Raw genomic sequence first — 56424 nt, 5'->3', positions numbered from 1 at the left:
ATATTCTTTACATTGGCAAGCCTTGCGATCAGTTCATCGCTGAAGATGAACTTTGTCGTGCCGGGATTGTTGTAAACACAAAGGGGAAGATCGGTCGTCGCAGCAACGGCCTTGAAGTGCTGGAATACCTCTTCCTGTGTGAGCGGCGTATAGGAAACAGGTGCAAGCAACAACCCGTCTGCACCGGCATTTGCGGCATCCCGCGCCAGTGCCAGCGCGTCATCCGTCCGCAATGCGCCGACGCCGACGATGATCGGTGTTCTGCCGTCGACGCACTTGACGGCAGTCTTGATTGTATGAAGTCGCTGCTCGCGTGTAAGAAAGGCATAGCTGCCTGTGCTTCCCAGAAGGCCGACCGAATCCGCTCCCGCCTCCTGTATACGTTCAAGCAAACCGGCGAGTGCGTCCTCCAAAAGTTTGCCTGCGGTGTCGATTGGTGTGAGCGGAAAGGCAGAAAGACCTTTGTAGAGTTTCATGGTGCTACTTTCTCAAACGGGTTCGGCGCGATAGAAGCAGACGGATATCGGCAAGACTGGAGATCGCCAAAAACGCTTTCGCCGCAGCGGCGGGCACGGCCTTGAACGTGAGTTAGAGCAGATAGAATCCCCCGAGGAAATGCCATTGGTGTCGTTAAGCACCAGTGGCAACATTCATCTCAACTGTGCAGCATTACTCTGCTTGTGTCTCGATATTTTCCATATCGTCATCCGACAGGCCGAAATGGTGGCCGATCTCGTGGATCAGTACATGGGTGATAATGTCGCCCAGCGTTTCCTCATGTTCGGACCAGTAGTCGAGGATCGCGCGACGATAGAGCGTGATGCGATTGGGACCTTCGCCGGTCTGCAGGCTGAAGCGTTCGCCGATGCCGCGGCCTTCGAAAAGGCCGAGCAGGTCGAAAGGCGTTTCCAGTCCCATGTCCTCGATGATCTGGTCCTCAGGGAAATCGGCGATTTGGATGATAATGTCGCCGCACAACGCGCGAAACTCCTGCGGCAGATGCGCAAGAGCTTCAATCGCGATGGATTCGATTTCGTCAAGCGAGGGCGAAAGACGTCCCGCCCAGTCGCCGCTTTGATCTTCTCGGGCCATTCCAGCCAATCGTGTCCTATTCACTTGTACAGGCCACCAGTCCTGCAACCGGGCATTCTGGCCGAGTATATATAGGGCATACCAACATTATGCCCAGGGACGCTGTTCGGCGCGCTTGGCCTCGAATGTGTCAATGCTGCCAGCCTTTTCCATCGTCAGGCCGATATCGTCCAGGCCGTTGAGCAGGCAGTGGCGCTTGAAATCGTCGAGGTCGAAGGAAATCGAACCACCGTCCGGACCGTGAATTTCCTTGGCTTCGAGATCGACGGTAAGGGTCGCATTGGCGCCGCGCGAAGCGTCGTCCATCAGCTTGTCCAGGTCTTCCTGGCTGACCTTGATCGGCAGGATGCCGTTCTTGAAGCAGTTATTGTAAAAGATGTCAGCGAACGAGGTCGAGATCACGCAACGGATGCCGAAATCGAGCAGAGCCCATGGCGCATGTTCGCGCGAGGAGCCACAGCCGAAATTGTCGCCTGCAACGAGAATCTGCGCGTTGCGATAGCCGGGCTTGTTCAGGACGAAATCCGGGTTCTCGGTGCCGTCTTCGTTGAAGCGCATTTCTGCGAAAAGACCCTTGCTCAGACCCGTGCGCTTGATCGTCTTCAGGTAATCCTTCGGAATGATCATGTCCGTATCGACATTGACGATCGGCAGGGGGGCGGCGACGCCCGTGAGCTTGGTGAACTTATCCATGTCCTGAACCTGTCGGTTGGGAATTTGCAATTTGCAAACTGGTTTACATCAGCTTGACCGAGAGTCAACGTTTGAGGCCATAACTGCCCAATAGGTCGCAACTCCCGACCCGCTTCGCGAAATATCCGACGCGCGAACGAGCGCGCCGAATATCTCGACTGTCGGGTTAAGCGCATAATCCTGTCTGGAAACTGCGTCAAGTTTTCCGGATCATGCGTCGTTGACGCAGTTCACGCAATTATCCGACGTTGAGGGCGACGCCACCCGTCTCGCTGCCAGTCAGGCGGCGGGATTTGCCATCGGTGCCGACGACGATCGTATAACGCCTGCGCCGCATCGACAGGTTCGGCGAAACCGCCACATCAATGGCCGGATCGAACTGAAGCGTGATACGCCACAGTTCAGGCTTGATCGTTTCCTCGACGGCGATGATGCGGGCATCGAACGGCGTGGTATGAAACATGCCGGTAATGCGCTGCCCGACGCGGTACGGCGCGGTATCGTCTTGAACGGGGGCGGTCCCCACCTTCGTGTCATTGGCGGCAAGCGTATTCCAGTCACGTGTGCCGGACTGGCGCGCCACAAGGTCGAGTGCCTTGCCGTGGCTGATGGTGATGCCTTCCTCGCTCAAAGCCTGCCGCAGACGGCGGGCCTGATGCTTGAATTCAGCGTTATTGGTCCCAGCGATGATAGCTGTGGTCATTGTTTTCGCTCCTGGTTGTGAGCGGCATTTTCATGAACGGGTGCCTGCATTGCCGTTTCTGCCGTCAAACGGAACAGGAACGAGTTGTAGTCAGAATGCTTTACCATGGCTTGGAAGCTGCGGGCGGCCGGTGCATTCAACCGAAGGCCGGAAAATAAGCAGCCATGATGCGGATTTCAAGCCCCCTAACAAGGGCGTTGGGACCTTGCACCTTTTCGTGGTTCCGTGCACAAATCGGGATATGAAAACTATCGCTCGTCCCCGCCGTTCCGTCCTGTTCGTTCCCGCTGCCAATGCTCGCGCTCTGGAAAAGTCGCTGACCCTGTCAGTGGACTGCGTGATCTATGATCTGGAAGATTCCGTTGCTCCAGAAGCAAAGGTCGCCGCGCGTGATGCGCTGGCGGCGCATTTCGCAAGTCATCCGAAGGTCGGTTTCGAGCGGATCGTGCGAGTCAATACGGCGCAAACGCCGTGGGGCAGGGACGATATTGCGGCCGCTGCGAAGATGGGGGCGGATGCGATTCTTTTGCCCAAGGCCGAACGCCCGCAGGATATAATCGACGCGGCCAACCGGCTTGATCGGCAGGATGCCGATCCGGCAGTTGGTGTCTGGGCGATGATCGAAACGGCACGCGGCATTCTCAATGCCGACGAGATTGCGGTGCTTGGCCATCGTTCGGCGGTGCGGCTTGCCTGTTTCGTCGTCGGGCCGAACGATATTGCGCGTGAAACCGGTGTGCGCCCGCAACCGGGGCGCCCTTATCTCGTCCCCTGGCTGATGCAGATCATTCTTGCCGCTCGCGCTGGCGGCATCACCGTTCTCGACGGTGTTTACAATGATTTTCGTGATAGCGTTGGCTTCGAGGCAGAATGTGCGCAAGGTGCTGCCATGGGGTTCGACGGCAAGACGTTGATTCATCCGGGCCAGATCGAAGCGGCTAACCGGTCATTCTCACCGACCGGGGACGAAGTGGCGCATGCCCGCGCCGTCGTTGAAGTTTTCGCCCTGCCTGAAAATGCCGACAAGGGGGTCGTTTCACTCGACGGACAGATGGTCGAACGCCTGCATCTTGAAATGGCCGAGCGTGTGCTCGCCAAGGCGGGCGTAAAGTTATAACAGAGGAAGCAACAGCATGAAGTTATACCGTTTCATTACAGGCCCGGACGATTCCGCTTTCTGCCATCGTGTCACCGCCGCACTCAACAAGGGCTGGCAGCTCTATGGCTCGCCGACCTATGCTTTCAATGCCGCAACCGGCGTCATGCATTGCGGTCAGCCGGTGGTGAAGGAAGTCGACGGCGTCGATTACACGCCGGACATCAAGCTCGGCGAATACTGATGGCCGTCCGCCGCATCGTTGCCAATATTGCAGCCGCCGATCCTGCGGCGGCAAAGCGCTTCTACGGCGACTTGCTGGGCCTTGATGTGGCGATGGATTTCGGCTGGATCGTCACCTATGCTACGGATGCGCAGGCACGGGTACAGGTGAGCATCATGAGTGAGGGCGGATCGGGCACACCGGTGCCCGATCTTTCCATCGAGGTCGATGATGTCGATGCCGTGCTGGAGCGCGCCATCGCGCTGGGATTTCCCGTCGAATACGGTCCGGCTGATGAGGAATGGGGTGTGCGCCGTTTCTATACGCGCGATCCCTATGGGCGGCTCGTGAATATTCTGACTCATAAAAACTGAAAAAGGCCGGTTTCCCGGCCTTTTGTTTTTGGTTTAATTCAAGCCGCGCTTTTCAATCATCGCGTCCGGTGTCGGCATCTTGCCACGGAATGCCTTATAGAGCTCTTCCGGGTCGCGGCTGCCGCCAGCGGCATAGATATGCTGCTTCAGCTTCGCCGCCAGTTCGGGATTGAAAGCATCGCCGGTTTCCTCGAATGCCGAGAAGGCGTCCGCATCCAGCACTTCCGACCACATATAGGAGTAGTAGCCAGCGGAATAACCGTCACCGGAGAAGACGTGAGTGAAATGCGGCGTGCGATGGCGCATGATGATCGCATCCGGCATGGAAAGCTTTTCCAGCGTTTTCACCTCGAAAGCGAGCGGATCAGCGATCCTTTCCTTGCCAGTATGGAACGCCATGTCCACCAGCGCGGATGAGGTGAACTCGACCGTGTTGAAGCCTGCATTGAAGGTGCGGGCCGCAAGGACCTTGTCGAGGAGCGCCTTCGGCATGGCTTCTCCGGTGCGATAGTGCACGGCGTATTTTTCGAGAACCGCAGGAACAGTCAGCCAGTGTTCGTAAAGCTGCGACGGCAGTTCCACAAAATCGCGCGAAACGGCGGTGCCGGAAACGGCAGGCCAGGTCACATCCGACAGAAGCCCATGCAGCGCGTGGCCGAACTCGTGGAACAGCGTGCGTGCGTCGTCCAGCGAGAGCAGGGCAGGTTCACCGGCCTTTGGCTTTGCAAAGTTCATCACATTATAGATGATCGGCTTCTGACCATCACCCAGCTTGTGGCTTGATTGCAGGGAACTCATCCAGGCGCCCGAGCGCTTCGAGGTGCGGGCGAAATAGTCACCGAGGAACAAGCCGCGCTCACTGCCATCCGCATTGAACACCTGAAACACCCGCACATCCGGATGCCACGCAGCGATGCCATTCTTTTCCTCGAAGCGGATGCCGAACAGGCGGCCTGCGACGTCGAAAGCGGCTTCGATGATCTTTTCGAGCTGAAGATAGGGCTTCAGTTCCGCTTCATCGAAAGCGAAGCGTTCGGCGCGCAGCTTTTCGGCATAGAAACGCCAATCCCATGGCGCAACCTTGTGATTGCCGCCATCGGCTGCGATCAGGCGCTCCAGTTCAACCTCTTCTTCGTGGGCCTTGGCGCGTGCCTTGTCCCATACCGGCTCCAGCAGGTCCATGACCGCCTTCGGCGTCTTGGCCATGGTGTCGTCGAGTTTGTAGGCGGCAAAATTGGCGTAACCGAGCAGATGCGCCTTGCGTTCGCGCAGTTCCACCATTTCGCGCACGATGTCACGATTGTCGCTTTCGCCGCCATTCTCACCGCGCTTTGCCCAGGCGTTGAACGCCCGTTCGCGCAGTTCACGATTTTCGGAGAATGACAGGAACGGCTCGACGATAGAGCGTGACAGCGTAACCGCCCAGGCATCCGTCTTGCCGCGTTCCGCCGCGGCATTCTGCATGGCATTTTTCAGGAAATCGGGGAGGCCGGCGAGGTCGGCGTCATTCGTGATGAACAGGGCCCAGCTCGACTCATCCTTCAGCACGTTCTGACCAAAGCGCGCGCCAAGTCCGGCGAGCTTTTCATTGATGCCTGCAAGCTCCGTCTTGCCCGCTTCATCAAGCTTCGCGCCAGACCGGACAAAACCTTTCCACGTCTTTTCCAGAACACGTTTGGTCTCGGTATCGAGGTCCAGCATATCGCGGTTTTCATAAAGCGCGTCGATGCGGGCGAACAGCGCTGGGTCCATCATGATGCGCGAATAATGGCGCGACATTTTCGGCGCAATCTCGCGTTCCAGTGCCTGGATCGTGTCATTGCTGTGCGCGCCGGCACGCATCCAGAAAATCGCCGATACGCGGTCGAGCGCCTTGCCCGTCAGTTGCAGCGCCTTGAGCGTGTTGTCGATGGTTGCTTCATCGGTCGCCTTGGCTATGGCTTCCACTTCTGCGAGATCCGCAGCCAATGCGACGTCGAACGCAGACGCAAAATCATCATCCGTGAAAGCGGTGAAATCCGGCAGGCCCAGCGGTCCATTCCATTCGGTCAGCGCGTGATTGTGGGCGGTCTTGTCGGACATGATGAAACTCCGGTTCAGATGCATTCGAGGTGAACCAGACTTAGGATTTAGTTGTCAGTGGAGCAAGGGTCTGAACAGTCAAATAAATGGAGAAGTGGCGTTTGCTTGACCCTGTTCCGTACTGCGAATAAGGATTGCCTGCGCGCGGATCGCCAATATCGCGGGCAATATTTTCCCGCAGACCCTTGACGGTCGACATTCGAGCATTTCATTCATGAACGCCCAGTCGCAGCATCGCCCGGAACAGGAAAACCAGCGTCCGGTAATGAGCGAGCTGCGCGTTGGTATAGTGGGCGGATTGCTCGCCGCCATCGGCCCGATGTCGATGTCGCTTTATACACCTGCTATGACCGAGATCGTTCATGCCTTCGGTACAACGGACGCGCTGGTCAAGCTCACACTCTCGATCTACTTCGCTGGGTTCTGTTTTGCCCAACTCGTCTGCGGCCCTCTATCCGATGGCTTTGGGCGCAGGCCCATCACCATTGCGTTCATGGGCATCTATCTGGCCGCCAGTATCCTGGCGCTGTTTTCGGCATCGATAGAGGTTCTTCTCGCCGCACGCTTTTTGCAAGGAATCGGTTCTGCGGTCGGTGTAACGGTTTCGCGCGCCATCGTGCGCGATCTTTTCACGCATGAAGCCTCCGCTCGCGTGATGAACCTCATTGGTATTGTGATCGCGATCGGCCCGGCAATTTCACCAACGCTCGGCGGCTTCACCATGGAGTTCTTCGGCTGGCACGCCATTTTCGTGGTCATGGTGATCCTTGGATTGCTGGTCGTGCTGATGGCGCTGTTCGTCATCAAGGAAACTGTGGCGCGCGACCTCAGTCGCATCCGCCCGCGTGAACTGGTTCGTTCTTACCGAATCCTGCTGACGAGTCGTCATTTTGTCTATGCGAGTCTCGGCGTGGGTGGCACCACGGGAGCGCTCTATACGGCTGCAACCATTCTACCTTTCATTTTGATGGGGAGGATCGGCATGTCGGCTACTCATTTCGGAGTGGGTCTTCTGTTGCAGACAAGCAGCTATCTTGCCGGTGGATTGCTGTTTCGCCGTCTGATGAGGTTCTATAATCCGCGACAGCTCGCCATGGCGGGCTATCTGGCGATTGTGGGTGCCAGCATCGGCATCATCGTATTGCTGAGCTCCTTTGAACCGTCTTATCTTCTGGTCATGGTGCCATTGGCACTCTTTGCCTTCGGGATCGCCTTGGTCATGCCGGTGATGACATCGGCAGGCATGGCCCCGTTTCCGGGCATGGCCGGTGCCGCTTCGGCATTGATGGGTTTTTTCCAGATGGGCGGTGGTCTTGTCGGGGGAGCCGTTGCTGCCTTGATGGGGGACCCGCTGGTCGCTTTTGCGACGCTCATCCCCACCATGGGTTTTATCGCCACCGGTTCCTTTCTGCTCTGGCGGCGTTTGCCGCACGCAGTCTGATGACGGGACGAAAAAGCGTTCGACATTGTCTCGAAGGGCTTGACTTTGTTGGCGACCAAGCGCACATCACGCCCGCAGCCGGATTTCTGCGGCAGCAATTTCAACCGGAGTTTTATTCTCTTATGCCAAGCGACAGTCACAGTCGATTGTTTCAGCCGTCAAGGCAGTTCGTGATCTGATCGCTTGCGGTCGGCTTGCACGGTCTGCCTTCGACGGCGGATCGACAGAAAGGCAAGCCCATGACCGACAACAACTTCTTCCCGGAAGTACTCGATGTTGCCGACCTCCCTGCTGCAGCCATCGCAAGCCGCATTGCGGACATGCGTACTGGCGACGCAGTGGAACTCGTTAACGAACTCGATGCCGATGATGCGGTCGCCGTCATCGCTCAGCTCTCGCATGAAGATGCTATCCGCCTGCTCGACCAGCCGGAACTGCATCGCGCTACCGAAATCATCGCGACCCTCCCGCCCGGCCTCGCAAGTCTCTTGCTCGACGGCATGTCGGCGGACCGTGCAACAGACGTTTTTCAGGAACTGGAAGACGACGACCGTGCGCGCCTGTTTCCCATTCTCGCGCCTGAAACCAAGGTCGCACTGAAGAAGCTGATGGGCTATCCGCCGAATACGGCTGGTTCGCTCATGACCATCGAATTCATCGCTGTGCCTTCCAACTGGAATGTTGGCCAGACGCTGGAGCATATCCGCAAGGTCGAACGCACGCGCGAAACGGTTTATGCCATCTATGTCGTCGATCCGGTCAGCCGCGTTCTATTGGGCGTGGTCAGTTTGCGCCGCCTCATTATCCGCCAGCCGGACGAGCCGATCCTGTCTATTGCTCGCGATGATGAGCCGATCACCATTTCGCCGCTGGCAAGCCGTGAGGAAGTGGCGCGCCTGTTCCGCAAGCACGATCTTCTGGCCGTGCCTGTCGTGGACGAAAGCCGCCACATCATCGGCATTGTGACTGTCGACGACGTGCTCGATGCCATGACGGAAGAGGCAAGCGAGGACGCTTATCGTTTCGGCGGCATGGAGGCGCTGGACAGGCCTTATATGCGCATAGGATTCGGCGAGATGCTGAAGAAGCGCGCCGGCTGGCTCGGTATCCTTTTTCTCGGCGAGATGCTGACCGCGAGCGCCATGCAGCATTTCGAGCTGGAGTTGGAAAAGGCATTGGTGCTGACGCTGTTCATCCCGCTGATCATGTCTTCGGGTGGTAATTCCGGCTCGCAGGCAACGTCGCTGATCATCCGCGCGCTTGCCTTGCAGGAAATCAAGCTCAAGGACTGGTGGCGTGTTGCCCTGCGTGAATTGCCAACGGGACTGGCGCTCGGCAGTTTCCTCGGCATCATCGGTATCATACGCATTGCCATATGGCAGACGCTTGGCATCTACGACTATGGTGAACACTGGATTCTGGTGGCTGCAACCATCGGCATGGCGCTGGTTTGCATCGTGACGTTCGGATCGCTGACCGGGTCCATGCTGCCGTTTATCCTGCAAAGGCTCGGATTCGATCCGGCCAGCGCATCGGCGCCTTTCGTTGCCACTCTGGTCGATGTGACGGGCCTTGTGATCTATTTCAGCGTTGCGCTGGTGATCCTCTCCGGCACACTGTTGTAGGTCTGACTGACAAAAAACTGACAGATTGACGGTGTAAAAGCCCATTGAAAACTGGGCTTTTTGTCTTAAATACGGGGCAGTTTCGCGCTGCCCCTTTCAAAAATGCAAAAAAACCTGTAAGAGCGCCGCATTGTTTTTCCGCGCGGGTCATGTTGGCGCGGCTCCCAACTCATATAGAAGTGATCTCCATATGGAATTGCGTAATATCGCTATTATCGCACACGTCGATCATGGCAAAACAACACTGGTCGATGAACTCCTGAAGCAGTCCGGCTCGTTCCGCGACAACCAGCGCGTTGCAGAACGCATGATGGATTCCAACGACATCGAAAAGGAACGCGGGATCACCATTCTCGCGAAGGCCACTTCAGTTGTCTGGAAAAACACGCGCATAAACATCGTCGACACGCCTGGCCACGCCGATTTCGGCGGCGAAGTCGAGCGTATCCTGTCGATGGTGGACGGCGCTATCGTTCTCGTTGACGCTGCTGAAGGCCCGATGCCGCAGACGAAGTTCGTCGTTGGCAAGGCGCTGAAGGTTGGTCTTCGTCCGATCGTTGCGATCAACAAGATCGACCGTCCCGATGGCCGTCATGAAGAGGTCATCAATGAAGTGTTCGACCTCTTCGCCAATCTCGACGCGACCGACGAACAGCTCGACTTCCCGATCCTTTACGGTTCAGGCCGCAACGGCTGGATGGCGCTGAACCCAGAAGGTCCGCAGGACGAAGGTCTGGCTCCGCTTTTCGATCTGGTTCTCAAGCACGTTCCGGCGCCGAAGGTTGCCGAAGGTCCGTTCAGCATGATCGGCACGATCCTTGAAGCCGATCCATTCCTCGGCCGCATCATCACCGGTCGTATTCATTCGGGCTCGATCAAGTCGAACCAGGCCGTCAAGGTTCTGGGTCAGGACGGTACGCTGCTCGAAACCGGCCGTATTTCCAAGATCCTTGCTTTCCGGGGTATCGAGCGCCAGGCCATTGACGAAGCACAGGCAGGCGACATCGTTGCAATTGCCGGTCTCTCCAAGGGCACCGTCGCCGACACGTTCTGCGATCCATCGGTAAGTGTTCCGCTTGAAGCGCAGCCAATCGATCCTCCGACCGTGACCATGTCCTTCATCGTCAATGACAGTCCATATGCGGGCACCGAAGGCGACAAGGTGACGAGCCGCGTTATCCGTGACCGTCTGCTCAAGGAAGCTGAAGGCAACGTTGCACTCAAAATCGAGGAATCGAACGAAAAGGATTCGTTCTTCGTTTCTGGTCGTGGTGAATTGCAGCTTGCAGTTCTGATCGAAAACATGCGCCGCGAAGGCTTTGAGCTTGGCGTTTCGCGTCCGCGCGTCGTCATGAAAGACGGCGAGAACGGCGAAAAGCTGGAGCCGGTGGAAGAAGTCGTCATCGACGTCGATGAAGAATATTCCGGCACGGTTGTGCAGAAGATGTCCGAGCGCAAGGCCGAGATGGTCGAACTGCGCCCTTCGGGCGGTAATCGCGTCCGTATGGTTTTCTATGCGCCGACCCGTGGTCTCATCGGCTATCAGTCGGAGCTTCTGACCGATACGCGCGGCACGGCGATCATGAACCGCCTGTTCCATGATTATCAGCCTTACAAGGGTGAAATCTCGGGCCGTAACAATGGCGTTCTGATTTCCAACGATCAGGGCGAGTCTGTTGCTTACGCGCTCTTCAATCTCGAAGATCGCGGCCCGATGATTATCGACGCAGGCGTCAAGGTTTATCAGGGTATGCTGATTGGCATCCACTCGCGCGACAACGACCTTGAAGTCAACGTCCTGAAGGGCAAGAAGCTCACGAACGTTCGCGCTTCGGGCAAGGATGAAGCCGTGAAGCTGACGCCACCGATCAAGATGACGCTGGAACGCGCTCTGTCGTGGATTCAGGACGACGAGCTGGTTGAAGTGACGCCGAAGTCGATCCGCCTTCGCAAGCTCTACCTCGATCCGAATGAGCGCAAGCGCTTCGAAAAGAGCGGCAAGTCAAGCGCTGCATAAGTTCGACAGCATAAAAGGAAACGGCGCCTTCGGGCGCCGTTTTTGTTTGTATGCTTATCGCTCGCCGCGACGATAGGGCTGCATCAGCGCCTGCGGGACACGTGCGCGGCGCGCCATGACGATCAGCGCCACAATCGACATGATGTAAGGGATCATCAGGAAAAGCTGGTAAGGCACGACCTTGCCGTAGACCGTCTGCAGGCGTAGCTGGAACGCGTCGAACAGCGCAAATAGAAGCGCGCCCAGAAGTGCGCGGGCAGGATTCCACGAGGCGAAGACGACAAGCGCGATACAGACCCAGCCGCGCCCCTGCATCATCGTCGGGAAGAACGAGTTGAAGGCGGAGAGCGTGAGGAATGCACCGCCGACAGCCATAAGCGCGCTGCCGAACATGATCGTGAAGATGCGCATGCGGATCGGATTGATGCCCTGCGCTTCGGCGGCATGCGGGTTTTCGCCCGTCATACGGATGGCAAGGCCAAGCGGTGTGCGAAAGAGCACGTAACCGAGCAGCAGCGCCAGTGGAATGGCGATCCATGTCAGCGCCGTCTGCGTGCCAAGCACCTGCCCGATAAACGGAATATCCGCAAGCCAGGACGGATTGACCGGCTGGAATGGTGTGATCGTCGGCGGGGTTGAGGAAAGCGGCACCAGTAGCCTGAACAGGAAATAGCTGAGGCTCGACGCGAAAAGCGTAATGCCGAGGCCGACTACGTGCTGCGACAAGCCAAGCGGCACGGTAAGCGCTGCATGCAGTAGGCCGAACAAGGCGCCGGATGCTGCTGCTGCAAGCACGCCCACCCAAAGGTCAGCCCCGTTAAAGACCGTCAGCCAGCCGATCATCGCGCCGAAGGTCATGATGCCTTCTATGCCGAGATTGAGCACGCCCGCACGCTCGCAATAAAGCGCGCCGAGCGTACCGAAGATCAGCGGCGTTGCAATGCGCAGGACCGAAACCCAGAGGCCTGCGGACAGCAGGATATCCATCAACTCGTTCATCGGGCGATCCTGTATTGGGTGAAGAACAGAGCAACCAGCATGGTCAGAAGTGACAGCGCCACGGTAACATCGGCGATGAAGCTTGGAATGCCGATGGCGCGGCTCATACCGTCGGCCCCGACAAACATGGCGGCTGCAAAAAGTGCCGAGAAGATCGCGCCAATGGGATTAAGATTGGCCAGCATGGCGACGATGATGCCGGAATAGCCGAAGCCGGGCGAAAGATCGGTTGTGACATAGCCTTTTACACCCATGACCTGTATCGCACCTGCGAGGCCTGCAAGGCCACCGGAAATGCAGGCGACTTTCACCAGCGTCTTGCCAAGCGGAACGCCTGCAAAGCGCGCGGCTTGCGGATTAAGACCTGCAGCCTTGGTTTCAAGCCCAAACACGGTGCGCTTTTGCACATAGGCGAGGATGAGAGCCAGAGCGATGGCGATGATGATACCGATATGCAGTCGCATACCAGCCATGATTTTTGGCAGCACCGCCGCATCCGGCACCGGCTCGGATTGCGGCCAGCCAAAAGCGAGAGGGTCTTTCATCGGCCCTTCGATCATCATCGAGACGATGAGCACCGCAACGAAGTTCAAAAGCAGCGTCGTCACCACTTCATCGACACCGAAGCGCAGGCGAAGGCCGAGCGGAATAAGCAGGAAAATCATGCCTGCAATCGCACCGACGATGAGCAGCAGTGGAATAAGTATGGGAGCCGGAAGCTGCAATTGCGTGCCACAGGCGACGACCGCGAGAGCCCCCATATAGAACTGGCCTTCGGCACCGATATTCCAGAGTTTTGAGCGAAAGGCGACGGCAGCGGCAAGGCCGGTCAGCATCAGCGGCGTTGCGCGGGTGAGCGTTTCGGTGATTGAGAGTTTGTTGCCGAAAGCACCAATGGCGATCTGGCGGAAGGATTCGAGAACCGGCGCACCGGCGGCGGCTATCAGCAGTCCGGCAAGCACGAAGGCGGTCAGGACGGCGAGAACCGGCGCGGTTGCTACCAGCGCCATGGGCCGTGTTTCGCGTCGTTCAATACGCATCAGTTCAGCCCCTTCGTGGTATTTGTCTGCCACTCGCCAGCCATCATCAGGCCCAGCCGTTGTGCATCGGCTTCTTCCGCGTCGATGGGCGGCGATAGCCTGCCTTTGACGATGGCCTGAACCCGGTCGGCAAGGCCGATAATTTCATCGAGGTCTTCCGAGATCAGCAGTACGGCAGCTCCCTTGGCGCGTGCTTCCAAAATGCGGGCATGGATGGCCGCGACGGCACCTTCGTCGAGGCCACGCGTCGGCTGTGCCGCGATCAGGATACGCGGGGCGGTTTCCAGATTACGACCCAGAATGAGCTTCTGCATATTCCCGCCGGAAAGCAGGCGAATGCGGCTATCAGGCGTGCCGCCGCGCACATCGAAATCCTTGATGATGTGGTCGGTAAATTCCCGCGCAGCCGTCCGGTTGACCAGAAGACCATTGGAGAACTGCGGATCACGCACGCGTTCCAGTACAGCATTTTCCCAAAGTGTCAGGTCACCGATTGCGCCTTCCGCATTGCGATCTTCCGGAATACGGCCAACACCTTCCGCCACAAACTGGCGCGGGTCGAATTTGGTGACGGTCTGCCCGAACATGACAAGTTCGCCGTTTGCCGGTTGGCTGAGGCCGGAAACGAGACGTCCAAGCGCTGCCTGCCCATTCCCTGACACGCCAATGATGCCCAGCGTTTCGCCAGCGCGGAGGTGAAAGTCGAGATCGCTGAGGCGGGTTGCGCCATCTTCCACGACCGTTACATTCTTCGCTTCCAGCAAGGTTTCGCCGGGCGTGGCCGCAGCGCGCGAAGGGCGCGAAACGCGACGGCCGACCATCAGTTCGGCGAGTTCCTCTTTCGAGGTTTCGGAAGCCTTGCGCTCCGCCACAACCTTGCCGCCGCGCAGGACGACAACGCGGTCGGCTGCCGACATGACTTCATGCAGCTTGTGCGAGATGAAGATCAGCGACAGGCCCTGACGCGCCATCTCTTTCAGTGTAGCGAACAGGTTTTCGGCTTCCTGCGTGGTCAGAACGGCGGTCGGCTCGTCGAGGATCAGAATGTCGGCGTCGTTATAAAGCGCTTTCAGGATTTCAACGCGCTGTTGTTCGCCGACAGAAAGATCGCCAAGCCGTGCATCGGGATCGACCTGCAGGCCGAAGCGTCCGGCGATGTCGGCAATCTTGGTGCGCGCGGGTCCATGTGCCGATTTAAGCTTCCAGAGGCTTTCAGTGCCGGTGATGATATTTTCAAGCACTGTGAGGTTGGGCGCGAGCGTGAAATGCTGGTGCACCATGCCTACGCCCGCATCAATGGCAGCGCGGGGCTTGCCTTGCGGGATTTCCTCGCCCTTGACGAAGACGCGGCCTTCATCCGGCACATAATGGCCGAACAGGATGTTCATCAGCGTGGTTTTGCCTGCACCATTCTCGCCAAGAAAAGCGAGGATTTCGCCGCGCTCAAGCTTCAGCGAAATAGTGTCATTGGCGGTAAGCTGGCCAAATCGCTTGGTGATGTTCTGTAGTTCAAGAACGGTCGTCGTCATATGTTCAACCCCGCAACGGGAAATCTATGCTGCCAGCGCTGATCCTCCTCCAGACGCTGGCCAAGGTTCAAAAGCAGCCGGTCAGCGCCCATTGGTGCAACGAGCTGCAAGGCGACCGGCATGTCGTTAGCGTCGGTTCCAAAGGGAAGCGAGAGTGCCGGGAAACCGGAAATATTGGCAAGTGCTGCATAAGGCGCGAAGGCATTCATCTTCTGCCAATGCGCATCCACGTCGCCGTGATCCATCGGAAAGGAACCGAGCGGCATCGGCCCGCGCGACAGCATCGGCGTTATCAATACGTCGATGTCGCGGAAAATCTGCCACAACATATGTGCGGCGCTGACGGCTCCGTTCATGGCGCGATAAAGCGCGGTCGCTTCCATGCGCCGCCCGCGCTCCGCAACCACACGGGTAAGCGGTTCAAGCCTGTCTTCGTCAAGGGCCAGAAAATCGATTGCAGCAGCGAGATTGACGGAAATGATGCGGTCGAACGCGCGCGCGCTGGAAGCGATCAGCGGGCTGAATTCCGAAGCGGGGATTTCGCGAATTGCGTGCCCCTGCGCTTCAAGGAAACGTGCTGCATCTGCCACAACCTGCAAACATTCTGATGTGATTGGATAGTTTGCAAGATCGCCCGTCACGATGCCCACACGAAGGCGGTTCGGCAAATCACCTGTCTGCATTGCTGGGTCGGGCAGAAAGCCTTCCGTGTTGCCTTCGACAAGCGGTAGAAGCGCTTTTGCGTCGCGCACGGAACGACAAAGTGCAAATTCGCTCGCAATGCCTGCAAGATAATTGCCGAAATGTGGACCCGCTGGCATGGCGCCCCGGCTTGGTTTCAGACCGACGAGTCCACAGGTTGCAGCGGGCACACGAATGGAACCGCCAGCGTCGGTGGCGTGCGCAATTGCGACGATCCCGGCTGCGACGGCTGCTGCCGCTCCGCCGGATGACCCGCCGGGTGAAAGCGTTTCATCGAAGGGATGGCGTGCAGGCGGTGCTCCCGCTGGCTCGCTCGCAAGCGCCAGACCGAATTCGGGTACGGTGGTGGTGCCGAAGAAATTTAGCCCGGCTGCACGCAACCGGCGGCTGAGTTCGGAATCCATCTGCGATGAGGCATTGAGGAATGCCTGCGAGCCGAGCCGGATCGGCAGGCCGGCATAGGGGCCGCCCAGATCCTTGAACAGGGAAGGCACGCCAGCAAATACCGCCCTGGATGGCGCGGCATCGAATGCAATGGCGCCGGCACGGCCCAGATCGCGATCGACATGTGCAATGGCGCCCATAGGGCGCCATTTTTCTGCAGCGTCAAGAGCGGCGTTCATGGCTTCTTCTGCCGTAAGGATTCCTTCCGCAATCGCCTGCGCGAGCGCGGTTGCATCCTGCCGGTTCATGTCGATTGCCACGGAATATCTGCCCGTTTTACTTTGGTTCGGCCGGGTTCGGCTTGTACTCGAACTTGCCTTCCTTCAGTTCCACACGACGGGCTTCCATCTTGGCTTCTGCTTCGGCAGGGGCAATGCCCTTGACGTAGATGATGTCGTTGCCGCCTTCCTTCATCAGGCTGAATGGCGTGTAATCCTTGCCGGTTGCCTGGCTGGCCTTCACGTCGGCGATAGCCGCATTGAGGATCGGGCGGAAATTCCAGATCGCATTGGCAAAGACCGTATCGGGGTAGCGCGGCGTATAGTCGATCAGCGAGCCGATGGCCTTGATGCCGCGTTCCTTGGCGGCGTCTGCCGTACCGATACGCTCGCCGAACAGGATGTCCGCGCCAGAGTCGATCTGGGCAAGACCGGCTTCACGTGCTTTCGGCGGGTCGAAGAAAGTGCCGATGAACGACGCGATAAACTTCGCGTCAGGCCGGGTTTCCTTCACGCCGTCCTGAAAGGCATTGATGAGCATATTGACTTCCGGGATCGGCACGGCACCGACCGAGCCGAAGGTGCCGGACTTGCTCATCGCGCCTGCCAGCATGCCTGCGAGATAAGCAGCCTCGAAGTTCCAGGTGCCGAAAACACCGAAATTATCGCCTTGCGGCTTGCCGGAGGAGCCCATGACGAAAGCCGTCTTCGGATAATCGCCTGCCACCTGGCGCGCTTCGCGTTCGACGGCATAGGATTCGCCGACGATCAGCTTGATGCCCTGTTCGGCATATTCGCGCATGGCGCGGGGATAGTCGCTCGCCGAAACGCCTTCGGAGAAGACATATTCGATGACGCCTTCGTCATTGGCCTGCTTCAGTGCATCGTGGAGACGCGAATTCCACGCGTTTTCGACTGGCGAGGCGTGGATGCCTGCTACTTTCAGCTTTTCATCGGCAGCGAAGACCCGGGTGGTCATTGCCGATGCGCCCAGTGCTGCAGACATTGCGAGAATGTCGCGACGGGTAAAGTTCGGTGTTTTGATGATTTTTGTCATTTGGTCAGGGACCCCTCATGTGTGTTTTCGGCGCGTGGGTGCGCGCAGCCGGTTGCTTCGTTTTGACGTGCGGATTTCATGAGCAACGATTTCCATCATTGCCCAAACCACCTTTAATTCAAGAAGATTCTAAAGCTGGCCGACTGGCGCGTAGTCAGCCCCGTCAACCGAAGACGGACGGCCTTCGAGGTTAATGCGGCTTATGCGCTGCGGGGTTTCGGCAATGACCTTGCCGCGCTTCACGACCTTGAGACGGTTTGCCTTCAGCCGCAGCGCTTCAATCGGGTCGCGTGCCTGCAGTACCACGAAGTCGGCATTGCAGCCTTTTGCAAGGCCATAGCCTTCAAGGCCCAGCGCCTTGGCGGAATTGACGGTGAGCGCGTCGAAAACCTGTTTCTTGCCTTCGATGGAGGTCATCTGTGCGACATGGATCGCCATGTGGCCGACTTCCAGCATGTCGCCGGAACCCATCGAGTACCAGGGGTCCATCACGCAGTCATGGCCGAACGCGACATTGATGCCAGCAGCCATCAGTTCCGGCACGCGCGTCATGCCGCGACGCTTCGGATAGGTATCGGCGCGGCCCTGAAGCGTGATGTTGATGAGCGGGTTCGGAATGGCATTCATCTTTGCTTCCGCAATCAGCGGAATAAGCTTCGAGACGTAATAATTATCCATGGAATGCATGGAGGTCAGGTGTGAGCCGGAAACGCGACCCTGCAAGCCGAAGCGCATTGTCTGCGCTGCCAGCGTTTCGACATGGCGCGACATTGGATCGTCGCTTTCGTCGCAATGGATATCGACCGGCAGGCCGCGTTCGGCGGCAATGCGGCACAGTTCTTCCAGCGAGGCTGCGCCATCGGCCATGGTGCGCTCAAAATGCGGGATGCCGCCGACGACGTCGAGACCCATATCGAGCGAGCGGTTGACGAGATCGACCGCGCCCGGCGAACGGTAATAGCCATCCTGCGGAAAGGCTACCAGTTGCAGGTCGATATAGGGTTTCACCTTCTCGCGCACTTCGATCATCGCTTCAGCGGTGAAGAGGCGCGGGTCGCTGACATCGACATGGCTGCGAATGGCGAGCAACCCTTGCGAAACGGCCAGATCGCAATAACGCAGCGCGCGCTCGACCATGGCTTCAACGGTCAGTATCGGCTTTAGTTCGCCCCACAGCGCGATACCTTCAAGAAGGGTACCGGAACGGTTGAGGCGCGGCAGGCCGAGCGACAGGGTGGCATCCATGTGGAAATGCGGATCGACGAAAGGTGGGGTTACGAGCCGGTCGGTTGCATCGATTTCCTGAGCCGCCTGATGCTCACCCTTGGACGGCACGATATCGGCAATCTTGCCGTCCTTGACCAAAATGTCCTGCTTCTCGCGACCGTCGGGGAGATTGGCGTTTCTCACGATCAAATCGAACATTGGCGGGACCTTTCATCTGGATATGCAAGAACAGAGCCCAAAAAGAAGGGCTCATTTTCCAATTGCCTTATACCCTATATCTGGTGGGCGCAATGCCGGGGGAAGGTGGAAGGGGTCGTCATCCTCAATGGAAAATGCTAGGCCCTGAAATCATCTTTGCAGGATTGCCATGTTCACGATTAGTCGCGTCGAAACCTTTAGTCAGGAGATCAGGAAAAGTCGGTTTCTGGCTATTGCCGCGCCTGTCGCGAGTGAGCAGGCGGCGAAGGATTTTTTGAGCGAGCATTCCGATCTGTCGGCGAGTCATAATTGCTGGGCCTGGCGCATAGGACAGAATTATCGTTTCAGCGATGACGGAGAGCCAAGCGGAACGGCAGGAAAGCCGATCCTGCAGGCAATCGATGGCCAGCAACTGGACAATATTGCAGTCGTGGTCACGCGCTGGTTCGGCGGTATTTTGCTGGGCAGCGGCGGCCTGATGCGCGCTTATGGCGGCACGGCTGCAACCTGTCTGCGACAGGCGGAGAAAACAGAAGTTATTCCGCTGGTCGGATTTCAGTTTGCCTGCGATTTTTCAGATCATGCGCTGCTGAAAGCCCGTCTGACAGCGGTGGAAAACCTTGCCATCGCGCAAAAGAACTTCACCGGCACCGGCGTGGAGATCGCGGGCACCATGCCCATTGCCATGCGGGATGAACTATCCCGCCTCGTTACCGATCTGACGCGCGGCAAGACGATTATCGCATTTGATGACTAGATCGTACCGCTCGTATATTGCTGGCGCTTGTTCTCATACATCAGCAGGTCGGCGCGCTTGGCGACAGTTTCCAGCTTTTCGCCTGGCATGCTGGTTGCAGAGCCGATGGAAAGATTGAGCTTGAGCTGGGAATAATACTGGTTGTTGATATCGACCAGTCGCTGAATGTCCTCGACCATGGCTTCCGCACCGCGCTCATCCACATAAGGCAGCACAACCGCGAATTCGTCGCCACCGATGCGAGCCGCGTGCCCCGGCTGCTTCACGGCTTCATTCAGCACTTCGCCAATGCGCCGCAGCAATCCATCGCCTGTCGCATGACCCCATTGGTCATTGGCGGCCTTGAGGCCGTTGAGATCGATGATGATGACCGAAACGGGCGTATGGGCCTTCCGTTCAAGCCGGTTCAGCTCATCGACATAATAGGCGCGATTGTGAAGCTTGGTCAGTACGTCATGTTTGCCCAGATATTCCAGATACGCTTCGGCCTTCTTGCGCGCGGTGATGTCGGTAAGCGCGATCTGCACCAGTGACCAGTCCGTTTCATGCCCCGGCAGAACCGAGAGCTGCAGAAGAACATGCCGCTCGGAGCCGTCGAGTGCATAGTTCACCACTTCGCGTCGCTGGAACAAGACACCGTTCCACAGATCGATCAACTGTTCGCGGAACGATGATTCCATTTCGTCCTTGAAGACGAGCGGCAGGTTCTGCAGCAGCGCCTTCTTGTCAGGCGCAAGGAAGAGGGCAGTCGTCTCGGTGTTGATTTCAAGAACCCGGATTTCGCTCATGCACTGACGCACGAATTCCGGATGCACGTCGGTAAACACTCGAAAATCAACGATGCCGCGCTGACGCACATCGTCCATCAGTTGTTTGATGCGGCTGAAATCCTCAACCCAGAGCGAGACCGGCGAATGCTCGAAAAGTCCCTGCGCGTGCTGCTTGTGCCGGTCCTCTTCGCGGCGGGCATTTTCGCGTGCGGTCACATCTTCGATGGAAAGCAGAACGCGCTCCCAGGTGTGCTCATAGCCGGGCAGCACGACACCCTTGAGCTGAATATCCAGCCGCTTGCCGCCGAGCGAATAGTTGATAGTGTCGCTTGAGAAAGCATTACCGCCGTTCCATAGCTGTACCATCTCGTCGATATGCGGGTCCAGCATGTCGTCGCGAAACACGCGTTCGAGATTGTCGATCAGATGACTGACGCTGTCCGCCTCGAAAAGCGAAAGCGTCTTGCGATTAACCTTCAGGACCCGGATATGGCTGGTGCAGATGCGCAGCCGGGTTGTGTCTTCGTGCAGGAATGCCCGAAGATCGGTAATGCCAAGCGCACGCCATTCTTCGAACTGCTTGCGCAGGCCGCTATAATCCTCAAGCCACAGGGAAATTGGCGCAAGGTCAAAAATATTGGCGCTGTCGCTCAAGGCAGACTCGATATTCATGGATTTCCCGCTCTACCATTGGCTTCCCGCATTCCCCATTCAGGATATGCGTCCAAACCGGATTCGCTTTTCCCATCGGGAAAAGCCGCGATGGATTGTTGGGAGCGCGTTATATTACGAGAAGCTTGGATAAACTAGAGGTTTTATTGTTTAAAAACTTCGCTTTTATGTAAGGCGAAAAAGGGCAGCTCCTTATGAGAGCCGCCCCTTTTATATGTCGGCAGCAATCAGTTCTCGACCGGCAGACGGTGGCGAACCAGCGTAGTCCAGTAGGAGCACCCCCAGGCAATGACTTCGTCGTTGAAGTCATATTTGGGATGATGGAGATTGGCGCTCGGGCCATTGCCGATATTGATCATTGCGCCTGGCACCTCGTTCAGCATGAAGGCAAAATCTTCACCGCCGAGTGTCGCCGGCATGTCGCGCGTCACACGGTTGGCGCCCGCAACGGCGTCGGCTGCGATTGCGGCCAGTTCGGTTTCGCGCTCGTGATTGACGGTGACCGGATAGCTGCGCTGATAATCGAGCGTGGCCTTGGCCCCGAAAGCATCGGCTATGCCCTGCACGGCGCGGGTCAGCTTTTGCTCGATATGGTCACGCACTTCCTCGCGAAGCGTACGGACAGTTCCGGTCAGCCGGATTTTCTGCGGAATGACGTTGAAGGCATCGCCACCCTGAATGGTGGTGATCGAAATCACTGCGGAATCCAGCGGGTCGATGGTGCGCGCCGTTAGAGTCTGGATCGCCTGAATGAGCGCTGCCGTGACGGGAATGGGGTCGATGGTCTGGTGCGGCGAAGCGGCATGTCCGCCAACGCCCTCAATGGTGATGTCGAGAACATCAACCGATCCCATGATCGGGCCGGAATTGATGGTGAAATGCCCGACTGCGAGGTTTGGCCGGTTGTGCATGCCGTAAACTTCATTGACCGGCCAGCGCTTGAACAGACCGTCGTCGATCATCGCCTTGGCGCCTGCACCACCTTCCTCGGCAGGCTGGAAAATCACGATGACTGTGCCGTCGAAGGCGCGGCTTTGCGCCAGTTCGCGGGCAGCACCCAGAAGCATCGTCGTGTGACCGTCATGGCCGCAGGCATGCATCTGGCCTGGCACTTTTGACGACCATTCAGCGCCGGTTTCTTCGAGGATCGGCAGTGCATCCATGTCGGCGCGCAGGCCGATGGCACGACCCGAGCGGTTCGACTGACCACGAATGACGCCGACGACGCCGGTGCGTCCGATGCCGGCCACGACCTCATCGACGCCAGCAGCACGCAGTGCTTCGGCGACTTTTTCCGCCGTCCGGTTTACATCGTAAAGCAGCTCGGGGTTTTCGTGCAAGTCACGGCGGAACGCGACGAGTTCGTCAAGCTGGTTCGACGTCCAGTTTTCAACCGGCATGTCAGGCTCCTTTTGTGTTGTCTTCAGTCTTGTCGAGGCGGTAGCGGAAATCGCAGTGGCTTGCGCCCTTCATGATGGTCTGCGTGCGTTCCAGCTTCATTTCGGGATTGTAGCCGATGCAGAAATCGCCATCGCGATTGCAGGAAAGCAGGTGACCGATATGGCCAAGGCCCATCTCGCGGTACATTTCCGAATAGCGGCAGCGCGTAACGTTGAAATCGAAATGATCTTCGCCCTGCGAAATCACGTCGATCTCCAGCGCGTTTTCCTTCGTCCAAAGCGGCTGGATATCGGCAAAGTCCTGTATCGTCGGCGTGTGGCCCAGCTCGTCGGCAAAGCTCTTGCCCTGTTCGATGGCCGAACGGCTGACTGCTTCGCCGATTGCTGCCTGCGCTTCTTCCTCACCGGAACGTTCACGAATAACTTCGTAAACATTCTTGAGAACCAGCGCTTCGATGCGGCGACGTTCGAGAATTGACATTTGATTCATGGACCTGACCTTTCACATGAACGTTAGATGAGATGCGTTAGGGATTTGGCTCGGAGAGATCCTTGCGCCGAAGCCATGCGAGATAAAAAGGAGCAATCTTGCGCGCGACTTTATGAAAAGGTAGTGGTGCCGGTTCCGAGACGGGCAGGGCAAGCTCCTGTACCGACTCGCCGTCCAGCGCGCGCGCGAATTCCCGGCCTAGCGATGTGCCCAGAGCGACCCCACGCCCGTTGCAGCCGATCCACGCCCAGCCATTGGGGCCGAGCTGATGAACGCGGGGAAAGCGATCCCATGTCATGCCGATATAACCGCTCCACACATGGGTGATTTCCGGCTCGCCAAGTGCAGGGAAAGCTTCCGCCATGTTGCGCGCCGTCTTGCGCTTGACGCGTTCGGCAATGTTGAAATCGCCCATCACCACGCCGCCGGTAATAAGCCGGTTGCGGGCATCGTAGCGGAAGAAGCGCAGGTCGCCGCGTGTATCGGATACGGCCTGCCTTCCGGGCAAAATCGTTGCGCGCAGATTGTCACTGACTGGCGCGGTTGCCATCTGCCACGAGAGTACCGGCACGATGGTGCGGGCGAGGCGTGGGGCAAGCCCCTCGCGCAGCTCGCCGGTATAGGCATTGGTTGCCAGCAGAAAGCCCTTGGCGCGCACCGTGGCGCTGGCGGTCTTGACCTCCCAGTGGTCGCCCACCTGGGCATAGGAGATGACCGGGCTTTGCTCGTGAATGATCGCGCCGTGGCGTTCGGCAGCGGCTGCAAGCCCGCGCGCGAAAGCCAGCGGGTTGATATGGCCTCCGGTCGGGTTGAACATGCCGCCATACCAGAAATCGCTCCCCAACAGCCGCGATGTGGCGGCGCGGTCGAAAAACTCTGCCGGGAAGCCGAAGCGTTTCCATGCATCCACACGGGTTTGCGAAAGCTTCACCCGGCCCGGCGAATGGGCGGGCTGGAACCAGCCGTTCTGCTCGGCCTCGGCCTCGATGTTTTCATCGCGCACGATGGAAAACAGAATGTCGGCACTATTGCCGATCAGTCTGGCAAAACGTTCACCCGATGCGCCATAGCGTTTGGCGATTGCATCGGGCTCGGCGGAAGTCATGGTCGGTATGACCTGTCCATTGTTGCGCCCGGACGCACCCCAGCCGACGGCATTGCCTTCCAGCAGGATGACACGCTTGCCGCGTTTTGCCAGATGGAGTGCTGCCGAAAGCCCCGTAAAACCCCCACCGACAATGGCGACATCGGCTTCCGCGTCATTGGTCAGCGGCTTTGCAGGTGTGCGGGCAGGGGCGGTGGCAGCCCAGATGGAGGGTGGAAATTCTATGTTCTGCATGGCTTCACGCATTTTCCAAACGAGGCGGTGTCCAGCCCTTGCCGGGAATGGAGGCAAGCAGGCGCTGTGTATATTCATGTTGCGGGTTGGCGAAGACTTGCGCCGTCAGACCGGTTTCGGCGATCTCGCCCTTCGACATGACGATGATGCGGTCGCAGAGCTGGGCTGCCACACGCAAATCGTGCGTTACGAAAAGCAGCGACAGGTTGAGCCGTTCGCGGAGGTCGGCAAGAAGACGTAGAACCTGCGCCTGCACGGAGACATCGAGCGCGGAGACCGGTTCATCCGCGACGATGATGCGCGGCTCCAGAGCCAGCGCGCGGGCGATGCCGATGCGCTGGCGCTGCCCACCGGAAAACTCGTGCGGAAAGCGGTCGGCGGCAGCGGGCGAAAGCTCGACCAGCTCCAGCAATTCGCGTGCTTTCGCATGGGCCTGTTCCTTCGGCACGCCATGGACGATAGGTCCCTGTGCAATCAGGTCCACGACGCGGCGGCGCGGGTTGAGCGAGGCCATCGGGTCCTGAAAGACCATCTGGATGTCCTTGCGCATGGCCCGCACTTCCCGTGGGCTGGCGCTCAGAAAATCCCTGCCATTCACATCGACCTTGCCGCTATCGGCTTCCAGCAGACGGGTGATGATGCGCGAAACAGTTGTCTTGCCGGAGCCGCTTTCGCCGACGACGCCCAGCGTTTCGCCCTGACGCAATTCGAATGAAAGGTCCTTCACGGCCGGAACGGCACTTCTTTTACCGGTGAGCAAACCGCCGCGCGCCTTGAAGGTTTTGCGTAAAGCGCTGGCCTTGAGAATGACCGGCTGGGCATCCACCGATGGCTTGGGTTCGGGCGGAGTGAGGGCTGGAACCGATGCAATCAGCGCCTTTGTGTAAGCGTGCTGCGGATGGTTCAGCACTTCGTTTGCCGGGCCTTCCTCAACCAGTTCGCCAAGCCGCAGCACGGCCACGCGGTCGGCAATTTCCGCCACCACGCCGAAGTCATGCGTGATGAACAGAATGCCGGTATTGTGTTCGCGTTGCAGGTCGCGGATCAGTTTCAGGATTTGCGCCTGCGTGGTCACGTCGAGCGCCGTGGTCGGCTCGTCGGCGATGATGAGGCGCGGTTTCAGGATCAGCGCCATGGCAATCATGACACGCTGGCGCTGACCGCCCGAAATCTGGTGCGGATAGGCGTTATAGGCGGATTCCGGGTCCGGAATTTTCACCTCTGCCAGCATGTCCAGCACGGCGGCACGGCGTTCCTTACGACCGAGCTTCGTGTGCAGGCGCAACACTTCATCGATCTGCCAGCCGACTGTCTTCTGCGGGTTGAGCGCTGTCATCGGTTCCTGAAAGATCATGCCGATGCGGTCGCCGCGCAGCTTCTTCATGTCGGCTTCGCTGAGCGAATAAAGATCGGTGCCTTCAAGCCTGATCGTGCCGTGGGTCACATGCACATGCGGTTCCGGCAGAAGGCGCATGATCGCGCCTGCCGAAAGCGATTTACCGGAGCCGCTTTCACCGACAAGGCAGACGATTTCACCGGGATTGATGGTGAGTGTGAGGTCCTGCAAGGCATAGGGACGGTCGGCGCCTTTGGGCAGCGCGATCTGCAGGTTTTTGATTTCAAGAACGGGTGCGGCGGTCATTATTTCTTCTGCCTCGGATTAAGCGCGTCGTTCAGTCCTTCGCCGAGTAGACTGAAGGAAAGAACGGTGAGCAGAATGGCGATGCCGGGAATGACCGAGCAGAACCAGTCGGTGCGCAGCACGGCGCGACCCTGGCCGATCATGTTGCCCCAGCTTGCATAGTTCGGATCGCCAAGTCCGAGGAAGGCGAGCGCGCTTTCCATCAGGATGGACGTGGCCATCACCACGGATGCGAAGACGATTACCGGCGGGAGGGCATTTGGCAGGATTTCGCGGAAGATGATCGACATGTTGCCGACGCCCAGATTGCGCGCCGCATCGATGAATTCGCGCTTGCGCAGCGCCAGAAATTCGGCGCGCACCATGCGGGCAGGCGCGGTCCATGAAACGATGCCGATGCAGATGATGATATTCTCGATGGAGGAACCGAAGATCGCCACCAGTGTCAGAAGCAGCACGAAGCTCGGAACGGTCTGGAAAGCCTCGGTTATGCGCATCAAAACGTCATCCACCCAGCCGCCATAATAGCCGGCAAGAGCGCCGATAATGATGCCGATCACGATGGAAATCAGGGTGGCCACCACGCCGATCAGCAGCGAAATGCGCGCACCATGGAAGATGCCTGCCATGATATCGCGGCCGAGCTGGTCGGTGCCAAGCGGCGTTGCAGCGTTGACGAATGGCCAGACGAGCGGATCGCCAGCACGCCGCAGCGGGTCGCCGGGCGTAATGACATCGGCCAGCAGCGCAATCAGGACCACGGCGATGAAGAGGATAAGGCCCAGCACGGCGGCGCGGTTACGGCTGAAGCGTTTCCACAGAATTTTCGTGCGGGAGACCTGCGGGCGGGTGAGGGAGAGGTCCTGGGAGGTCATGACAGTTCGATCCTGGAATCAAGCCGCGCATAGATGAGATCGGTGATGAAATTCACGATCACCACCAGCACCGAGCACAGGAAGATGATGCCCATGAGCGTGTTGAGGTCGCGCTTGATCACGGAGGTGTAGGCGAGTTGGCCAAGGCCGGGCAGCGAGAAGATCGTCTCGATCACAACAGAGCCGCCAAGCACAGTTGAGAACTGCAGTCCGAGCAGCGTAACGACAGGCAGGAAGGCGTTGCGCATGATGTGATGAAACATCAGCCTTGCGCCGCTGGCACCCTTGGCGCGGGCTGTGCGGACATAATCGAGGTCGGCCACTTCCAGCACGCTGGTGCGCATCAGGCGCATGTAGAAGGCGAGATAGATGAGCGAAAGCGCCGTTGTCGGCATAACAAGGTGGACGGCAATATCCCAGACATTCTTCCAGCCGGTATAAAACCCGGCAATCGTCTTGTAACCGCCAACCGGCAGCCAGCCGAGCTTGACGGAAAAGATGAACATCAAAATGAGGCTGAGGAAGAAGCTCGGCATGGCGTAGAAGACGAGACCGAGTGTGGAGATGACATTGTCGGTCAGCGAATAAGCCTTGCGCGCAGCGAAAGCCCCGAGCGTGATGCCAAAAATGAACGCCACCGACAGGGACGAAACCATCAGCAGGAGCGTTGGCACGAGGCGGGCCATCAGCACGTCCAGCACAGGCAGCTCATAGACATAGGACCAGCCAAAATCGAACCGTGCCAGCTTGGTCATGTAAATCCAGAGCTGCGTCCAGACTGGCTGATCGAGGCCGTATTCGGCGCGCAGATTGGCGACGAATTGCGGGTCTGCGCCACCCATGTCGCCAACAAGCGCGTCAACCGTGTCGCCGGGCGCAAGCTTGATCAGCAGGAACGCCCCGATCATGATGAGAAGAATGACGGGGATCGCCTGCAAGATGCGCCGCAGCGCAAAAGTCAGGATCGGGGGCAGGGGCATTGCGGATTATCCTGCAAGATATTCATTTCAGCATTCAGGGAAGAGAGGAACCGCTGCCGGAGAGCCCGGCAGCGGTTGTGTATCGCTTATTGGTCGATCCAGAGGTCGTACCAGCTCGATGAATCCCAGCGCGGCGTGTTGTGGTGGTTCTTGAGAACCTTGTTGGTCACGCCGACGAACGGATGTTCGATGGCGAAGATGACCGGCAGGTCCTTCATCTCAAGCTGCTGGATCTGGTGATAGAGATCGGCGCGCTTGGCCGGGTCGAGCTCGCTCGCAGCCTTGTCGATCAGGCTGTCCATTTCGTCGGACTTGTAGTCAAACTGGTTGGACCATGCTGTGCCGACAGGAGCGCCGGAGCGCAGCCAGACGGTGGTGGAGACAGCCGGATCGGAGCGGAACTGATGCCAGCCGCTTGCCGTGTCGAAGTCGTGATCGCGGTAGACGCCGTTCAGGAAGCCCGGCGCATCATTGGTCAGGATTTCGACGTCGATGCCGACTTCCTTCATCGCCTGAGCATAATACTCGGCCCAGAGCTGCGTATATTCACCCCATGGTGCCGGGCGATGGCGCAGCTTGAAGCGGATGCCGTCCGGACCAGCCGGATAACCGGCTTCATCGAGCAGCTTCTTGGCCTTTTCAACATCATACGGGTAAGTCTGGACCTGATCCGTATAGTTGGCACCGCCGGCGCTCGGGATCGGACCACGGCCCGGCTTGGCATAGCCGCGCATGATCGTCTTGATAGCGAAATCGATGTCGAGCGCGTGATAGATCGCCTGACGAACCTTGAGATTGGCAAGGATCGGATTGCGCAGGTTGAACTCGATGGTCGAGTGCGCGACGTTGTTTTCGAAGCCCTTGGTGCCGGTGTCGAAGCGGCCATCCTTCTGGAGGCGCTCGGTATCCGACATGGAAATGCCGTTGAAGGCGGTTTCCATCATTTCACCCGCTTCAAGCGCTGCGGCAGCAGCGGCCTTGTCCGGCATGAAGCGCCAGACCACGCGATCGAGATAAGGATATTCCTTGCCGCGCCAGTAGTCGTCATTACGCTCGGCAATGATGTGCTGGCCGCGCTCATATTCGACGAACTTGAACGGTCCCGTGCCCACCGGCGCGGCGTTGTACTTGTTCTTGAGAATATCCGTGCCTTCATAAAGATGCTTCGGCACCGGATGGCCGAGATCAGGCATGGCGGCGACGAGCAGTTCCAGCGGCATCGGCTTGGAATAGCGGAACACAGCCGTATGCGGATCGGTGCAGTCGACGGCTTCGAGATTGGCCTGAAGCGTGGTCGAATAGTTGAGGAGCTTCTTCCAGAGGTTCATGGCGCTGTACGAAACGTCATCGCAGGTGAAGGGCTGACCGTCATGCCAGCGCACATTCTCGCGCAGCTTGAAGGTGATGGCCTTGCCGTCTTCCGAGGACGACCAGCTTGTGGCCAGAACAGGCACATAGCCCTCATAGGTGCGGTCGATCAGAGGCTCCATGATGCGGCCCGTGATCTGATAGACGCCAGTGGAGGCGCGCAGAGCAGGGTTAAGCACACCCTGCTCGGTGTTCATATGGACGATGACAGTACCGCCGCGCTTTACGTCTTCGGCGTGCGAAGGCGCTGTCGCAAGCGAAAACGCCGCAAGAAACAGGCCAAGGCCAACTTTTTTGATATGCATTCTCTGTTCCCCTGAAGGACGTTGAGGGAGGGCTTTCGAGCCTCTTTTCCCGCACGTCCCAATATTGTTCAAGCCCCTGAAATCGCAACAAAATGCTACTTCAGGGGGTCTTTATTGTATGCAAGCATTGATATGCTAGAATCCGTGGCGATATTGTCAAGATAAACTAATATGTCTGGCAAAATTGGTAAAATTTCTCGACCAGCCTGCGTTAATAAGTGTCGATTTTCTACGACGGAGTTTGTTGATGAGCCAGAATTCCCCCGAGCAGAACGCAAATTCGGGCAAGAACGAGCGTGGTGCGGTCTGGATAACCGGTGCCGGGTCGGGCATCGGCGCTGCCATGGCACGACGGTTCGCGCGTGAAGGCTGGCGCGTCGCGCTGACGGGCCGCAAGGCGGATGCACTTGCAGCGATTGCCGAGGAGATCGTCTCCAATGGTGGCGAGGCGCAGATATTTCCGGCGGATGTTCTCGACCGGGAGGCAGTTGCCGCTACTGCCGGAGCTATCGTCGAATGGGCAGGTCGTCTTGATGTGCTCTGCAACAATGCCGGTCTCAATATTCCGCGCCGTAGCTGGGCGGATATTGATTTCGATTCATGGGACGATGTCATCGACATCAACATCAAGGGGGCGATCAATGTGATTGCCGCTGCCCTGACGCCTATGCGTACGCAGGGTGGTGGGTTGATGATCCATACATCGTCCTGGGCAGGACGGTTCTCGTCGCCCGGCGGCGGCGTCCCCTATGGTGCGTCCAAACATGCGCTCAACGATCTGAGCGCCAGCCTGAATGCGCAGGAAGGACCAAACGGCATCCGGTCGACGGTGCTATGCCCCGGTGAGGTGGCGACGCCGCTTCTGGCGCGTCGTCCGGGCTTCGATCTCTCTCGCATGGATGATGTCATCCAGCCCGAGGATATGGCTGAAACCGCGCTCTATGTTGCCAATATGAATCCCAAGGTTACGATCCACGAGATCGTTCTGGCTCCGACCAAGAAATAGAAAAGGAAGTTTTGTATGTCTCATCCGGTCAAAGGCGTCGATCATATTTTCCTGCTGGTCGGCGATCTGGAGAAAAGTGCCGAACAATATCGCCGTTTCGGATTTACGCTGAGCCCACGTGGCCTCCACAGCAAGGAAAAGGGTACCGGCAACTACACCATCATGTTTCCGGAAGATTATTTCGAGCTGCTCGGCATCGTCGCCGAGACGCCGGGCAATCTGCATCAGCGTGAGAAACTGGCAGCGCAGGGCGAAGGCCTCCATGCCATTGCCTGCCGCATCGACAATGCGCGCGATGCCAAGGCGGAACTGGACGCACTTGGTATCAAGACAGGCGAGGTTGGTGCGTTTCAGCGTCCCGTAGAACTGCCGGGCGGTGGCGAGGGTGTCGCGGCTTTTGAAACTGTGTCTTTCGCGGAAAGTGAAGTGCCGCAAGGTATGGTCTTCATGTGCCAGCACAAGACCCGCGAAACGGTCTGGCTACCGGAACTGATCGAACATGCAAATGGTGCAAATGGCCTTTCCGCCATTGTTGCCATCTCATCCAATCCGGAAGCTGCTGCCAATGGTTTTGCCCGCCTGTACGCCAATGGCAAGGCAGAGGCACAGGATGGTGGCTGGAAGGTTTCGACAGGCTCACGTTCGGCAGACATATGGGTTGTGAGTGAGGAGAAAGCCGCTGCAATCTATCCCGGTGTGGATTTTGCCCGGATACCGGGCAAGGCTTTCGCCGTTCTGCGCATCCGGGTCGCTTCGCTGGATAAGGCGCGCGGCGTTCTCGATACCAACGGAATTTCCCACGTGAAGACATCTGCGGGCATCGCCGTGCTGCCGGAAAATGCCAGCGGCACGGTTCTGGAATTTTCCGAACAGTAAGAATTTGAACAGGCGGGGCTGTGAGGCCCCACTTTGCTAATCAGCGCGGAAAGCGCTGGTTTTCTTCCAGCACGTTCAGGTCCATGTGGTTGCGCATATAGCGCTCGGACGCCTTTTGCAGCGGCTGGTAGTCCCATGGATAATAGGCGCCGTTGCGCAATGCCGGATAAACGACGTGACGGCGCGCCTGACTGGCCCGGATATCGGCATCGTAGCGGTCCAGGTTCCAGCGCTTTTCCGCCTTGGCCAAAAGATCATCCAGAGCCGCTTTGAATTCCGGTTTTTCCGCCAGATTGTGCAGCTCGTCCGGATCGTCGGCAAGGTTGAACAATTGTGGCGGGTCGGCGCGGCAAAGGTTGAGCTTCCAGTCGCCATCACGCAGCGAGATCATCGGTGCTATGGTGCCCTCGGCGGCATATTCGACCGGAACCGGTCCGCGTTTGGCGGAACCTGATGCAATACCTGTCAGTGAAACGCCGTCGGTCCACGGCATGATGCCCTTGAGGTCGATCCCGGCAAGGTCGGCCAGTGTGGGTAAAACGTCGAGCGTCGAGACGGGCGCATCCACGCGGCCCGCCTGCAATTGCGGTGCGGCGATCATCAATGGCACGCGAGCAGAGCCATCGAAGAAGCTCATCTTGAACCACAGGCCGCGTTCGCCGAGCATATCGCCGTGATCGGAGGTGAAGACGACATTCGTGTCCTCCGCCATCCCGCAGCGTTCGATCACGTCAAGCAGGGTGCCGATCTTTTCATCCACATAGGAGATATTGGCGAAATAGGCTTGCCGTGCCGTGCGAACCTGTTCACGGGTCAGGTCGTAATCCTCTGACTTGCAGGCCCGCAACAGGCGTTCCGTATGCGGGTCGATCTCGCTTTCAGCCAGCGGCGCGATTTTGGGATCAAGTTCGGGAATGTCCGCATAGAGATCGAAGAAGCGCTTGCGCGCCACGTAGGGATCGTGCGGATGAGTGAAGCTGACTGTCAGGCACCATGGCCGCTCGTCGTGGCCGCGCGCAAGGTCGTAGAGCTTTGCTTCGGCCTGATAGGCAACCTCATCGTCATATTCGAGCTGATTGGTGATTTCGGCGGAACCCGCTCCGGTGATCGAACCGAGATTGTGATACCACCAGTCGATGCGCTCGCCGGGCTTGCGATAATCTGGCGTCCAGCCGAAATCGGCCGGATATATGTCGGTGGTGAGGCGCTGTTCGAAGCCGTGCAGTTGATCTGGCCCGACGAAGTGCATCTTGCCGGAAAGTGCTGTCTGGTAGCCGGCATTGCGAAGGTGATGCGCATAGGTCGGGATTTCAGACGAAAATTCTGCTGCATTGTCATAAACACCGGTCCGAAACGGCAACTGGCCCGACATGAACGACGCGCGCGCCGGTGCGCAAAGCGGGCTTGCCGTGTAGCAATTTGCAAAACGGATTGAGCGTTGGGCCAGTTTTCTCAGATTTGGGACATGCAGGAATTCGGCCGGGCCATCCGGGAAGAAGGTGCCGTTAAGTTGGTCGACCATGAGAACGAGGATATTCGGCTTTTTCATTGTGCAGGACCGTTGGCAAGTGTGGGAACGCGAAACGGCGGGCGCTGGAACGCCCGCCTTTTAAGTCTCGTTGTTAGCGGTCAGAGACCGAGGCTTGCCTTGACGGCTTCCGCGCCCGGTTCACCCTTGAAGGTGGTGACGCCCGCAAGCCACTTGTCGATCTGTTCCGGATGCGCCTTCAGCCATTCCTTGGCGGCTGCAGGGCCTTCCATGCCTTCATCCAGAATCTTGCCCATGAGCTCGTTCTCGATATCGACGGTGAAAGTGAGGTTCTTGAAGAACGTTGCGGCATTCGGGCACTGTGCGGCCCAGCCGGTGCGGCCAAGCGTGTAAACTTCCGCGCCGCCGAAATTCGGGCCGAAATAGTCATCGCCGCCCGCGAGATACTCGATCTTGAGCTTGTTGTTCATCGGATGCGGCGCCCAGGCCAGGAACACGACCCAAGCCTTGTCCTTGTTCTTGCGGTCCACCTGCGCGAGCATGGCCTGCTCGCTCGATTCCACCAGCTTCCAGCCGTCGAGCTTGAATTTCTGGTCCTCGATGATCTTCTGGATGTTCTGGTTGGCAGGGGCACCCGGCTCGATGCCGTAAATCTCCTTGCCGAATTTGTCTGCATGGGCGGCAAGGTCGGCAAAGTCCTTTACGCCTTCGCTTGCCACATAATCCGGGACGGCCAGCGTGAACTTCGCTCCTTCAAGGTTTTTGACGATGACTTCGGCGGCCTTCGCCTTGTCGAGATCGTCGCGGAACTTCTGCTGTGCGGGCATCCAGTTGCCGAGGAAGACGTCAAGATTACCGGTCTTGAGCGCCTCATAGCCGATCGGCACGGACATGGTTTTCACGTCGGGCTTATATCCGAGACCATCCAGCAGCACGCTGGCGACGGAGTTGGTGGAGGTGATGTCGGTCCAGCCCGGATCGGACAGCCGAATGGTTTCGCAAGCCGCGGGATCGGCAGCGGATGCCGTTCCCGAAAGCCCCGCCAGTGCCGTGAAAGCCAGTGCCGCAATCTTCAAATAGCCCATTTGATGACCCCTCTGATTAATTAAAACCGGTTATGTCTCGTATTCCTACTTTAAGGAGAACATCATTTAGGCTAAGGAAAAACCCATTCATTTTTTATCGAAGCTATAGAGAATATTTATGGTTTCTCCATCCTGGGACCTTGGCAGTCTTGGCGTTTTCGAAGCGGTGGGACGATTGGAAAATCTGACCCTTGCAGCGCGCGAACTCGGCATGACGCAACCGGCGGTCAGCTATCAGATAAAGCGCATCGAGGAGCGCCTGGGCGTTGCATTGTTCGCCCGGCGGGCGCGTGGCGTCGAGATATTGCCGGAGGGCCGCATTCTTTATGAGGCCGTGCGCTCCGGTCTCGATGGAATCGAGGAGGCCGTGCAGCAGATAAAACGCCGCCAGCGCGCGCCGGGACTGCGGATCGCGACCGACTATGGCTTCGCGACGTTCTGGCTGATGCCGCGCGTCGCGCAGTTTCGCCCCAAACATCCGGAGGTGGATGTCCGCATCACGGCATCATCCATGCTTCAGCCGCTCGACCGTCGTGACGCTGATATTTCGATCCTGTTCGGCGGTCGGGAGGATTTTCCGAAGGATGCCATCGCCTTCATCGGCGAAAAGGTAGTGCCGGTCTGTTCCCCGGCCTATCTTGCTGCGCATGGTCCGTTTCCGGATGGGAAACGGCTCGGTGCGGCCTCGCTGCTGCATCTCGATACACTGCAGGGCGATCGCTGGTTCACGTGGCAGTCATGGCTCGGTGCTATCGGTGAGGACATTGAGGACGGCAATTACGGGCTGGTCTTCAACACCTATAATCTGGTGATCGAGGCAGCCATTGCCGATCAGGGTGTGGCGCTCGGCTGGGCAGGGCTGATCGACGGGGCCGTGCAGCGCGGACAGCTTGTCCATGCCTGCGAGGTGTCGCAGACAAGCGACAAGGGGTATTGGCTGATTTTCAATCCGGATATTTCCGCCGAGGCGCGCAAGCTCGCGCTGGGATTGCTGCAAGCAGCAGACGGAAGCTGATACTTCAATAGACAAGCTAATTTAGTAAAGTTGATCGCAATCAATGAAATCCGGCCCGGATATGGGTTGATGGGGCAGGCGCGTGTTCCATATCGCTTGTGGGATGCGTTGCGTTGTCATTCACCAATCACGCAGGAAAGGATGAATCATGTCGGCAAGCGGTAAGGTTGCTCTTGTTACGGGCGCGGCACAGGGCATTGGGCGCGGCATTGCGTTGCGGCTGGCCAGGGACGGTTTCGATATCGCACTGGTCGACCTGAAGGCCGACAAGCTTGATGCGGTCAAGCAGGAAGTCGAAGCGCTGGGTCGCAAGGCATCCACTTTTTCCGCAGATGTCAGCAAGCGTGACGATGTTTACGCCGCGATTGACCATGCAGAGAAGACGCTTGGCGGTTTCGATGTCATCGTCAACAATGCCGGTATTGCGCAAGTTCAGCCAATCGCCGACGTCAAGCCTGAAGAAGTCGAACGGATTTTCCGCATCAATGTCGATGGCGTTCTGTGGGGCATTCAGGCGGCTGCGGCCAAGTTCAAGGCGCGCAAGCAGAAGGGCAAGATCATCAATGCCTCTTCCATTGCGGGCCACGACGGATTTGCGATGCTGGGCGTCTATTCCGCGACCAAATTCGCCGTGCGCGCGCTGACCCAGGCTGCGGCCAAGGAATATGCGAGCGCCGGGATCACGGTGAACGCCTATTGCCCCGGCATTGTCGGCACCGATATGTGGGTTGAGATCGACGAGCGTTTCTCGGAAATCACCGGTGCGCCGAAAGGTGAGACCTACAAGAAATATGTGGAAGGGATCGCGCTTGGCCGCGCCCAGACGCCGGACGATGTGGCGGCACTTGTGTCGTTTCTTTCCAGTCCGGATTCCGACTACATCACCGGTCAGGCCATCCTGACGGATGGCGGTATCGTCTATCGCTGATTGTTCCGGTCCCGCACCTTTCGGGGTGCGGGACATCCGGCGTTTACGCTGTTTCGCCTTGTGCTAAACTACCCTTCTTTGAGAGGAAGGGCTGACCATGACACGTCTGACGGCGAAGGATTTCCCGCAAGAACTTCTCGAACTTTATGATTTCTACGCCCATGGCCGGATAACCAAACGCGAGTTTCTGGACCGGGCCGCGAAATTTGCGGTCGGCACCATGACGGCAACAACCATACTGGCATCGCTCAGTCCCGATTATGCGATGGCGCAGCAGGTCGAATTCACCGATCCCGATATCCATCCCGAATACATCACTTATCCCTCACCGGAAGGAAATGGTGAGGTCCGTGCTTATCTGGTGCGGCCGGCCAAGCTGCAGGGCAAGCTGCCAGCCGTCGTGGTGGTGCATGAAAATCGGGGTCTCAATCCCTATATCGAAGACGTTGCCCGCCGCGTTGCAAAGGCAGGTTTCATTGCGCTTGCGCCTGATGGCCTCACTTCGGTTGGTGGTTATCCGGGCAATGACGACAAGGGCCGCGAATTGCAGCAGCAGGTCGATCCGACCAAGCTGATGAACGACTTCTTTGCGGCGGTCGATTTCATGATGAAAAGTGATCTGACAACCGGAAAAGTTGGCATTACCGGCTTCTGCTATGGCGGTGGTGTTGCCAATGCGGCGGCGGCTGCCTTTCCAGAGTTGGCAGCAGCCGTACCCTTTTATGGCAGGCAAGCCCCGGCGGATGAAGTGCCGCGCATCAAAGCGCCTATCCTGTTGCACTATGCCGAACTCGACACGCGCATTAATGAAGGCTGGCCCGCCTATGAGGAGGCTTTGAAAAAGAACGGCAAGACTTACGAGGCTTACATCTATCCGGGCGTCAATCACGGCTTCCATAACGATTCCACACCGCGTTACGACGAAGCGGCGGCGAAGCTCGCATGGGATCGAACCATCGAATGGTTCAAGCGCTATCTGGCCTGAAGTCAGGCCTTGGCCTTTAACGACTTGAAGATGTTGACGGCTATCACCACGACAATGCCGATCAGGACGGCAAGCACGGCCTGCAGGAAAGATGTGGCGACCCATTCGAAGGCGGCTGAAAACCGGGTGCCTTCGGTTGGCAGGTGCGAGACGATGGAATGGATGAAGGCTTCAACGCTGTGGATGCCGATTGAATCCAGTCCATGAACGATGATGCTGCCGCCGACCCAGAGCATGGCGATGGTGCCGACAGTGCTTAGAACCTTCAATATGATGGGCATGCCCGCAACCAGCCCCTTGCCGAGCTGCCTGCCAAAAGCCGTATGGCTGTTGCGCACAAGCGCAACGCCCATATCATCGAGCTTCACGATGATACCGACCACGCCATAAACGGCGAAGGTGATCAATATGCCAACGGCGGCGAGGATGGCCGCCTGCGTATAGATGCTTGACGGGGCAAGTCCCGCCAGCGTCAGCGCCATGATTTCGGCAGACAGGATGAAGTCCGTGCGGATCGCACCGTTGACGGTCGTTTGCTCGATCTCCTTAGGCGTCGCGCCCTTGCTCTCCTCATGTTCCTCTTCCTTGTGCGGGATGAAGAACTCCACCAGTTTTTCGGTCCCTTCGAAGGCCAGGTAAACACCGCCGATCATCAAAAGCGGCATGATGAAAGAGGGGGCGAAATAGCCGAGAATGAGCGCCAGCGGCAGCAGGAAGATGAGCTTGTTGCGCAGCGACCCTTTGGTGATTTTCCAGATGACCGGCAGCTCCCGCTCCGGCTTCAGCCCTACGACATATTTCGGCGTGACGGCTGTATCGTCGATGACGATGCCTGCCGCCTTGGCGCTGGCCTTTGCCGTCTGTCCTGCAACGTCATCAAGCGAGGCTGCCGCCATTTTCGCGATGGCTGCCACATCATCGAGAAGTGCGAACAAGCCGGACGCCATGGGGAACCTTTCTATGTTGCTGTTGCAGGTAGCTAAACTTTGAATGGGCACTACGTCTAGATAGAAATATTCATTCCCTGTGACTGTATCTGGAATCGATACAATCTGTGCATGATTGTCAATATTTCAAAGATCATGCCGATGGTTATATTGACGGTAACACAACAGGAGAGATCGCCATGCTTAATCAGATCAAGGGCCTCCACCACGTTACCTCGCTTGCCGCCGATGCGCGTTCCAACAACCGGTTCTTCACAGATGTACTGGGACTGCGCCGCGTCAAGAAGACGGTCAATTTCGATGAACCGAGTGTCTATCATCTCTATTATGGTGATGAAGTGGGTACGCCCGGCACCGTCATGACCTATTTCCCGTTTCCCGGCATGCCGCGCGGGCGCGACGGTACAGGTGAAGTGGGGACCACGGTTTTTGCCGTACCGCAAGGTTCACTCGGTTTCTGGAAGGATCGCTTCGAACAGTCCGCCGTCAAGGTTGAATCCGAAGACGAGGCGTTCGGTGAAAAGCGTATCCATATCCGTGGGCCGGACGGTGATAGCTTTGCCCTGGTTGAAGTGAAGGACGACCCGCGTGCGCCGTGGGCGCATGAAGGGATCGATGCAGACCACGCCATCCGTGGCTTTCACTCGGTCTCGATGCGGCTTCGCGATGAAGGTGCGACAGCCGAACTGCTGAAATATATGGGCTACCAAAAGGTTGATGTGAAAGATGGCATCAGCCGTCTCATCATGCCGGAAGGCAATGGTGCGGGCGTCATCGATCTGGAAACTCTGCCTGCTGTCGGTCGCAACCAGCAGGGCGCCGGTTCCGTGCATCACGTGGCATTCGCCGTCGAAAATCGCGAGAAGCAGTTGGAAGTGCGCAAGGCGCTGATGGATACAGGCTATCACGTCACGCCGGTCATCGACCGCGATTACTTCTGGGCAATCTACTTCCGCACGCCAGGCGGTGTGCTGTTCGAGGTGGCCACCAATGAACCCGGTTTCAACCGTGACGAGGATACGGCCCATCTTGGCGAAGCGCTGAAGCTGCCAGAACAGCACCAGCATCTGCGCGGCTATCTCGAAGAGCATCTGGACAAGATCTGAAGACGTCGGGACAGGAGATCAAACATGACCATCCAAACCTATGAGCACCGGCTGAAGGCCGGTGCGAGCCGGGCACCGCTCTTCATCGTGTTTCACGGCACCGGCGGCGACGAGAACCAGTTTTTCGGCTTGGCGGAACAGCTTTTGCCGGATGCGACCATCGTATCGCCGCGTGGTGACGTTTCGGAATTTGGTGCTGCACGCTTCTTCCGCCGCACGGGCGAGGGCGTCTACGATATGGAAGACCTTGCTCGCGCCACCGACAAGATGGCCGGTTTCATTGCTAGGCTTGTGGCTGAGTACAGTCCGTCCGAAGTGATCGGGCTCGGCTATTCGAATGGCGCCAACATCATGGCGAACCTGCTGATCGAGAAAGGCAGAGTGTTCGACAAGGCAGCACTTCTGCATCCGCTGGTGCCGTTCAGGCCCAAGGACAATCCGGCGCTCGAAGGCGCGAAAATTCTGATGACTGCCGGGCGGATGGACCCGATCTGTCCTCCGGATCAGACAGAAGCGCTTGCACATTATTTCGAGCGCCAGAAAGCCGATGTCCAGCTTGTCTGGCATCCGGGCGCTCACGAATTGCGCCAGACGGAACTGACCGCCGTTCAGTCATTTCTCCAAAATTAAGCTCAAAGCCGCCGTTTAGTTTTGAATGGCGGCTTTTTAAATCTGATCCCCTTGCAAAAATCAATATATATTATACTTAATTGTATATTGATGATGAGGTGACGATATGGATTTGATTTCGGGCGGCGCGCCCGTCCATGAAAACAAGATGACGCGGGCGGAAATGGAGGGGCGGGCAACCGAAGTTGCCGAACTCCTCAAGACGCTGTCGCATCCGGCACGCCTCATGCTGGCTTGTACCCTTGCGGAACGGGAATATTCGGTCGGAGCGCTGGAGGAAGCGCTTGGCATTCACCAGCCAACGCTGTCGCAGCAGTTGGGCGTGCTGCGTGAAGCAGGCATCGTGGAAACCCGTCGCGAAGCGAAGCAGATTTTCTATCGACTGACGGAAGCCAAGGCCGCACAACTGATCGAGGCACTCTACGGCATTTTCTGCGCACCGGAGGCCCGGTCATGATCGCAACTTATCTGCAATCGCTGGCGGGCGGCATGCTGCTTGGCCTTTCCGCAGTCCTGCTTCTCGTGTTCAACGGACGCATCGCCGGTATCAGCGGCATTGTCGGGTGGCTTCTGGGTGGCAAACAGATACCGGCCAATGCGGTCTTTGTCATCGGCCTCGTTCTCGGACCGGTTATCTATGCAGCGATTTACGGTTCCTTTCCACCGGTGACGATGGCCATGTCATGGCCTGTTATCGTTGTTGCAGGGCTTCTGGTCGGTATCGGCACCCGCATGGGGTCGGGCTGCACATCCGGCCACGGCATTCTTGGTATGGCGCGGTTTTCCAAGCGTTCGATAGCCGCAACGCTCACCTTTCTCTTAACCGGCATTCTGGTGGCCAGCATTTCGGGAGCATTGCTATGAAACAGTCGGCATATGCGCGTCTCGCCATGACGCTACTTGCAGGTGCGATTTTCGGCTTCGGACTGTCTCTATCCGGCATGATCGATCCGTCGCGCGTGACGGGCTTCCTGAATGTTACCAGCGGCCATTGGGACCCGAGCCTTGCCTTCGTGCTGGGCGGCGCTCTCCTGGTGGCTATCCCCGGCGTAATGCTGCAGCGGCGCATGGTGCGGCCCGTGCTGGACCAGTCTTTCCATCTGCCGGAAAAGACCGAAATCGACCGGCGGCTGATTATAGGTTCTGCCATCTTCGGCGCGGGCTGGGGACTGGCGGGGTTCTGTCCCGGTCCTGTCGTGTCCGCACTTTCCATGGGGCTGCCGCAGGTCTGGCTGTTTGTTGCGATGATGGTTATGGGAATGATTTTCCACGATCGTATTATGACGAAGTCTTCATAGGAAAAACATTCCGGTTAGCGAAATTCCGGACAAATGACAGCAGAAGCATTCAAATCTTGAACTCTTTGGTCAAATTACCCTTTTAATAGGGAGATGAATGAGTTAGGCACCCTGTGAATAATCTCGAGGGAGCCCCGCCATGGCTGGATTGCTGAAACGCTTTGCCGGATATTATCGTCCGCATCGCGGGCTGTTCGCGCTGGATTTTTCCAGTGCGGTGGCATCTGGCTTGCTTGAGCTTGCCTTTCCGGTCGCGGTTACGCTTTTCATCGACAAGCTGCTGCCGACGGGTCAGCTTGGCGTGATCGCCGTTGCTGCGGTCGGTCTGCTCGCCATTTATGTCGTCAATGCCTTCCTGCAGGTCATCGTGACCTATTGGGGGCATATGCTCGGGATCAAGATCGAGACCGAGATGCGCCGCAAGGCCTTCGATCACCTGCAGAAACTCTCTTTTGGCTTCTTCGACAATCAGAAGACGGGCCATCTTGTGGCGCGGCTGACCAAGGATCTGGAAGAGATCGGCGAAGTGGCGCATCACGGACCCGAAGATGTCTTCATTGCGATCATGACCCTGATCGGCGCGTTCATCTTGATGCTGTGGGTGCATGAACCTCTGGCGCTGATCACTGCGTTCATCGTTCCGCTGTCGGCCTATGTTACCACCCGCTACGGTGGGCGCATGACGCACACCTGGCATGCGCTTTACCGGCGTGTTGGCGATTTCAATGCCCGGATCGAGGAAAATGTCGGCGGCATCCGCGTCGTTCAGGCCTTTACGAACGAAGATCACGAACGCCAGCTTTTCGCGGAGAGCAACGACAAATATCTGACCACCAAACTCGCCGCCTATAAGATCATGGCGGCATCGATGTCGCTGTCCTATCTGTCGATGCGCTTCGTGCAGGTCGTGGTGATGCTGGCAGGTGCATGGTTCGTGGTGCGCGGCGAACTGACGGCTGGCGGGTTTGTCGGCTTCCTGCTGCTGGTCAATGTGTTCTTCCGCCCGATTGAAAAGATCAATTCGGTCATCGAAACCTATCCCAAGGGGATTGCCGGTTTTCAGCGTTATACGGAGTTTCTCGACACGCGCCCAGATATTGCAGACCGCTCCGATGCGCAGACCGTTGCCCGTCTGACCGGCGACATTGAATATCGCGATGTGAGCTTTGGCTACAGTGTCGAGCGCCCCATTGTCGATGGTCTCGATATTTCCATTCATGCTGGTGAAACGATTGCCTTCGTTGGTCCTTCCGGTGCGGGTAAGACGACGATCTGCTCGCTGCTGCCGCGCTTCTATGATGTGACGCAGGGCGCGATTCTTGCCGACGGTATCGACATTCGCGACATGACCCTGAAGTCTCTGCGGTCGAATATCGGCATCGTCAGTCAGGATGTGTTCCTGTTCGCCGGAACGATCCGGGAAAACATCGCCTATGGCCGTCTTGATGCGACCGACGCGGAAATCATCGAGGCTGCGCGCCGCGCGCGACTTGATGGCGTGATCGCCAATCTGCCGGAAGGTTACGACACGGTTATCGGTGAACGTGGCGTGAAGCTTTCCGGCGGGCAGAAGCAGCGCATGGCCATTGCGCGCATCTTCCTGAAGAACCCGCCTATCCTAATCCTCGATGAAGCGACTTCCGCGCTCGATACGGAAACCGAACGCGCCATCCAGCAATCGCTCGCGGAGCTTTCGCAGGGACGCACGACGCTGGTGATCGCCCATCGCCTTGCAACCATCGTCAATGCCGACCGCATTCTGGTGGTGGAAGGCGGGCGAATTGCCGAACAGGGCAGTCATGCCGAGCTGCTGGCCATGAAGGACGGACGCTACAAGCGCCTGCATATTGCACAGGCCAGTCTGGATCAGGGGCATTATTCAGCGGCGGAATAGGCCGATTTCATATCAGATACGCTTAGTAGAGGCGGCCTTTGGCCGTCTTTTTTTGTTGTCTGTCATGGGTGAAAAAATCATTTGATATCTGATGTATCAGATATTGACATATCAGTTTCGCTGTTTCAGGATCGTCGTGTTAATTCCGTGACAAACAGGTGTTGCCTTGGGTGATAACGTTTCCCCCCTTTCTCCGATCAAGGTGAAGAGCCTCAGAGACCATGTGCATGACAATCTGCGGGAGGCGATTATTTCCGGTCGGATCAAGTCCGGTGAAAAGCTGAACGAGAGGCAATTGGCATCCGATCTCGGTATCAGCACCAGCCCTTTGAAAGAGGCTCTGCGTCAACTGGAAGGGGAGGGGCTGGTCAGAACGGAGGCGCGTCGCGGGACATTTGTTTCGTTCAGTGCGCGGCAGGCTGAAGAGATGACACTCGCACGTGCAGCGCTGGAAAGCATCATTGCGCGGCAGGCGGCCAAGCATGGCGACGAGGAGGCGTTCGGCTTTCTTCGCGCAGTGATCGAGGAAATGCGGGCTGCGGTCGAGGCGGGCAATGTCGATCAGTTGATCGAACTGAACGAAAAGTTCCACGATGGCATCCATGAGGCATCGGGATGCGAATATCTGCGCCGGTTGCAGAATGCGCAGCGCATGTACGACCACGCCGCAAGGGTGACTGTCCTGTCACGCGAGGACGTGCGTCGCCAGTCATTCAATGAGCATGAAGCAATCATGCAGGCAATCACGGCGCGCAACGGCGATCTGGCCGAGCGCCTGATGCGCGAGCATATCGTGAAAGCGGGAGATACGCATATCGAACTGGTCTTCTGACCGGTATATTGGGAGGAAATAATGGATTTAGCTGGCTACCGCCGGGTCCTTCGGGGCATTTCCGGCGTCCATGCGACTGCCTATGACGCAAAGGGTGAGATCGATGCCGGACTGACGGGTAAAATCGTCGGACGCATCGCCGAAGCGGGTGTTCATAATATCGTCACTGGCGGGAATACCGGCGAATTCTACAGCCTCACTGAGGAAGAAGTCATTCGCCTGCAGGCGATTGCCATTGCGGCGGTCGATGGAAAAGCCGCTGTAACGGCTGCCGCCGGGCGTTCGGTGCGCGAGGCGATCAAAGTCGCGCAGGCGGCAGGCAAAGGCGGAGCCGATGGCGTGATGATCCATCATCCGCTCGATCCCTTCGCTGCGCCCCATGCGCAGGTGGACTATTTCATCGCAATTGCCGAAGCCATCGACCTGCCCATCGTCGCCTATATCCGGTCGGACCTGATCCCGCTCGATGAGATGGTGCGCCTTGCCACCCATCCGAAGGTCGCGGGCGTCAAGTTTGCATCGCAGAACACGATGCTTTTCTTCGAGTGCTGCCGGGCGACAAAGGGCATGGACGCGACCTGGATATGCGGTCTGGCGGAAAGCTGGGCGTTGCCATTCTATGCCCTTGGTGGGCGCGGGTTCACCTCGGGCCTCGTCAACGTCGCGCCGAAACGCTCGCTTGCTGTCTGGAATGCGCTGGAGGCAGGAGATTTCGCAAAAGCGCGGGCAGTGGTCGAGAGCATCGCCGATTTCGAGACCATGCGCACCAAATACCGCAACGGCGCCAATGTGACCGTTGTTAAGGAAGCATTGCAAATTCAGGGATTTGAGGTCGGCAAAGTACGACTTCCCGGATTGCCGCAGCTTGAAACGAATGACCGAGAGACGCTCCAGAAGATCGTTTCGGGCTGGGAGAGCGATGGCATCGTCTGACAAATGAAACCTGGGCGTCCTGACAGGGAGAAGAGGGGCGCACCGGAAAACCAAAAAGTGGAGGAGAACATGAGTAAGGGAATTTCACGCCGCACATTCATGGCGGGGGCCGGGATTGCGACCGGTATGGGTATCATGCTGCCGAAAGGTGCGTGGGCACAGTCGGCGAAACTGCCGTCTTCGCCGGTGGCGCTCAACGTCATCGATGCGGCAGGCAATCTGGCTCTGACCCAGCCGATTTTCGACAATTTCGCCGCCGAGCAAAAGGCGCTTGTTTCGCGCTTCACCTTCAATAAGGCACCGGCACCCGAACTGCCGGGGAAGATCAAGGCGCAGCAGCGCGCCAATCGGATCGATATCGATATGGTGATCGTCGGGCCTGATGCGCTTTCCGCAGGACTTGCCGACGATATATGGACCGACATTATTGCGCTGCCAGATAATGGTCTGCCGAAACTTCAGGATATCTATCTGGAACCCGCATGGCGCATGCAGGAAATGTCGAAGGGCAAGGGCGTCGTGGTGTCCTATTATCCATCCGGTCCCTTGCTTGAATTTCACCCCGACAAGGTGAAGACGCCGCCCAAGACCGCTGAAGAACTGCTGGCCTGGGCGAAGGAAAATCCAAACAAGTTCATCTATGCCCGCCCGGCCAATTCCGGTCCTGGGCGCACCTTCCTGATGGGGCTTCCCTATCTTCTGGGCGACAGCGATCCAAAGGACCCGGTCAAGGGCTGGGACAAGACCTGGGCCTATCTGAAGGAACTGCACAAGAATATCGAATATTACCCGGCAGGCACGGGCGCGCTCATGAAGGAACTGGGCGAGGGCACGCGCGACATGACGGTGACGACCACCGGCTGGGACATCAATCCGCGCGCGCTTGGCGTGGTGCCGAAGGAGATGGGTGTCAGCAAGCTGGAAGGCTTCCACTGGGTTTGCGATGCGCATTATTTCGCCATTCCCAAGGGCGTGTCCGAGGAAAAGATCGCGGTGTTGATGGAGTTCATTAAGTTCTCGCTCAAGCCCGACCAGCAGGCCTATTCCTACGATGCCGGCTATTTCTATCCGGGCCCTGCGGTGAAGGATGTCACCATCGAAATGGCGCCGAAGGAAAGCCAGAACATCATCGCGGAGTTTGGCCGTCCAGAATATGCCGACTGGATTGCCAATAATCCGATTGAGCTGCCGCTCGAACCGGAGGCGCTGGTCGCTGCATTCCGTCGCTGGGACGAAGACGTCGCCGCTGGCTGATTGACCAAGGCCGGGTGGGTGGCGAGCCGTGAACGGCTCGCCATTGGCCGCTGATGGTCGCCAATTCTAAATCATGGTGTTTGCGTCAATGTCCTTTCAAGAACTCCGGCTAGACCGGATGAGCCGATCATTCGGAACTTTCAACGCGCTGAGGGAAATCAACCTCACCATCCGGAAAGGCGAGTTCATCGCGCTTCTCGGCCCTTCCGGCTGCGGAAAATCGACGGCTCTCAATTGCATTGCCGGTCTTCTTGGTACGACGGCTGGTGGTATCTTTATCGATAATCGTCGTGTGGACCAGCTAAAGCCGGAAGATCGCGGTTTCGGTATGGTCTTCCAGAATTATGCGCTGTTTCCGCATATGAATGTTCTGCAGAATGTCGGTTTTGGCCTCAAGATGCGCGGTCTGGCAAAAAGCGAGATCGAAAAACGTGCGCGGGCCGCATTGGCTCTGGTGCGCCTGCAGGGACAGGAAGATAAGTTGCCCGGACAGCTTTCCGGTGGCCAGCAGCAGCGCGTGGCGATTGCCCGCGCCATCGTCATCGAACCGCCGGTGGTTCTCATGGACGAGCCGCTTTCCAATCTCGACGCGAAGCTGCGTCTTGAGATGCGGGCCGAAATCCGCCGCATTCATAACCAGCTCGGCTCCACGACGATCTATGTGACCCACGATCAGGACGAAGCCCTGTCGCTCGCCGACCGCATCGTGGTCCTGCGCGATGGTGAAATCCGCCAGGTCGGCAAGCCCCACGAACTTTATGAAGAGCCGCGCTATCGCGATGTCGCCGCTTTCATGGGGTTTCGCAACGCCCTGCCAGGCAAGATTGTGCGTATCGAGAACGGGCAGGCCATTATTTCAGTCGCGGGAAGCGAACTCGCTGGCCGTGCGATGGATGAACTTAAGCCGGGCGGCGATGCCGTGCTGATGGCGCGCGGCGATGATGTCGTGTCGGGTTCAGGCCACCGCAACGATCTGCAGGCGACCGTCGAAACCATCGAATATCGCGGGCGCGAATATGTTGGCACGGCCCGCACCGAAACCGGGATGGAGCTCGTCTTCCACGGGCCGCAGGGCGTGGAGCCCGGCAGTCGCATTGTACTGGGCGTCGATGCTGGCCATGCGCTGGTTTTCCCGGCGGAGGGCTGACCAATGGCGGTAGAAACTTATGCAGATGCGCCGCTCAAGTCCGGCTTGCGGCCCGGTTTGCGACAACGCCTCGCCAATCGCGGCTTCGACGGCGTTACCCTTCTGATCCTGCCCGCGCTGCTTTTTGTGGTGGGCGTCTTCATCTATCCGTTTCTTTACGGGTTGGTTCTGTCGTTCAATCCGCTCGATGGCGGCGGGGCGCTGGCCAATTACCGCAAGTTCTTCTCCGATCCCTATCTCTACAAGACCATCGGCGCGACGCTGTGGCTGGCGGTTCCCGTCACCATCATCAGTGTGCTTTTCGCGGTTCCCATTGCCATGCGCGTGCGCCTGATGCCGCGCCAGCGCCTGCTGACGACGATCCTCGTTCTGCCGGTGACGCTTGGTACTGTTTTGATAGCGGAAGGTCTGCTGAACTATCTGGGGCCGCAGGGCTGGTTCAGCCGTACGCTCATTACCATCGGCCTGATCGACAGCCCGTTGAAGCTCACCAACAATTACTGGGGTGTCTTTGCGTCGCTGGTCATCACGGTGTTTCCGTTCACCTTTCTGCTGACGCTTTCCTACATAACCGGCATCGATCCGGCGCTTGAACGCGCCGCCGCCACCCACGGCGCCAATAGCTGGCAGCGCTTCCGCCATGTCATGCTGCCCCTGCTGGTGCCGGGACTGGTCGTCGCGGCCTGCCTCACCTTCGTGCAGGCCTTTGCCGTGTTTCCATCTGCCGTCCTGTTGGGCGCGCCATCCGGGCCGACGCGCGTGATCTCGATTGCCGCAGCGCAGGCGGCCTTCGAGCAATATGACGACTCCATGGCTTCATCCATCGCCATGATCATGGCAGCGGTGCAATTGCTCGTGGTCGGTGCGCTTCTGGGCGTGCGTTCGCTCTTCTATCGCGGTTCCACCGCCGGCGGAAAAGGATAGGTCATGATCCGCGATACTTCCATCCTTTCCAAGCTCTGGATCACGCTCGTCTGGCTTGTGACCGGGTTCTTCGTGCTGAATGTTCTGGCGGTCATCACGGCTGTGGTGGTTTCGAGTTTCGGCACGCGCTGGCTCGGCACATGGCTGCCGGATGCTTTTACCACACGCTGGTATGCGGCGGCCTGGGCTGAATTCCAGCTTGATCAGGTGCTTCTGGTCACGTTTCAGGTCGTCTTTGCGGTGGTGATCCTGTCGGGTATCCTGGGGGTGACGGCAGCTTATGCCATGGCGCGCCGCGATTTTCCGGGCAAGAAGCTTGTGCTTCTGATCTTCCTGCTGCCGCTTCTGGTGCCGCCGATAACCTTCGGCATTCCGCTGGCGACCGTGCTTTACAAGTTCGGCGTGGGTGGCACGTTCTGGGGCGTCGTTCTCGCCAATCTCGTGCCGACAGTCCCCTTCGTCATTCTGGTGATGATCCCCTTCATCGAGCAGATCGACCCGAAGGTCGAGGCTGCGGCGCGCGTGTTCGGGGCAGGCACGTTCAAGCTCTTCATCCATGTGCTTCTGCCAATGCTGATGCCGGGCGTACTCGCGGCCATGCTTCTGGTTCTGGTGCGCACGGTCGCGATGTTTGAACTGACCTTCCTGACCGCAGGGCCGACGTCGCAGACGCTCGTGGTTGCGCTTTATTACTCGGTGTTTGCTGCCGGGGTTCGCTCCGTCCAGTCCATCGACGCCATGGCGGTCATTTACATGGTCACCTCGCTGGTGTGGCTGCTTCTGGCACTGCGCTTCGTCAATCCGACGCAGATCGTTGCGCGCAACCGTCAACCGTCCGCGCATTGAGGCACAACAGAATGAAAATCACGGCTATCGAAACGGTGCAGCTTCCGCACCTCAACAACATAGTGTGGGTGCAGGTCCACACCGACGAAGGCATCGTCGGGCTTGGCGAGACCTTCCGCGGCGCAAATGCGGTCGCAGCCTATATCCATAGCGATATAGCGCCGCTGCTTCTTGGCCAGAATCCGCTGGAGATCGACCGTATCTCCAAGCTGCTGCTGGAGCCCTATGTCGGCTTTCGGTCGTCGGGCGTGGAAATCCGCGCCGCCTCGGCGATAGACATCGCGCTCTGGGATATTTTTGGCAAGGTGACCGGCCAGCCGATCCACCAGTTGCTCGGCGGCTTGTCGCGGCAATCGATCCGCACCTACAACACCTGCGCCGGTTACACCTATAACAAGAGCGGTGCACGCCGATATATTGGTGATGCCGACGAGGCGAAGGAAGGGCCCTACGAGGACCAGCTTGCCTTTCACAGGGATGCAGGCGCACTCGCTGAAAGCCTTTTGTCGGAGGGCATCACGGCCATGAAAATCTGGCCCTTTGACCCGTTCGCCGTCGCATCCGGCGGAAACTTTATCCATGCTGGCGATCTCGACAAGGCGCTGGAACCGTTTCGCCAGATACGCGATGCGGTTGGCGACCGGATGGAAATCATGGTCGAGTTCCATTCCATGTGGGATTTGACGTCGGCTCTGGCCATCGCGCGCGAATTGAAAGCCTTCCGGCCTTTCTGGTCGGAAGACCCGATCAAGATGATGAACCCGCAGGCGCTGGCCGTTTATGCGCGCCAGTCCGGCATTCCGGTCTGCGCCAGCGAAACCATGGCCACGCGCGCGCAATTTCTGGATGTCCTGCGCGCTGATGCTTCCGATTATGTCATGCTCGATATTTCATGGTGCGGCGGGCTTTCGGAGGCGAAAAAGATCGCCACCATGGCCGAGGCATTCCAGCGCCCCATTGCGCCGCACGACTGTACCGGTCCGGTGGTTTTTGCGGCTTCCATTCACCTGTCGCTCAATGCTCCGAATGCGATCTATCAGGAATCCGTCCGCGCCTATTACACGTCCTGGTATCGCGATCTGGTGACTGTGATGCCGCGTATCGAGAACGGCGTGATCTACCCGTTCGAGGGGGCAGGTCTCGGGCTGGAACTCTCCGATTTCGTGCTCGATCATCCCGATGTCATCCGGCGGAAAACAGAGACTGAATGATGGGACCATTTCGCTGCATAGCCGATCTGCGCGGGCAATTGATGGAAAGTCCGGTCTGGGATGACCACAGGGGAACACTTTTCGCCTGCGATATATACGGGCGCCGCATATATGAAATCGACATTGACGCCGACATAGATACCGGTCGGGGCGTGCTTCGTGAATGGTCTTTTGCAAGCCAGGTGGCAAGCCTTGGATTGACCGAAAGCGGACGTCTCGTGGTGGCGCTTTCGCGTCAACTCATTCTGTTTGATCCTGAAACGGGTAGCGAGGAACCGCTGTGGTCCGCCTATGACGAGCCCGCCACCTCCCGCCTCAACGATGGCAAGGTTGGCCCCGACGGTGCCTTCTGGATCGGTAGTATGGATGGCCGTCCGCAGCGCGAAGCCATCTCGCGGCTCTATCGGGTGACCGGCGACGGCAATGCATCCGTGAAGGCTGAGGGTTTCGAGATTTCGAATGGTCTGGCGTGGACGGCAGATGGCAGAACCATGTTCCACACGGATTCACGCGGACCGTGGATCGACCGTTACGACTTCGACCCTGAGACCGGTGACATAAGCGGGCGCAAGCGCATTCGCGATCTCGATGAACAGAGCGGCAGGCCGGACGGCGGTGCCTGCGATGCCGAGGGCGCTTATTGGAGCGCGGGCGTATCTGCGGGTGTCCTGAACCGCTTCGACTGCGAGGGCAATCTGCTTGAAAAGGTTCCGGTACCGGTTCCGGCTCCGACAATGCCCTGCTTTTGCGGGTCTGATCTGACGCTTCTGGCCATCACCTCGCATCGCCAGTTGCCGGAAGCGGCTCTGGAGGCGGCCCCCCGGTCGGGCGGTGTGTTTCTGGCGCAGGCGTCAGTTGCCGGGGCCCCGGTGACCCGGATGAGGGGAGCGTAGCGTGGTCGCTAATCTCCTCCTAAATATTTGTTTTGAATTGCATTTTTTCCGAAGGCTGTTTCGCCCCCTTTGGAATACGCTCTGATCGGGAAGGTAGGGAAATGACAAGAAAGACCTATGGTGACCTGCGCTCGGCGCGCTGGATGCTGCCCGATGACCAACGCTCGTTCGGCCATCGTTCGCGCACCATGCAGATGGGATACGATCCGGTCGACTGGGAGGGTCGTCCGATCATCGCCATCATAAATACATGGTCGGAGGCCCAGCCTTGCCACATGCATTTCAAGGATCGGGTGGAATGGGTCAAGCGTGGCATCCTGCAAGCCGGCGGCTTCCCGATGGAACTGCCTGCATTGTCGCTGTCGGAGAATTTTGTGAAGCCGACAACTATGCTCTATCGCAACCTGCTGGCGATGGAGACCGAGGAGCTTTTGCGCTCGCATCCGATCGACGGCGCGGTGCTGATGGGCGGCTGTGACAAGACCACGCCGGGCCTTGTCATGGGCGCAGTCAGTATGGGACTGCCATTCATCTTCCTGCCTGCCGGGCCGATGTTGCGCGGCAATTATGCCGGCAAATATCTGGGTTCCGGCACGGATGGCTTCAAATATTGGGACGAGCGCCGCGCAGGCACCATTTCCAAGGAGGAATGGCAGGGGATCGAAGGCGGCATCGCCCGGTCCTACGGTCATTGCATGACCATGGGAACCGCATCGACCATGACCGCGATTGCCGAAGCCATGGGGCTGACGCTTCCCGGCGCGTCATCGATCCCGGCTGCGGATGCCAATCATCAACGCATGTCCACGCAATGTGGTCGCCGCATCGTCGAGATGGTCTGGGAAGATTTGACGCCGGAAAAGATCATGACCCCCGCCGCGATAACCAATGCGGTCACTGTCGCAATGGCGACGGGTTGTTCGACAAATGCCATCATCCATCTGATCGCGATGGCGCGTCGGGCGGGCGTGCCGCTGGAACTGGATGATCTCGACCGTATCGGGCGCACGACGCCTGTGATCGCCAATATCCGGCCTTCCGGTACCACCTATCTGATGGAGGATTTCTATTATGCAGGCGGGTTGCGGGCGCTGATGAAGCAGCTTGGAGACAAGCTCGATCCTTCCGCCGTGACCGTGACCGGCAAGCCCCTGACCGACGGTCTGGAAGAGGCTCACATCTGGAACGAGGACGTGATCCGTCCGCTTTCCAACCCCGTCTATCACGAGGGTTCGCTTGCGGTGCTGAAAGGCAATCTCTGTCCCGATGGCGCGGTGATAAAGCCCGCAGCCTGTGATCCGCGCTTTCACCGCCACAAAGGCCCGGCGCTTGTTGCGGACAGCTACCCGGACCTGAAGAAGATCATAGACGACCCGGATTATCCGATGACGCCGGATACGGTTCTGGTGCTGCGCAATGCCGGCCCGCAGGGAGGGCCGGGCATGCCGGAATGGGGCATGATCCCCATGCCGAAAGCGCTTTTGAAGTTGGGGCTGCGCGACATGGTGCGGATTTCGGATGCGCGCATGTCGGGAACGAGTTTCGGTGCCTGTGTTCTGCATGTTGCGCCGGAATCCTTCATCGGCGGCCCGCTTGCCCTGCTGAAGACCGGCGACATGGTCGAACTCGATATTCCAGCCCGCAGTCTCAACATGCTGGTTTCCGACGAAGAACTGGCGGCACGACGCGCGGCCTGGCAGACGCCGCAGCCCAAATATGAGCGCGGCTACGGCTTTGTCTTTTCCAAGCATGTCGAACAGGCCGACAAGGGCTGCGATTTCGACTTCCTGAAAACCGATTTCGGCCGTCCTGTCGACGAACCGGTCATTTATTGAGAGGCGGCTTCAATGTCAGATTATGTGCTTTCCGAGGAAACGCGGGCGAAGCTGAAGACGGTTTCGACGGCGTCCGTTGCAACGGCGCTTTATAAGCGCGGCCTGCGCAACCAGTTCATTCAAGGCGTGCTGCCGGTGGCGCGAAAGCGGGAGAATATGGTCGGTCAGGCCTTCACGCTGCGCTATATACCGGCGCGTGAGGACCGTAATCCCATCACGGTTTTTCGCAATCCGGATCATAAGCAGCGTGTTGCGATAGAGGCATGTCCGCCCGGTTGCGTGCTGGTGATGGATGCACGCAAGGATGCGCGTGCGGCGACGGCTGGGTCGATCCTCGTGACAAGGCTCGCCTTGCGCGGTGTGGCGGGCATTGTTTCAGACGGCGGCTTTCGCGATGTCAGCGGGATCGGCGAGCTCGATATGCCAGCCTATTGCGCAAAGCCTTCTGCACCGACCAATCTGACGCTGCATGAGGCGGTGGATATCAATGTGCCGATAGCCTGTGGCGATGCGGCGGTGTTTCCGGGTGATGTGCTGGTGGGAGATGCCGATGGTGTGATGGTCATTCCGGCTCATCTTGCCGATGAAATCGCCACCGAATGCATAGGCATGGAAACCTATGAGGATTTCGTGCTGGAAGAAGTGCTGAACGGCGCCACCATTGTCGGCCTCTATCCGTGCACGAAGGAAGAGACCGAGCGCAAGTTCCAGAAATGGCGCGAGCAGAAGGGCCGTTGATAATCAAAGGGAGGCGTTGCGCCTCCCTTTTTCATGCAGCTTTGTTACCGTGCTTTAGTAAAGCACGTTCTTGGCTTCCGGCTGGTCGATATTGTCCTTGGTCACGACAACGGCGCCCGTATCGACAACCTTCTCGACCTTTTCCTTGTTCAGCACCTTCAACAGGGTTTCAATGCCCTTTTCGCCCATCTGGTAGGAACCCTGAACGACGATGGCGTTGAGCGTGCCGTCCTTGACGAATTCCTGCAGGTCCTGATTGCCGTCAAAGCCGATGGCGGTCAGCTTGCCGGATTTGCCTGCCTGCTTGATCGCGCGGCCCATGCCGATAGCGGTCGGCTCGTTGGCGCCGAAGATGCCGACGAGATCGCCATTGGCCGCCAGAACGTCGGTGGTCTGGTTCAGGGCCGTCGCCATCTGCGACTGCGAATAGTAGGGGCCGACGATTTCCAGCTTGGAATTGGCCTTGATGTAGTCCACGAAGCCGCCGACGCGGCCGATTTCCGAGCCAGCGCCCGCAACATAGGACATGACGGCGATCTTGCCGGTCGTGCCTGCCTTGTCGATCAGGGCCTTGGCTGCGGCTTCACCGGCCTTGCGGTTATCGGTGGCGAGGAACGACTGGTAGTATTTGTCGCTGCCATCGGCGAGCTGCGAGTCAATGATGACGACCGGAATGCGGGCTTCCCATGCCTTCTTCACGGCAGGCGTCAGCGCGTCCGGGTCGGACGGGGCAAGCAGGATTGCATCCACTTTGCGGTTTACGGCATTTTCCACCATGTTCACCTGATCGGCGATGGCCGATTCAGCCGCCGGACCCTGGAAGGTCATGGTGTGATCCTTGGAATCCTTGATCGCAGCTTCGGCACCCTTCTGGACGTTCTGCCAGAAAGTCGAGTTCACGGTCTTCACGATAACGGCGATTTCGCCCGCCGAAGCGCCTGCCGCCCCCGCAAGCACAAAGGCCGAAGCCATCAATGCAGAAACCAGTTTACGCATGTTTTCCTCCTGTTATCGAGCTCTTGGCTCTACCCTTTTCCGGAATGCCTGACGCATTCCGTCTCCCCTCTCATCGGCGGTTGCGCATCTGGTCGATCCATACCGTGACCAGAATGACGAGGCCGATGATGATCTGCTGTGTGAAAGCGGAAATGCCGTTCATATTGAGGCCATTCCGCAGGATTCCGATGACGAACGAGCCGATGAACGTGCCCGAAATCGTGCCGACGCCGCCGATCAGCGACGTGCCGCCGATAACCGCGCTCGCAATGGCGTCGAGCTCATAGGCGACGCCTTCATTGGGCTGTGCAGTCACGAGGCGGGACATGAGAACGCAGCCCGTCAGACCAGCCAGTGTTCCCGAAACGACATAGGTGAAGGCCGTCACGCGGGCGACATTGACACCGGAAAGCCGTGCAGCCTCGGCATTCGATCCGATGGCATAGATGTGGCGGCCAAGCACGGTGCGGTTCAAGACGAGTGCTGCCGCAATCGCGATCACGATCATCAGCACCACCGGGTAGGGGATGCCGGGAAAGGTGACGACCGGAAAGCCCTGTTCGTCGATGCTCTCGATGCGAAACAGCGAGCCGTTGCCCAGCACGCCGAAGGATTCGCCAAGGCTGGAAACGGCGCGCGCGCCGGTGATCTGAAGCGCCACACCGCGCGCAATCAGCATCATGCCGAGCGTGGCGATGAAGGGCGGCAGCTTGAGTTTTGTGATGACGACGCCGTTGATGAGGCCGCAGAGTGATCCCGTCAATATGCCGAGCAGCATGGCGAGCGGGATGGGCATCGAAAGGTCCTTGACGGCAAGGGCCGCCACCACACCGGCAAGCGCCAGAACCGAGCCGACCGAAAGATCGATGCCGCCGGTTATGATGACATAGGTTGCACCGATGCCGAGAAACGCAATTGACGTCACCTGCAAGGCGATGGTCATCGCATTGTTGACGGTCATGAAGGCGCTGCTGGTGACGGAAAAGATCGCCGCCAGAATGATAAGGCTGCCGACAGCCGCAAATTTCTGGATGATATCCTTCTGACGGTCGCTGAGCCCTTTGGATTTTGCCGTTTGCTGGGGCTTGTCCGTAGTGATTTCGGCCATTACTGCGTCCTCATTTGTCCTGCCGCCCCCGACCGGAGGCATAGGTCATGATTTCTTCCTGCGATGTCGCAGCCGTGTTCAGGACAGCGGTGATGCGTCCCTCGTGAAAGACCGCCACGCGGTCCGAAAGCCCGAGAATTTCCGGCAGCTCCGAGCTGATCAGTACAATGCCGATACCCCTTGCGGCCAGTTCGTCCATGATCTGGTAGATCGCAAATTTTGCACCGACATCGATGCCGCGCGTCGGTTCGTCGAAGAACATGATGCGCGGCTCGCGGAACAGCCATTTGCCGATGATGATCTTCTGCTGGTTGCCGCCCGACAGCAGCCGAACGGGCTGGGCCAGTCCCGGCGTCTTGATGTTCAGAAGATCGACGTAGCGCTGGCTCGCCTGCCGCTGTCGTTCGAAATCGATCACGCCATATGAACTGCTGACCGCTTCCATATTGGCGAGCGTGAGATTGGCATCGACCGGCATCTTGACGGCCAGTCCTTGCGCCTTGCGGTCTTCCGACAGATAGGCAATGCCTGCCTCGATGGCGTCGCGCGGGCTGGAGATGGACAGCGTCTCGCCTTCAAGCACAATGGTTCCGGCATCGTGTGGATCGGCGCCGAAGATCGCGCGCGCCACTTCCGTACGCCCCGCGCCCATCAACCCGGCAAAGCCAAGGATTTCTCCGCGCCGAAGTTCAAAGCCGATATTCTCGAAGACGCCGCTCCGTGTGAGCCCCGCAACCGAGAAAATGACTTCTTCCGTTGGTTTTCTTGTCGGTTCCGGAAACTTTTCATCAAGCGAGCGCCCGACCATTCCGGCCACGATCTCATCGACGGTGACGGCGTCAAAGTCTTTGGTCCAGACATAGCGCCCGTCGCGCAGGATGGTGACACGGTCGACGATCTCCGCCATTTCATCGAGACGATGCGAAATATAGACGATGCCGGTGCCTCGCGCTTTCAGTTCACGGATAACCTTGAACAGAAGCTGTGCTTCCTGCTCGGTCAGCGAGGAAGTCGGTTCGTCCATGATGAGGACGGAAGCATTGAGCGAGAGCGCCTTGGCGATTTCGACCATCTGGCATTGGGCGACCGA

At 58.2% G+C, this 56424-nt stretch carries 54 protein-coding genes (2 of these 54 running past the window's edge); 28 read left to right on the top strand and 26 right to left on the bottom strand.

Annotated elements, in window-relative coordinates; translation table 11 throughout:
* From ACYSN1_RS17005 to ACYSN1_RS16990, 4 genes are all read right to left on the bottom strand, one after another.
* A protein-coding gene (locus tag ACYSN1_RS17005) for a dihydrodipicolinate synthase family protein (protein ID WP_461726773.1) crosses the window boundary here: on the bottom strand, positions 1–476 show its 5' portion. It extends 430 nt beyond the left edge of the window; 476 of the gene's 906 nt are visible here — the first part of the coding sequence; its start codon is at positions 474–476; the stop codon falls past the left edge of the window.
* Between the two features lie 193 nt (positions 477–669).
* Complete coding sequence (locus ACYSN1_RS17000; RefSeq protein WP_461726772.1) at positions 670–1092, bottom strand: metallopeptidase family protein; 423 nt, start codon at positions 1090–1092, stop codon at positions 670–672.
* Between the two features lie 87 nt (positions 1093–1179).
* The gene (leuD, locus tag ACYSN1_RS16995) at positions 1180–1785 is read right to left on the bottom strand and encodes a 3-isopropylmalate dehydratase small subunit (RefSeq protein ID WP_461726771.1); all 606 of its coding nucleotides are present in this window, start codon (positions 1783–1785) and stop codon (positions 1180–1182) included.
* Positions 1786–2023: 238 nt separating this feature from the next.
* Positions 2024–2488 (bottom strand): glyoxalase superfamily protein, encoded by a 465-nt coding sequence (locus tag ACYSN1_RS16990; RefSeq protein WP_461726770.1) that lies wholly within the window; start codon positions 2486–2488, stop codon positions 2024–2026.
* A 241-nt stretch (positions 2489–2729) separates the two neighbouring features.
* On the opposite strand from ACYSN1_RS16990, the gene ACYSN1_RS16985 reads away from it, so the two are divergent.
* From ACYSN1_RS16985 to ACYSN1_RS16975, 3 genes are read left to right on the top strand one after another with little or no spacing between them, the layout of a single operon-like run.
* Complete coding sequence (locus ACYSN1_RS16985; RefSeq protein WP_461726769.1) at positions 2730–3605, top strand: HpcH/HpaI aldolase/citrate lyase family protein; 876 nt, start codon at positions 2730–2732, stop codon at positions 3603–3605.
* Between the two features lie 16 nt (positions 3606–3621).
* Entirely contained in the window at positions 3622–3828 is a 207-nt protein-coding gene (locus ACYSN1_RS16980) for a DUF1737 domain-containing protein (protein ID WP_002965766.1), read from the top strand.
* Entirely contained in the window at positions 3828–4181 is a 354-nt protein-coding gene (locus ACYSN1_RS16975; protein WP_461726768.1) for a VOC family protein, read from the top strand. The genes ACYSN1_RS16980 and ACYSN1_RS16975 overlap by 1 nt, the downstream gene beginning before the upstream one ends.
* A gap of 33 nt (positions 4182–4214) precedes the next feature.
* On the opposite strand, the gene ACYSN1_RS16970 is transcribed toward ACYSN1_RS16975, so the two are convergent.
* Together ACYSN1_RS16970 and ACYSN1_RS16965 are read right to left on the bottom strand one after the other, a co-directional pair.
* Complete coding sequence (locus tag ACYSN1_RS16970; RefSeq protein ID WP_461726767.1) at positions 4215–6263, bottom strand: M3 family metallopeptidase; 2049 nt, start codon at positions 6261–6263, stop codon at positions 4215–4217.
* 40 nt (positions 6264–6303) lie between these two features.
* Entirely contained in the window at positions 6304–6462 is a 159-nt protein-coding gene (locus tag ACYSN1_RS16965; RefSeq protein ID WP_461726766.1) for a hypothetical protein, read from the bottom strand.
* 15 nt (positions 6463–6477) lie between these two features.
* Between ACYSN1_RS16965 and ACYSN1_RS16960 the strand changes: the two genes are divergently transcribed.
* The 3 genes from ACYSN1_RS16960 to typA all read left to right on the top strand — a co-directional run bounded on the left by ACYSN1_RS16960 (position 6478) and on the right by typA (position 11346).
* Positions 6478–7704 (top strand): multidrug effflux MFS transporter, encoded by a 1227-nt coding sequence (locus tag ACYSN1_RS16960; RefSeq protein WP_461726765.1) that lies wholly within the window; start codon positions 6478–6480, stop codon positions 7702–7704.
* Positions 7705–7943: 239 nt separating this feature from the next.
* Positions 7944–9329: a magnesium transporter gene (mgtE, locus tag ACYSN1_RS16955; RefSeq protein ID WP_461726764.1), complete on the top strand. Its 1386-nt coding sequence runs from the start codon at positions 7944–7946 to the stop codon at positions 9327–9329.
* A gap of 190 nt (positions 9330–9519) precedes the next feature.
* Complete coding sequence (gene typA, locus ACYSN1_RS16950) at positions 9520–11346, top strand: translational GTPase TypA (protein ID WP_109987500.1); 1827 nt, start codon at positions 9520–9522, stop codon at positions 11344–11346.
* Between the two features lie 54 nt (positions 11347–11400).
* On the opposite strand, the gene ACYSN1_RS16945 is transcribed toward typA, so the two are convergent.
* The 6 genes from ACYSN1_RS16945 to ACYSN1_RS16920 all read right to left on the bottom strand — a co-directional run bounded on the left by ACYSN1_RS16945 (position 11401) and on the right by ACYSN1_RS16920 (position 18760).
* Complete coding sequence (locus ACYSN1_RS16945) at positions 11401–12345, bottom strand: ABC transporter permease (RefSeq protein WP_461726763.1); 945 nt, start codon at positions 12343–12345, stop codon at positions 11401–11403.
* Positions 12342–13385: an ABC transporter permease gene (locus ACYSN1_RS16940; RefSeq protein ID WP_461726762.1), complete on the bottom strand. Its 1044-nt coding sequence runs from the start codon at positions 13383–13385 to the stop codon at positions 12342–12344. Before ACYSN1_RS16940 ends, ACYSN1_RS16945 begins: the two co-directional genes overlap by 4 nt.
* Positions 13385–14914: an ABC transporter ATP-binding protein gene (locus tag ACYSN1_RS16935; RefSeq protein WP_461726761.1), complete on the bottom strand. Its 1530-nt coding sequence runs from the start codon at positions 14912–14914 to the stop codon at positions 13385–13387. Before ACYSN1_RS16935 ends, ACYSN1_RS16940 begins: the two co-directional genes overlap by 1 nt.
* Positions 14911–16308: an amidase gene (locus ACYSN1_RS16930; RefSeq protein WP_461726796.1), complete on the bottom strand. Its 1398-nt coding sequence runs from the start codon at positions 16306–16308 to the stop codon at positions 14911–14913. Before ACYSN1_RS16930 ends, ACYSN1_RS16935 begins: the two co-directional genes overlap by 4 nt.
* A 28-nt stretch (positions 16309–16336) precedes the next feature.
* A complete protein-coding gene (locus ACYSN1_RS16925) occupies positions 16337–17335 on the bottom strand; it encodes a BMP family protein (protein ID WP_461726760.1) in 999 nt (332 codons plus the stop codon).
* Between the two features lie 129 nt (positions 17336–17464).
* Positions 17465–18760 carry an amidohydrolase family protein gene (locus ACYSN1_RS16920; protein WP_461726759.1) on the bottom strand — a complete coding sequence of 432 codons (1296 nt, stop codon included), beginning with the start codon at positions 18758–18760 and terminating at the stop codon, positions 17465–17467.
* A gap of 169 nt (positions 18761–18929) precedes the next feature.
* Between ACYSN1_RS16920 and ACYSN1_RS16915 the strand changes: the two genes are divergently transcribed.
* Positions 18930–19517: an IMPACT family protein gene (locus ACYSN1_RS16915; protein ID WP_461726758.1), complete on the top strand. Its 588-nt coding sequence runs from the start codon at positions 18930–18932 to the stop codon at positions 19515–19517.
* Here the strand turns inward: ACYSN1_RS16915 and ACYSN1_RS16910 are convergent.
* From ACYSN1_RS16910 to ACYSN1_RS16875, 8 genes are all read right to left on the bottom strand, one after another.
* Positions 19514–20959: a sensor domain-containing diguanylate cyclase gene (locus ACYSN1_RS16910; protein WP_461726757.1), complete on the bottom strand. Its 1446-nt coding sequence runs from the start codon at positions 20957–20959 to the stop codon at positions 19514–19516. The genes ACYSN1_RS16915 and ACYSN1_RS16910 overlap by 4 nt on opposite strands.
* A 227-nt stretch (positions 20960–21186) precedes the next feature.
* Complete coding sequence (locus ACYSN1_RS16905; protein ID WP_461726756.1) at positions 21187–22359, bottom strand: M20 aminoacylase family protein; 1173 nt, start codon at positions 22357–22359, stop codon at positions 21187–21189.
* Position 22360: 1 nt separating this feature from the next.
* A complete protein-coding gene (locus tag ACYSN1_RS16900) occupies positions 22361–22849 on the bottom strand; it encodes an L-2-amino-thiazoline-4-carboxylic acid hydrolase (RefSeq protein ID WP_461726755.1) in 489 nt (162 codons plus the stop codon).
* Positions 22850–22886: 37 nt separating this feature from the next.
* Positions 22887–24188 (bottom strand): NAD(P)/FAD-dependent oxidoreductase, encoded by a 1302-nt coding sequence (locus ACYSN1_RS16895; protein ID WP_461726754.1) that lies wholly within the window; start codon positions 24186–24188, stop codon positions 22887–22889.
* Between the two features lie 4 nt (positions 24189–24192).
* A complete protein-coding gene (locus ACYSN1_RS16890; RefSeq protein WP_461726753.1) occupies positions 24193–25830 on the bottom strand; it encodes an ABC transporter ATP-binding protein in 1638 nt (545 codons plus the stop codon).
* A complete protein-coding gene (locus ACYSN1_RS16885) occupies positions 25830–26705 on the bottom strand; it encodes an ABC transporter permease (protein ID WP_461726752.1) in 876 nt (291 codons plus the stop codon). The genes ACYSN1_RS16890 and ACYSN1_RS16885 overlap by 1 nt, the downstream gene beginning before the upstream one ends.
* The gene (locus ACYSN1_RS16880) at positions 26702–27685 is read right to left on the bottom strand and encodes an ABC transporter permease (RefSeq protein WP_461726751.1); all 984 of its coding nucleotides are present in this window, start codon (positions 27683–27685) and stop codon (positions 26702–26704) included. Before ACYSN1_RS16880 ends, ACYSN1_RS16885 begins: the two co-directional genes overlap by 4 nt.
* A gap of 86 nt (positions 27686–27771) precedes the next feature.
* Positions 27772–29358 carry an ABC transporter substrate-binding protein gene (locus ACYSN1_RS16875; RefSeq protein ID WP_461726750.1) on the bottom strand — a complete coding sequence of 529 codons (1587 nt, stop codon included), beginning with the start codon at positions 29356–29358 and terminating at the stop codon, positions 27772–27774.
* Positions 29359–29605: 247 nt separating this feature from the next.
* Between ACYSN1_RS16875 and ACYSN1_RS16870 the strand changes: the two genes are divergently transcribed.
* Both ACYSN1_RS16870 and ACYSN1_RS16865 read left to right on the top strand, forming a co-directional pair.
* The gene (locus ACYSN1_RS16870) at positions 29606–30364 is read left to right on the top strand and encodes an SDR family oxidoreductase (protein WP_461726749.1); all 759 of its coding nucleotides are present in this window, start codon (positions 29606–29608) and stop codon (positions 30362–30364) included.
* A 15-nt stretch (positions 30365–30379) separates the two neighbouring features.
* Entirely contained in the window at positions 30380–31240 is an 861-nt protein-coding gene (locus ACYSN1_RS16865) for a VOC family protein (protein WP_461726748.1), read from the top strand.
* A gap of 40 nt (positions 31241–31280) precedes the next feature.
* On the opposite strand, the gene betC is transcribed toward ACYSN1_RS16865, so the two are convergent.
* Both betC and choX read right to left on the bottom strand, forming a co-directional pair.
* The gene (gene betC, locus ACYSN1_RS16860; RefSeq protein WP_461726747.1) at positions 31281–32789 is read right to left on the bottom strand and encodes a choline-sulfatase; all 1509 of its coding nucleotides are present in this window, start codon (positions 32787–32789) and stop codon (positions 31281–31283) included.
* 80 nt (positions 32790–32869) lie between these two features.
* Positions 32870–33814, bottom strand: a complete 945-nt coding sequence (gene choX, locus ACYSN1_RS16855) for a choline ABC transporter substrate-binding protein (RefSeq protein ID WP_461726746.1) — start codon at positions 33812–33814, stop codon at positions 32870–32872.
* Between the two features lie 118 nt (positions 33815–33932).
* On the opposite strand from choX, the gene ACYSN1_RS16850 reads away from it, so the two are divergent.
* From ACYSN1_RS16850 to yghX, 3 genes are all read left to right on the top strand, one after another.
* Positions 33933–34829: a LysR substrate-binding domain-containing protein gene (locus ACYSN1_RS16850; protein ID WP_461726745.1), complete on the top strand. Its 897-nt coding sequence runs from the start codon at positions 33933–33935 to the stop codon at positions 34827–34829.
* Positions 34830–34977: 148 nt separating this feature from the next.
* On the top strand, positions 34978–35757 hold the full coding sequence (locus tag ACYSN1_RS16845) for an acetoin reductase (RefSeq protein WP_461726744.1): 780 nt from the start codon (positions 34978–34980) through the stop codon (positions 35755–35757).
* 97 nt (positions 35758–35854) lie between these two features.
* Positions 35855–36742 carry a YghX family hydrolase gene (gene yghX, locus ACYSN1_RS16840; RefSeq protein WP_461726743.1) on the top strand — a complete coding sequence of 296 codons (888 nt, stop codon included), beginning with the start codon at positions 35855–35857 and terminating at the stop codon, positions 36740–36742.
* A gap of 2 nt (positions 36743–36744) precedes the next feature.
* On the opposite strand, the gene ACYSN1_RS16835 is transcribed toward yghX, so the two are convergent.
* Entirely contained in the window at positions 36745–37689 is a 945-nt protein-coding gene (locus tag ACYSN1_RS16835) for a DUF808 domain-containing protein (RefSeq protein ID WP_461726742.1), read from the bottom strand.
* Between the two features lie 179 nt (positions 37690–37868).
* Between ACYSN1_RS16835 and ACYSN1_RS16830 the strand changes: the two genes are divergently transcribed.
* The 16 genes from ACYSN1_RS16830 (at position 37869) to ACYSN1_RS16755 (ending at position 53230) form a co-directional block, all read left to right on the top strand.
* Positions 37869–38795 (top strand): VOC family protein, encoded by a 927-nt coding sequence (locus ACYSN1_RS16830; protein ID WP_461726741.1) that lies wholly within the window; start codon positions 37869–37871, stop codon positions 38793–38795.
* 24 nt (positions 38796–38819) lie between these two features.
* On the top strand, positions 38820–39425 hold the full coding sequence (locus tag ACYSN1_RS16825; protein ID WP_461726740.1) for an alpha/beta hydrolase: 606 nt from the start codon (positions 38820–38822) through the stop codon (positions 39423–39425).
* A gap of 106 nt (positions 39426–39531) precedes the next feature.
* Positions 39532–39882, top strand: coding sequence for a sulfite-sensing transcriptional repressor BigR (gene bigR / locus ACYSN1_RS16820; protein WP_461726739.1), 351 nt, complete (start codon positions 39532–39534; stop codon positions 39880–39882).
* Positions 39879–40289 carry a YeeE/YedE family protein gene (locus ACYSN1_RS16815; protein WP_461726738.1) on the top strand — a complete coding sequence of 137 codons (411 nt, stop codon included), beginning with the start codon at positions 39879–39881 and terminating at the stop codon, positions 40287–40289. The genes bigR and ACYSN1_RS16815 overlap by 4 nt, the downstream gene beginning before the upstream one ends.
* Positions 40286–40723, top strand: coding sequence for a DUF6691 family protein (locus ACYSN1_RS16810; RefSeq protein ID WP_461726737.1), 438 nt, complete (start codon positions 40286–40288; stop codon positions 40721–40723). Before ACYSN1_RS16815 ends, ACYSN1_RS16810 begins: the two co-directional genes overlap by 4 nt.
* 139 nt (positions 40724–40862) lie before the next feature.
* Positions 40863–42617 carry an ABC transporter ATP-binding protein gene (locus ACYSN1_RS16805; protein ID WP_461726736.1) on the top strand — a complete coding sequence of 585 codons (1755 nt, stop codon included), beginning with the start codon at positions 40863–40865 and terminating at the stop codon, positions 42615–42617.
* Positions 42618–42840: 223 nt separating this feature from the next.
* Complete coding sequence (locus ACYSN1_RS16800) at positions 42841–43449, top strand: GntR family transcriptional regulator (protein ID WP_140021238.1); 609 nt, start codon at positions 42841–42843, stop codon at positions 43447–43449.
* A gap of 21 nt (positions 43450–43470) precedes the next feature.
* Positions 43471–44382 (top strand): dihydrodipicolinate synthase family protein, encoded by a 912-nt coding sequence (locus ACYSN1_RS16795; protein ID WP_461726735.1) that lies wholly within the window; start codon positions 43471–43473, stop codon positions 44380–44382.
* Between the two features lie 99 nt (positions 44383–44481).
* Positions 44482–45636, top strand: a complete 1155-nt coding sequence (locus tag ACYSN1_RS16790; RefSeq protein WP_461726795.1) for an extracellular solute-binding protein — start codon at positions 44482–44484, stop codon at positions 45634–45636.
* Between the two features lie 73 nt (positions 45637–45709).
* On the top strand, positions 45710–46783 hold the full coding sequence (locus ACYSN1_RS16785; RefSeq protein ID WP_461726734.1) for an ABC transporter ATP-binding protein: 1074 nt from the start codon (positions 45710–45712) through the stop codon (positions 46781–46783).
* 3 nt (positions 46784–46786) lie between these two features.
* Positions 46787–47707, top strand: coding sequence for an ABC transporter permease (locus tag ACYSN1_RS16780; protein WP_109987468.1), 921 nt, complete (start codon positions 46787–46789; stop codon positions 47705–47707).
* Between the two features lie 3 nt (positions 47708–47710).
* Positions 47711–48553: an ABC transporter permease gene (locus tag ACYSN1_RS16775; RefSeq protein WP_012092772.1), complete on the top strand. Its 843-nt coding sequence runs from the start codon at positions 47711–47713 to the stop codon at positions 48551–48553.
* An 11-nt stretch (positions 48554–48564) separates the two neighbouring features.
* Positions 48565–49764 (top strand): mandelate racemase/muconate lactonizing enzyme family protein, encoded by a 1200-nt coding sequence (locus ACYSN1_RS16770; protein WP_461726733.1) that lies wholly within the window; start codon positions 48565–48567, stop codon positions 49762–49764.
* A complete protein-coding gene (locus ACYSN1_RS16765; protein ID WP_461726732.1) occupies positions 49761–50657 on the top strand; it encodes an SMP-30/gluconolactonase/LRE family protein in 897 nt (298 codons plus the stop codon). The genes ACYSN1_RS16770 and ACYSN1_RS16765 overlap by 4 nt, the downstream gene beginning before the upstream one ends.
* A 101-nt stretch (positions 50658–50758) precedes the next feature.
* Positions 50759–52492 carry an L-arabinonate dehydratase gene (gene araD / locus ACYSN1_RS16760; RefSeq protein WP_461726731.1) on the top strand — a complete coding sequence of 578 codons (1734 nt, stop codon included), beginning with the start codon at positions 50759–50761 and terminating at the stop codon, positions 52490–52492.
* A gap of 12 nt (positions 52493–52504) precedes the next feature.
* The gene (locus tag ACYSN1_RS16755; RefSeq protein ID WP_461726730.1) at positions 52505–53230 is read left to right on the top strand and encodes a ribonuclease activity regulator RraA; all 726 of its coding nucleotides are present in this window, start codon (positions 52505–52507) and stop codon (positions 53228–53230) included.
* Positions 53231–53284: 54 nt separating this feature from the next.
* On the opposite strand, the gene ACYSN1_RS16750 is transcribed toward ACYSN1_RS16755, so the two are convergent.
* The 3 genes from ACYSN1_RS16750 to ACYSN1_RS16740 all read right to left on the bottom strand — a co-directional run.
* A complete protein-coding gene (locus ACYSN1_RS16750) occupies positions 53285–54226 on the bottom strand; it encodes an ABC transporter substrate-binding protein (protein ID WP_109987463.1) in 942 nt (313 codons plus the stop codon).
* A gap of 70 nt (positions 54227–54296) precedes the next feature.
* Positions 54297–55334, bottom strand: coding sequence for an ABC transporter permease (locus ACYSN1_RS16745; protein WP_461726729.1), 1038 nt, complete (start codon positions 55332–55334; stop codon positions 54297–54299).
* A 10-nt stretch (positions 55335–55344) separates the two neighbouring features.
* Positions 55345–56424, bottom strand: partial view of a sugar ABC transporter ATP-binding protein gene (locus ACYSN1_RS16740; protein WP_461726728.1) — the 3' portion only. The gene runs 462 nt beyond the window's last position; the window shows 1080 of its 1542 coding nt (coding positions 463–1542); its start codon lies off the right edge, out of view; the stop codon is at positions 55345–55347.

Source organism: Brucella sp. LJL56 (assembly GCF_054871705.1).
This window is presented reverse-complemented; position numbering and strand designations above follow the sequence as displayed.

Excerpts from the sequence above, each read along its gene's own strand:
- ACYSN1_RS17000 (WP_461726772.1), bottom strand. The coding sequence starts at position 1,092 with ATGGCCCGAGAAGATCAAAGCGGCGACTGGGCGGGACGTCTTTCGCCC.
- leuD (WP_461726771.1), bottom strand. The coding sequence starts at position 1,785 with ATGGATAAGTTCACCAAGCTCACGGGCGTCGCCGCCCCCCTGCCGATC.
- ACYSN1_RS16990 (WP_461726770.1), bottom strand. The coding sequence starts at position 2,488 with ATGACCACAGCTATCATCGCTGGGACCAATAACGCTGAATTCAAGCAT.
- ACYSN1_RS16985 (WP_461726769.1), top strand. The coding sequence starts at position 2,730 with ATGAAAACTATCGCTCGTCCCCGCCGTTCCGTCCTGTTCGTTCCCGCT.
- ACYSN1_RS16980 (WP_002965766.1), top strand. The coding sequence starts at position 3,622 with ATGAAGTTATACCGTTTCATTACAGGCCCGGACGATTCCGCTTTCTGC.
- ACYSN1_RS16975 (WP_461726768.1), top strand. The coding sequence starts at position 3,828 with ATGGCCGTCCGCCGCATCGTTGCCAATATTGCAGCCGCCGATCCTGCG.
- ACYSN1_RS16970 (WP_461726767.1), bottom strand. The coding sequence starts at position 6,263 with ATGTCCGACAAGACCGCCCACAATCACGCGCTGACCGAATGGAATGGA.
- ACYSN1_RS16965 (WP_461726766.1), bottom strand. The coding sequence starts at position 6,462 with ATGTCGACCGTCAAGGGTCTGCGGGAAAATATTGCCCGCGATATTGGC.
- ACYSN1_RS16960 (WP_461726765.1), top strand. The coding sequence starts at position 6,478 with ATGAACGCCCAGTCGCAGCATCGCCCGGAACAGGAAAACCAGCGTCCG.
- mgtE (WP_461726764.1), top strand. The coding sequence starts at position 7,944 with ATGACCGACAACAACTTCTTCCCGGAAGTACTCGATGTTGCCGACCTC.
- typA (WP_109987500.1), top strand. The coding sequence starts at position 9,520 with ATGGAATTGCGTAATATCGCTATTATCGCACACGTCGATCATGGCAAA.
- ACYSN1_RS16945 (WP_461726763.1), bottom strand. The coding sequence starts at position 12,345 with ATGAACGAGTTGATGGATATCCTGCTGTCCGCAGGCCTCTGGGTTTCG.
- ACYSN1_RS16940 (WP_461726762.1), bottom strand. The coding sequence starts at position 13,385 with ATGCGTATTGAACGACGCGAAACACGGCCCATGGCGCTGGTAGCAACC.
- ACYSN1_RS16935 (WP_461726761.1), bottom strand. The coding sequence starts at position 14,914 with ATGACGACGACCGTTCTTGAACTACAGAACATCACCAAGCGATTTGGC.
- ACYSN1_RS16930 (WP_461726796.1), bottom strand. The coding sequence starts at position 16,308 with ATGAACCGGCAGGATGCAACCGCGCTCGCGCAGGCGATTGCGGAAGGA.
- ACYSN1_RS16925 (WP_461726760.1), bottom strand. The coding sequence starts at position 17,335 with ATGACAAAAATCATCAAAACACCGAACTTTACCCGTCGCGACATTCTC.
- ACYSN1_RS16920 (WP_461726759.1), bottom strand. The coding sequence starts at position 18,760 with ATGTTCGATTTGATCGTGAGAAACGCCAATCTCCCCGACGGTCGCGAG.
- ACYSN1_RS16915 (WP_461726758.1), top strand. The coding sequence starts at position 18,930 with ATGTTCACGATTAGTCGCGTCGAAACCTTTAGTCAGGAGATCAGGAAA.
- ACYSN1_RS16910 (WP_461726757.1), bottom strand. The coding sequence starts at position 20,959 with ATGAATATCGAGTCTGCCTTGAGCGACAGCGCCAATATTTTTGACCTT.
- ACYSN1_RS16905 (WP_461726756.1), bottom strand. The coding sequence starts at position 22,359 with ATGCCGGTTGAAAACTGGACGTCGAACCAGCTTGACGAACTCGTCGCG.
- ACYSN1_RS16900 (WP_461726755.1), bottom strand. The coding sequence starts at position 22,849 with ATGAATCAAATGTCAATTCTCGAACGTCGCCGCATCGAAGCGCTGGTT.
- ACYSN1_RS16895 (WP_461726754.1), bottom strand. The coding sequence starts at position 24,188 with ATGCAGAACATAGAATTTCCACCCTCCATCTGGGCTGCCACCGCCCCT.
- ACYSN1_RS16890 (WP_461726753.1), bottom strand. The coding sequence starts at position 25,830 with ATGACCGCCGCACCCGTTCTTGAAATCAAAAACCTGCAGATCGCGCTG.
- ACYSN1_RS16885 (WP_461726752.1), bottom strand. The coding sequence starts at position 26,705 with ATGACCTCCCAGGACCTCTCCCTCACCCGCCCGCAGGTCTCCCGCACG.
- ACYSN1_RS16880 (WP_461726751.1), bottom strand. The coding sequence starts at position 27,685 with ATGCCCCTGCCCCCGATCCTGACTTTTGCGCTGCGGCGCATCTTGCAG.
- ACYSN1_RS16875 (WP_461726750.1), bottom strand. The coding sequence starts at position 29,358 with ATGCATATCAAAAAAGTTGGCCTTGGCCTGTTTCTTGCGGCGTTTTCG.
- ACYSN1_RS16870 (WP_461726749.1), top strand. The coding sequence starts at position 29,606 with ATGAGCCAGAATTCCCCCGAGCAGAACGCAAATTCGGGCAAGAACGAG.
- ACYSN1_RS16865 (WP_461726748.1), top strand. The coding sequence starts at position 30,380 with ATGTCTCATCCGGTCAAAGGCGTCGATCATATTTTCCTGCTGGTCGGC.
- betC (WP_461726747.1), bottom strand. The coding sequence starts at position 32,789 with ATGAAAAAGCCGAATATCCTCGTTCTCATGGTCGACCAACTTAACGGC.
- choX (WP_461726746.1), bottom strand. The coding sequence starts at position 33,814 with ATGGGCTATTTGAAGATTGCGGCACTGGCTTTCACGGCACTGGCGGGG.
- ACYSN1_RS16850 (WP_461726745.1), top strand. The coding sequence starts at position 33,933 with ATGGTTTCTCCATCCTGGGACCTTGGCAGTCTTGGCGTTTTCGAAGCG.
- ACYSN1_RS16845 (WP_461726744.1), top strand. The coding sequence starts at position 34,978 with ATGTCGGCAAGCGGTAAGGTTGCTCTTGTTACGGGCGCGGCACAGGGC.
- yghX (WP_461726743.1), top strand. The coding sequence starts at position 35,855 with ATGACACGTCTGACGGCGAAGGATTTCCCGCAAGAACTTCTCGAACTT.
- ACYSN1_RS16835 (WP_461726742.1), bottom strand. The coding sequence starts at position 37,689 with ATGGCGTCCGGCTTGTTCGCACTTCTCGATGATGTGGCAGCCATCGCG.
- ACYSN1_RS16830 (WP_461726741.1), top strand. The coding sequence starts at position 37,869 with ATGCTTAATCAGATCAAGGGCCTCCACCACGTTACCTCGCTTGCCGCC.
- ACYSN1_RS16825 (WP_461726740.1), top strand. The coding sequence starts at position 38,820 with ATGACCATCCAAACCTATGAGCACCGGCTGAAGGCCGGTGCGAGCCGG.
- bigR (WP_461726739.1), top strand. The coding sequence starts at position 39,532 with ATGGATTTGATTTCGGGCGGCGCGCCCGTCCATGAAAACAAGATGACG.
- ACYSN1_RS16815 (WP_461726738.1), top strand. The coding sequence starts at position 39,879 with ATGATCGCAACTTATCTGCAATCGCTGGCGGGCGGCATGCTGCTTGGC.
- ACYSN1_RS16810 (WP_461726737.1), top strand. The coding sequence starts at position 40,286 with ATGAAACAGTCGGCATATGCGCGTCTCGCCATGACGCTACTTGCAGGT.
- ACYSN1_RS16805 (WP_461726736.1), top strand. The coding sequence starts at position 40,863 with ATGGCTGGATTGCTGAAACGCTTTGCCGGATATTATCGTCCGCATCGC.
- ACYSN1_RS16795 (WP_461726735.1), top strand. The coding sequence starts at position 43,471 with ATGGATTTAGCTGGCTACCGCCGGGTCCTTCGGGGCATTTCCGGCGTC.
- ACYSN1_RS16790 (WP_461726795.1), top strand. The coding sequence starts at position 44,482 with ATGGCGGGGGCCGGGATTGCGACCGGTATGGGTATCATGCTGCCGAAA.
- ACYSN1_RS16785 (WP_461726734.1), top strand. The coding sequence starts at position 45,710 with ATGGTGTTTGCGTCAATGTCCTTTCAAGAACTCCGGCTAGACCGGATG.
- ACYSN1_RS16780 (WP_109987468.1), top strand. The coding sequence starts at position 46,787 with ATGGCGGTAGAAACTTATGCAGATGCGCCGCTCAAGTCCGGCTTGCGG.
- ACYSN1_RS16775 (WP_012092772.1), top strand. The coding sequence starts at position 47,711 with ATGATCCGCGATACTTCCATCCTTTCCAAGCTCTGGATCACGCTCGTC.
- ACYSN1_RS16770 (WP_461726733.1), top strand. The coding sequence starts at position 48,565 with ATGAAAATCACGGCTATCGAAACGGTGCAGCTTCCGCACCTCAACAAC.
- ACYSN1_RS16765 (WP_461726732.1), top strand. The coding sequence starts at position 49,761 with ATGATGGGACCATTTCGCTGCATAGCCGATCTGCGCGGGCAATTGATG.
- araD (WP_461726731.1), top strand. The coding sequence starts at position 50,759 with ATGACAAGAAAGACCTATGGTGACCTGCGCTCGGCGCGCTGGATGCTG.
- ACYSN1_RS16755 (WP_461726730.1), top strand. The coding sequence starts at position 52,505 with ATGTCAGATTATGTGCTTTCCGAGGAAACGCGGGCGAAGCTGAAGACG.
- ACYSN1_RS16750 (WP_109987463.1), bottom strand. The coding sequence starts at position 54,226 with ATGCGTAAACTGGTTTCTGCATTGATGGCTTCGGCCTTTGTGCTTGCG.
- ACYSN1_RS16745 (WP_461726729.1), bottom strand. The coding sequence starts at position 55,334 with ATGGCCGAAATCACTACGGACAAGCCCCAGCAAACGGCAAAATCCAAA.